This window comes from Bacillus sp. 22190 (genome assembly GCF_052045575.1).
Taxonomy (GTDB): domain Bacteria; phylum Bacillota; class Bacilli; order Bacillales; family Bacillaceae; genus Bacillus; species Bacillus altitudinis.
The window spans coordinates 114766-171697 of record NZ_JBQEPF010000001.1 but is presented as its reverse complement, the minus strand read 5'-3'; the positions used below and the strand labels follow the sequence as shown (position 1 = coordinate 171697).

The following is a 56932-nucleotide window of genomic DNA, read 5'->3' as shown; positions in this document are numbered from 1 at the left end:
TGTGTGAAGTACACATTTTGCATGCTTTTTTGTCTTCTCTTTTGATGAATACAAAGCCATTTACTCTTCTTAAAAAAGGGGATTTATTCCTTCACAAAATGTTCACTTACGACGAATTGAAACAGAAATCTATAATAAATAGACTAATTTTGAGAGGTTGATCAAATTGCCAATGACAAAAAAAGAAGATATACAATTTGGTGTCTTGATGTGTTTTTGTATGTTTTCAGTGATGTTCTTTTATAACCTATTTTTAAATGGACGGCTTGGACATATGACATGGTTAGAAGGTGTACTCACCTATGTGATCGGTTTTGCCATCACGTTGTTGATTGAGATGTGTATTGTTGGGCCTTCAGCAAAAAAAGCAGCCAACCGTTTTGCCCCAAAAGGCAAGAAAATCTATTTTATTCTTACTCTTTCTATCTTTATCGTGTTTGGGATGGTGTGTCTCATGTCTTTATGCGGATATGTTGTTCAAAGCATCGGCACAGGATTTCAAACACAATCGATTCTATCTGATTACTTAACGATTTTCGGCCATAATGTCATGTTGGCGTTCCCTTTGCAGATGTTGATTATGGGACCACTCGTCCGTTTTGTTTTCTTCAAATGGATGAAATTAAAACAGACAGCAGCGGTTTAGTCGAAGGGATATGTTACAGCTGGATATTCTGAATGAGTGAAAAAACCAAAGGTACGGTGAATAAAGTGCCCGCAGACATGAGTACAATGAGTTTTCTGCGGCTGTTTTCTTTTTCTTCCTTCTTTTTTGGAGAATTTGAAAGCTCTGTGGAGACCATAATCCATATGATCATTGTGACGATTCCTAAAATGCCAATCAATGTTGTGTTCATCATGATAACCTCCATTTTGATTCTTTTTCCAATTTTACCATAACGATCAGGTGATATGAGATCACATTGGAGAGGATTTCACATTTGAGACAAAAACAGACCACCTCACATCAGGTGGTCTTTGCTTCGTTTCTACATATCTAGAAGTTTCCGTGAGATGACCAGCCGCTGGATTTCTTGTGTACCTTCATAGATTTGAGTGATTTTCGCATCACGCATGTAGCGTTCGACTGGGTAATCCTTTGTATAGCCATATCCACCAAAGATTTGTACGGCTTCTGTCGTCACCTTCATGGCTGTATCACCGGCAAAGAGCTTGGACATAGCTGATTCTTTCCCATACGGAAGCCCTTTTGTTTCAAGCCATGCTGCCTGATAGGTGAGCAGTCTTGAGGCCTCAATTGCCGTTGCCATATCCGCTAACTTAAAAGCAATGCCTTGCTGCTGAATGATTGGTTTACCGAATTGTTTGCGCTCCTTTGCATATTTGACTGCTGCATCCAGAGCACCTTGAGCAATACCAACAGCTTGTGCGGCAATACCGTTTCTGCCGCCGTCAAGTGTCATCATCGCTATTTTAAATCCCTCTCCTTCTTGACCAAGCCGGTTCCTTTCGGGTATACGACAGTCTTCAAAGATGATTTCTGTCGTTGGCGATGAGCGGATGCCCAGTTTGCTTTCTTTTTTGCCGATTGAGAAGCCTTGCGTCTCTTTTTCTACAATAAAAGCGGTTGTATTGCGGGATGAAGCATCCTGGTCAGTAACAGCAAACACAATATAATAATCCGCAATGCCTCCATTGGTAATAAAAATCTTTGCACCGTTCAAGACGTATTCATTCCCTGCTTTTACTGCTGTTGTTTTCATTCCGCCGGCATCTGAGCCCGAGCCGCTCTCGGTCAGTGCGTATGCGCCGATCTTCTGACCCGCTGCAAGCGGCTTTAAATACGTCTCCTTTTGCTCATCTGTTCCGAATGTATAGATCGGCCATGAAGCGAGTGATGTGTGAGCAGACAGGGTGACACCTGTAGAGGCGCACACTCGCGAGAGCTCCTCAACCGCTATGACATAGGCCAAATAATCACTACCAATCCCTCCATTTTCTTCTGGCCAAGGGATTCCCGTTAAACCAAGCTCTGCCATTTGACGAAAAATAGCCGGATCATACGATTCTGTTTCATCTCGCTCTGCTGCTGTTGGCTCCACTTCATTTTTCGCAAAATCTCTCACCATTTTTTGTATCATTTCGTGTTCGTCACTTAATTGGAACTGCATCATGAGCCACCTCACTTCATATTAGCTGTTTACAAATAACCAGCCTTTGTATTTCACTTGTTCCTTCATAAATCTCACAAATTTTCGCATCACGAAAGTACCGCTCTGCTCGGTATTGCTTCGTGTAACCGGCTAGACCAAGCAAATGGATGACTTCTGTACTAATATCAACCGCTGTTTTAGATGCAAATAACTTCGCCATCGACGCTTCCTTCGTGACAGGGCGATTGGCCTCTTTATAAGAGGCGGCTTGATAGACAAGAAGTTTTGCCGCTTCCAGCTTGGTGCCCAGATCGCCCAACCGAATGGTCGTTTCAAGGCCAGCTGGGTGCTGCTTTAAATACGTCACCGCCTCATCTAATGCGGCTTCTGCAATGCCAAGGCTTTGAGCCGCAATGCCAATTCTCCCCGCATTTAAGCTAGACATGGCAATCCGAAAGCCTTCTCCTTCTGCACCGAGCAGCTGTTTTTTTGGAATTCGAACACCGTCAAAATGAAGTGTGACTGTTTTTGATCCATGCAGGCCCATCTTCTTCTCATCTTTTCCGATCGTAAATCCTGGTGTCCCTTTCTCCACAATAAACGCTGATATATTTTTCTTAGTAGAAGCAGGGTCTGTCACAGCAAATACAAGATACACTTCCGCTTCACCGCCGCTTGTGATAAAAATTTTCGTTCCATTTAACACATAGTGATCGTCTGCCCGCTCTGCTTTCAACTGAATACTAGAGGCATCTGATCCTGCCTTCGGTTCAGTTAGACAAAAGGCGCCCAGCTTCTGCCCGGACGCAAGCTTGGGAACGTAGGATTCTTTTTGTTCAGTTGTTCCAAACGCCAAAATCGGCATCGTCACAACGGATGTATGAACGGATACAATGACACCGATGGTTGCACTTACTTTGGATAATTCATGAATCGCCATGATATAGGTTGTGAAATCTGCCCCTAATCCGTGATACTTATCTGGGATCGGAATGCCTAAAAAGCCTTGCCGACCCATTTCAGCTAAAAGCGTTTTCGGGAACACGCCCTGTTCCATCGCTTCTACTTCTGGGAAGACATGCTGGCGTGCAAATTCTGCTACTTGTTTTCTCCAAAGACGTTGTTTTTCTGTCAGCAACACATCCATCTTGACTCCCCCTATGAGTGGTCGTGGTAAGTGTAAAAACCTCTCTTTGTCTTTTTGCCCAGCCAGCCTGCGTTCACATATTTTTTCAAAAGAGGACAAGGTCGATATTTGCTATCTCCAAGACCCTCGTGAAGGGTATTCATAATAAATAAACAAGTATCGAGCCCGATGAGGTCGGCGAGACGAAGCGGGCCCATTGGATGGTTCATTCCAAGCGTCATGATGCCGTCAATACTTTCTACATCTGCTACGCCTTCATAAAGGGTGTAAATGGCTTCATTAATCATCGGCATTAAAATGCGATTTGACACAAAACCGGGGAAGTCTTCCACTTCAATTGGCGTTTTGTCTAATGTCTTTGCTGTATCAAAAACAACTTGGTACGTGGCATCATCCGTTTGCAGCGCACGGATCACTTCAACAAGTTTCATCACGGGAACTGGATTCATAAAATGCATGCCAATCACTTTCTCTGGCCTGTTCGTCACGGCTGCTAATTCTGTGATCGACAAGGAAGACGTATTTGTCGCAAATATCGTGTCATCAGGTGCAAATTGATCGAGGGTTTCAAAGATTTGTTTTTTGATCTTCATTTGTTCAGATGCGGCTTCAATCACTAAATGCGCCTGCTGTACATCCTTTAAATCTGTTGAAACAGCCAGCCGCTGTGTAATATCACGGACTGCCTGATGTGCCAGCTTTCCTTTTTCTGCTCGTTTCGTCAGTTGTTTGGTCATTGAGGAAATGGCTCGATGAATCTGCTCCTCTTCTGTATCATGGAGCAGGACTGTATAACCTGACTGTGCAAATACTTGGGCAATACCTGAGCCCATTTGCCCAGCCCCAACGACCATGACGGTCTCTTCTATACTCATGACAATGAACGCCTCCCTTTTAATCCACCTTGATCATGATCGCATCACCTTGACCCCCGCCGCTGCAAATCGCCGCAATGCCGATCCCGCCTCCTCTTTGTCTGAGTGCATGGATCAAGGTCAATATAATACGTGTTCCGCTTGCTCCAATCGGGTGACCAATCGCGACTGCCCCTCCGTTCACATTCATTTTCCGCCGATCCAGTCCAAGCATTTTTTCGCATGCCAATGCAACCGCTGAAAAAGCCTCATTGATTTCAAACAAATCGATATCCTCTACTCGCTTCCCTGTTTTCTTTAACACTTTTTCGATGGCATAGGCTGGTGTTTTCGGAAAATCCTTTGCCTCTACTGCTACTTGGGCATGCCCAAGCACAACTGCCATAGGTTTTTCACCTTGCTGCATGGCATATGTGTCTTTCATTAATAGAAGCGCACTTGCACCATCATTGACACCAGGTGCATTGCCAGCGGTGATCGTACCTGCCTGATTGAAAACGGGCATCAGTTTTGACAAACGTTCATATGACGTATCACGCCGCGGGGCTTCATCTTCTGAAATCAGCTGATCTCCTTTTTTATTCTTGACGGTAACGGGGATGATCTCATTTTTAAAAAAGCCGCTTTTTTGCGCCTCAATGGCTCGTTCATGACTTCTTAACGCCCAAAGGTCTTGTTCTTCTCGTGTGACGCCAAGCTCTTTCGCCGCCATGCTTCCATACTCACCCATATGAACACCTGTAAACGAACAGGTTAATCCATCTAAAATCATGGCATCTTGTACTGCACCATCTCCCATTTTGTAACCCCATCGTGCTTTTTTTAGAAGATAAGGAGCATGGGACATGGATTCCATGCCGCCTGCCACGATCACCTTGGCATCTCCCGCTCGAATGATTTGATCGGCTGTCGTGACACTGCGCATTCCTGAAGCACAGACTTTGTTGATGGTTTGTGTCGGAACCGACCAAGGAAGATCTGCATGTCTAGCTGCCTGCCTTGAAGGAATTTGACCTTGTCCTCCTTGAAGGACACTGCCCATGATGACTTCATCCACTTCATGAACATTTGAGGCTCTTTCCAGCGCAGCTTTTATCGTCATCCCCCCTAATTCTGCAGCAGTCAAACGACTTAAAGTTCCACCTAGTTTTCCAAATGGTGTTCTCGCTCCAGATACAATGACCGTCGTGCTCATTTCTTTCCCCTCCTATTTGTTACCGCTTACATAAATGCTAGACAGCACTTAAAACATCGGCATCTATCGACCGATGAACAGAAGATCCATCGGCCTGACACCTTTATGAAGCCTGCGTTCTCGTTTCGCCAAACACTGATTTTTCAAGAAGTTCTGCGACATCAAATGTTCCGACCTGCTCTTCTACTTCCTTCGCTTTCGTCCCATCCCCAAGCATGGTTAAACAATATGGGCATCCTGAGCTGATGATGGATGGCTGTACCTGTAAGGCCTGCTCCGTTCTCGCTGTGTTAATCCGAGTACCTGTCTCTTCTTCCATCCACATTAAACCGCCGCCGGCACCGCAGCACATCCCGGATTCACGATTCCGTTCCATTTCTTTCAGTGTCACACCCGGAATGGATTTTAAAATATCTCTTGGCGGATCATAGACCTCGTTATATCTGCCTAGGTAGCAAGAATCGTGGAAAGTAATGACCTCGTTCACTTCATGAATAGGCGTTAATTTCCCCTCTTTTACTAGCTCTGCCAGTAATTCTGTATGATGGTACACCTCTGCCTCGAGCCCGAATTCTGGGTATTCATTTTTAAATAAATTGTAAGCATGCGGATCGATCGTGACAATTTTGGTTACGTCATTTTTTTGGAATTCTTCGATGTTCTTTGCAGCAAGTTCTTGGAACAAAAATTCATTCCCAAGTCTTCTCGGTGTATCGCCTGAGTTTTTCTCTTTATTACCTAGGATGGCAAAAGAAACCCCTGCTTCATTGAGCAGTTTTGCGAAGGCAAGAGCAATCTTTTGGCTTCTATTGTCATATGCACCCATCGATCCAACCCAGAATAAATAGTCAAAGGTCTGATCTGCTTTTTTCAGCTCTTTCACTGTCGGGACATGCACATCTTCTCTTAGTTCACGCCAGTTTTCTCTTTCTTTTCGGTTCAATCCCCATGGATTCCCTTGGCGCTCGATGCTTGTCATCGCACGCTGTGCATCTGCGTCCATTTTTCCTTCAGTCAGCACTAAGTATCTGCGCATATCAATGATTTTGTCGACGTGTTCGTTCATGACAGGACACTGATCTTCACAGTTTCGGCATGTCGTGCATGCCCAGATTTCTTCTTCTGTAATGACCTCTCCAATGAGAGAAGGATGATACATTGCGCTCGCCGCAGATTCTTCCGCTCCAGCTCCTCTTGCCTGCATCGCCAGCTGATTTCCTGTCGTCTGTTTGAAAGCAAGCTGCGGAACCCACGGTGTCTTTGAAGTAATGGCAGCCCCTTTATTTGTTAAATGATCTCTTAATCGTAAAATCAAATCCATTGGAGACAGCATTTTCCCCGTCCCTGTCGCCGGGCACATATTCGTACAGCGCCCGCACTCCACACAAGCGTAAAGATCAATCAGCTGAGATTGACGGAAATCTTCAATTTTCCCAACGCCGAACGTTTCTTGTGTCTCATCTTCAAAATCAATTTTTTGCAGTTTGCCTGGCGGGTCCAATCTGCTGACAAATACGTTGACCGGGCCAGCGATGAGATGGGCGTGCTTAGACTGCGGGACGTACACTAAGAACGTCAGTAAAATAAGAAGATGCACCCACCATGCGACATAGAAAACAATTGTTGCCGCAAGTGGTGACAGCCAGCCCAGCAAGAAAGCAATGCCGGAAGCAATTGGCTCAGTTGCTGATAGTGAGTGCCCATGCCAAATGATGTTCATTCCGTTTCCCAGTAATACGGTCAGCATCAATCCGCCAATAAACAAAAGGACAAGCCCTGACTTAAAGCCCCTTTTTAAACGGACTAACTTCTCGACATATCTTCTATGGAACGCCCAAACCACCGCCACTAAAATGAGAAGTGTGACTCCCTCTTGGAAGAATGTAAAGACACCGTAAAGCGGACCTAATGGTAGCCCGCTGTCTGGAACAAGTCCCTTCATAATAAAATCAAGGGCTCCGAACTGCACTAAAATAAATCCATAGAAAAACAGCACATGAATGATGCCGCTCTTCTTGTCCTTGAGCAGTTTCTTTTGCCCAAACACATTCACCCAAACACGTTCTAAGCGTTTTTTCATGTCTTTTTGAAATTCTTCTTTTTTGCCAAGACGAATATACGCCGCTCGTGTTCGAATGAGATAAATAAACAAATACACAGCGTAAGCGGTCACTGCCGCAAATGCAATCAAGTTAACAATTAAAAGGCTATTCATCTTGCTCCCCCTTTCATTCCCCAAGACCCACTTTGTTCCGTTTCCATGTTGTACCTCTATCATAAATAATGAATGAGTATTCAGTCAATATTTTTTGCCCATTTGGGTACACTATCGTCATATGTAAAAAAGGAGGAACCTTCATGATCGCATGGATCATTCTACTCGTCGTCTTCGTCATTGTTCTACTCGTCAGGCTAGATCTTTATATAGGGAGAAAATATTTTTCTACCCATGCTTTTGAACGGTCTTTTGACCAAACAAGCGGCGATGCAGCCTTTTATCATGATGGCGAACCACTGTTTGATCAGCTTCTTACGGATATACAGCAAGCCTCTTCTTCTATTCATATGATGTTCTTTATTGTAAAGAACGACAAGATTGGGCAAAGGATTCTGCAAGCACTTAAAGCGAAAGCAGAGCAAGGTGTTTCGGTTTTTTTGCTCACTGATCGGTTAGGCTCCTATCCATTTGATCAAACATCCATTCAGATGCTAGAAAAAAGCGGCATTCAATTTTACTTTTTAAACAAACCACGTTTTCCTTTTTTCATTTATCGTTTGAACATGAGAAATCACCGGAAGATCACGGTGATTGATGGGAAGATCGGCTACATTGGCGGGTTTAATATCGGCGATGAATATGTAGGGAAAAACGGCAGGTTTGGCATTTGGAAAGACTATCACCTGCGCATGACAGGACAGGTTGTCGCAGACCTCCAGCATGTATTTCTGAATGATTTGTACCGGTCATCTGGTATTCACCAGCTGCAATACGAGGTTTTTCCTACACTGGAACCGGGAACATTACAGTGCACAACACGTGCGACGGCAGGTTTTTCTTTAGAGGCTTTATTTCTTCACGATATTCAACAAGCGAAAAAGCAAATCACCATCTGCACGCCCTATTTTATTCCATCAGCTCCTCTTCTAAGCGCCCTTCTTGACGCACGGAAGCGAGGCGTGACTGTCGACATTATCATCCCAATGAAGGCAGATCACCCGCTTGTGAAAGAAGCTGGATTTCATTATTTGAAAGATCTGATCGCTGCTGGATGTCTTGTGTATCGTTTTTATAAAGGGTTTTATCATGCGAAAGCCATTCTCATCGATCATAGCCGTTGTATGATCAGTACGGCGAACTTTGATAAACGAAGTTTGTTTTTCAACGAAGAAGTGGATGTGGCCATTGATGATCCCGCCTTCACCGCACATGTAGAGGAAAAGATTCGTGAACACATGGAATTTTCAGAACTGATGACTGAAGAAAAATACAAACAACGCCCACTTCTCACGCGTCCAATTGAGTGGATAGGCGCCCTGTTCTCATATTTTTTATAAAGGAGTTGACCTATGCGTTATCGATTTGGTTATGTATCCAACGCCGTCACTTTATGGGAAGCTTCACCTGCCAAGTCGCTGACCTTTGCAAGATACAGTAAGCTCTCAAAGGAAGAGAGGACAGAGGCTCTATTGAGAACGACGAAAGCCAACCTCGTCAATACATTAAGAACGCTTTATTTTGCGATTGCCCATGATATTCCGCTTTACCGTTTTTCAAGCTCGATTGTCCCGCTCGCCACCCATCCTGAGGTGCGGTGGGACTTTGTGACACCCTTTCGCAAAGAATTTCTAGAGATTGGTCAACTCGTAAAGCGGCACGGATTACGAGTGAGCTTTCACCCCAATCAATTTACTTTGTTCACAAGTCCAAAGCCATCTATTACAGAAAACGCCGTCATTGATATGACCTATCATTATGAAATGCTTGAGGCCATGAAGCTTGAAAAGGAAGGCTATATGAACATTCATGTCGGAGGTGCATATGGCGACAAGGCATCTGCTTTACAGCGTTTTGATGAAAATATAAAGCAGCTTCCTGCACATATCAAGGCGAGAATGACGCTTGAAAATGATGACAAAACCTATACGTCATTAGAAACGCTTGATGTTTGTGAAAAGCATGGCATCCCGTTTGTATTTGATTACCACCATCACATGGCAAACAAAGATGATGATGCGGCACTTGATGACATTTTGCCAAGAGTGTTTGACACGTGGGCAAACACTGGCATACCGCCTAAAATCCACTTATCCTCACCAAAATCAGAAAAGGCGATACGAAGCCATGCGGATGGAGTGGAGATGTCGTTTGTTTTGCCACTTTTTCAAGCTTTAAAGCCGTATGGTCGTGATGTGGATTTTATGATTGAGGCAAAGAAAAAGGATCAGGCTTTGCTCCGTCTTGTTGAGGAGCTGTCAGCGATCAGAGGCAATCGGCGGACGGGCGGAGGCACCATTGAGTGGAAATCGTAGAGAAAGGTTTACCTCTATCACAACGGGGGTAACAAAGCTATTGTGAGAAAGTATTTAACAGGAGGATATGAAGATGTCACAAATCTATTCAATCCGAATTGCTGCGAAAGCATTGAATTTACATAAGCTTATTTCTCTATACGAAAAGTGCCAGCACGCTCAGCATCGTTTATATGTATATTCTAAAAAAACAATGTGCAACATTAAGAACATCGTAGAGCTAGAAACCTTTAGGCTCACTCATTTAGAATCAGACTATTTAATCGTGGTAGAAGGAAAAGAGGCACAAGACCTCCTTCAGCCATTTGAAAAAGAGAATGCTTCGTAATCGTAAAGAAAGGCAGCCTTAGGCTGACAAAGGGATAAAATGAACTTTATTTTAGCCCTTTGTCTTCTTTTCAGCGTAGTTGAAAACCTTTGCAGTCTAGGAAGGACGAGTACCGGCGCGGAGCGAATGTCACATTCGTGAGCACCGGCACGCAGGACTGACACCGAATGCGAGGGTTTGTCTACACGCTGGGGCAGCCTTAGGGCTGCTCTTTTTCTATATCCATGCTTCTGTCAGCCAAACCTCGCCTAACGTTGCATTCATTTTTACTTGTGTACCGATTGGCATCGTGAGCATCGGATGCGTATGGGCACTGTCAAATTCTGCGATGAGCGGCCTCTTTGTATCTCCCAGTACTTCAAGTAAGAGATCGTGCGGCCTTTTGCCCGTTCCTTCATCATCAAACAGCTCATGTTTCCCTAAGAGGATACCAGATACCCGTTCAAACACACCATTTATCTTTAACAGAGAGAAGTTCTTTTCGACGATGGAGGCTGTTTTCATACAATCTTCAATGAGAAGGATATCGCCTTTTTGGATTTGAGGCATGAATTCACTTCCCCATATGCCATACATGGCATTTAGGTTCCCGCCGATCAGTCTGCCTTCTGCCTGCCCTTCAATGACGCACATCCAATCGTTTGGACGTTTTTCTTTTTCTCGTATTTTCTCTTCCCAGTTGATCCGTTCGTCCGTCCAGAAGGGCGGTTTTTTCACCTGATACGGGATGGGCTGCGGATGAATGAGAATGTCCTCGAAAGATTGATATGTATGATCGACAAATGGTTCAAACTCTCCAAAAGACGGCACAAGTGCAGGCCCGTAAAAAACAGGCAGACCCGTTTTTTCATAAGCAGCTAAAAGAATCGCCGTCGCATCTGAATAACCAATCATGATTTTTGGATGCTTTATCAGCAGCTCAAAATCAAGATAAGGCAGCAAACTATTCGAGTTCGTCCCCCCAATCATCGACATGATACAGGACAAATCTTCTCTCGCCATCAGCTCATTCAGCTCAGCTGCTCGTTCTTGAATCGTTCCCGAACGATAGTGATCCTCTTTCCCTGTTAATGATCCTGGTACCACAATGAATCCTTTTTGTTCAAGCCATTCCTTCGCCCGCTCATACCTAAGAGGCGAGGTGGCAGATGCTGGACTTGAGGGAGAATAAATACCTATTTTATCGCCCTTCTGTAAATGCCGAAGCCTCTTCATTCCATCAGATCCTTCCTACACGAGTTTTTACTATCCTAGCAAAAAAAGCCCTTTTTCAAAAGGGCCTCGATTTAAAAATAAAGTACACTTCAATTTAACAGCTTAAACAGGCCAAATATGATGACAGTAAAACTGATGACCAGCGTCGCAAATATCTCAATACGAAAAAGAGCCCAGCTTAATAACTGGACTCATTCAATCACTTCTCTTCAATGACCAAACTGCGCTTCGTGCAGTCTGCTGTATACACCGCCCATTTGAATTAAATCTTGGTGACGGCCTTGTTCTTCAATGCCTTCCTCTGTCACGACGATGATTCGATCTGCATGTTTAATTGTCGCAAGGCGGTGAGCAATGACGAGTGTCGTCCGGCCGACTGCCAGTTCGCTTAGTGCGTCTTGGATCGCTTTTTCTGTTTCTGTATCAAGCGCTGACGTCGCTTCATCCAAAATAAGAATAGACGGGTTTTTCAAAAACATCCGTGCAATTGACAGGCGTTGCTTTTGACCGCCGGATAGCTTAACGCCGCGTTCACCAATGACCGTATTCAACCCTTCTGGGAACCGCTGAACGAGCTCCTCTAAATGGGCACGTCGCACCGCCTCCCAAATGTCTGCATCACTCGCTTCTAGGTTGCCGTACGCAATATTCTCACGAATGGTGCCTGAGAATAAAAAGACATCCTGCTGCACAATGCCAATCTGCTGTCTTAAAGAGGACAAAGTCATCGATTTTGTGCTCACACCATCAATGGTGATGTCTCCTTCGTCCACATCATAAAAACGAGGCAGCAGACTGCAAATGGTCGATTTCCCCGCTCCTGATGGCCCGACAAACGCAACAGTTTCCCCTTGTTTGATCTTTAAGTTGATATCCTTCAATACATGACTGTGCTCATCGTAGCCAAATGTCACGTTTCGATACTCAATTTCACCTTTCAAGCCGTAAATATCACGTGCTCCTTCTGTATCCTTCACATCTGGCTCTGTTTCAAGCAAATCGACATAGCTTTTAAAACCGGCAATGCCTTTTGGATACATTTCAATCACCGTGTTGATCTTATCAATGGGTCTGAATAGCACATTTGTGATCAAGACAAAGGCGATAAATCCGCCTGCCGTTAATTGACCTTGAAGAACAAACCATGTACCTGCCAGAAGGACAAACAGCGTCACAAGTCTTGTGAGAATATAGCTGATTGATCCGTTAACTGACATAATTTTATAGGAAAGAAGTTTCGCTTTTCGAAAGCGGTTGTTGTTTTCAGCAAAACGCTTTTTCTCAAAATGTTCATTTGCAAAGGCTTGAACAAGACGAATACCGCCAATATTGTTTTCAACCCTTGCATGAAAATCTCCAATGTCATTGTTGAGTTGTGTAATCGCCTGTGTCATTTTTTTATTAAAATGAAGGGCTAACCAGATGATGACTGGCATAATCAAGAAGGTTAAAATGGCAAGCTGCCAGTTAATCATGAGCATGACGGCAAAGGCGCCAAGAATGGTCATAATCGCAATAAACAAATCCTCAGGTCCGTGATGCGCCACCTCACCAATGTACATGAGGTCATTGGTCATTCGAGACATAAGCTTACCCGTTTTGTTGTTATCAAAGAACTTAAATGAGAGACGCTGAAAATGATCAAACAGCTTCTTCCTCATATCTGTTTCAATATTGATGCCAAGCATGTGCCCCCAGTACGACACAATAAATTGCATCACTGAGCTGAGTGCGTAAATGACAAACAGCGCAAGTGCGGTCCAGGCAATGACCGTCCAGTTCCCTGTCGGCAGTAATGTATCAATGAAGTAGTTCACGATCAGCGGGAAACCTAGTTCCATGAGTCCGACGGCCACAGCGCAAAAGAAATCTAAAAAGAACAGACCACGATAGGGCCTGTAATAGGCAAAAAAGCGTTTTAGCATATGTAAAAGAACCTCACTTCCTCTATAATTGATAATCATTTTCAATTATAGAGGAATCATTATAGAAATACTAGATCAGGAAATGATTTCTTCCCCTGGATTCCCTCACAATACACCTGAAAACAACCGAGCAAACGATTCCTTTAAACGTTCCTTTAAGCCCCTTTTATAAAAATGAACCGGCCCCATTTGCTCACATTCCTTCATATCTTCCTCATAATGAGCCATCAATTGCTCGATCGGTTTCTTTGCCGCTGTAAAGACATTGACCTCAAAATTGAGTTGGAAGCTTCTCATATCAACATTGGCCGTTCCGACAGAGGCAAGCTCTCCGTCTGCAATCATGACCTTTTGATGCATGAATCCTTTTTGATAGTGATACACCTTGATGCCTTCTTTCAAAAGCTCAGAAAAATAAGATCGTGTGGCGTATTGCGTGAGAAAGCCATCATTAATCTCAGGCACCATCACACGCACATCCACCCCTCTTGTGGCCGCAATTTTTAACGCTGTGCGAATGGATTCATTTGGGACAAAATAAGGCGTCGCAATCCAGACAAATTGCTTTGCATTCGAAATGAGTGCGTCATATAAATCACTCATACTTTCCTTCATATCAGGTCCAGTCGGCACGACCTGTATGACATCTTCTCCTGTCACAGGATGCGGGGTGTGATACTTCGGATCATCAATTAACACTTCATCTGATACATACTCCCAGTCCAGCATAAATATGGAGTGAAGTGTCTGAACGGCTTCACCCTTTAACATCGTATGCGTGTCACGCCAAAAGCCGATGTTTTCATCGCGTCCTACATATTCCTTCCCGACATTGAGCCCACCAACAAATCCTGTTTCTCCATCAATAATCACGATTTTTCGGTGATTTCGGAAATTGAATTTTTGATTAAAGAATCCGTATTTTAATGGCAGAAAAGGAGCGACCTTTATCCCCGCCTGCTTCAATCGTTTAATATCTTTTCGTGAGAAGCGAATGCTGCCAGCCGCATCATAGATGAAGCGGACCTCTACTCCTTCTTTCACTTTTTCAATCAGGATCTCCATCATCCGGTGACCGAGGAAATCAGATTTGAACATGTAATATTCTATATGGATGAACGTTTTTGCCTTTTTTAATTCTTCAAAAATACGTGGAAAGGTTTCCTCTCCATTCTTTAAAATCTCCATATCACTATTTGTATTTACATGCATCCCTGTCGCTTTTTCTGTGTAATGAAAAAAAGCACGCTGATTATCGGTTAAACGCGTCTCATCCGGTTTACTCTCAAGCTCTGATATTCTGCGTAATTTTTCTCGGTTATACATTCTCTTTGATTTAAACAAATGTCCTTTGACATATAGCTGTCCTGAGAACAAATAAAACATATAGCCGATGATCGGGAAAAAGATCAGTACATACATCCATAACAGCGTGTGCTGTGATGTCCGGTTCTCTAGCATAAGCGAAATAATACTAAATAAAATGATGGCGATGTAACTAGCTGCGTAAAGCTGAAAACCCCACGCTGGAACCGGCCACCAAAACACCACATATGCCCCAAATATCATGAAATATAAAAATAGAAATTCCAGTCTCCTCTTTTTCACATTCTCCGCCCTCATTCGTTTCTGTCTTTTTCTCTTCCATACCCTTTGCACAGCTCGTCTGAAACGCACATTTTGCTGCTTTCTTTTAGCTTTTACAGACTGGAGCGTTTTGATCCGATATAATGGAAAATATGTGAAGGAAGGGACGAATGACTGATGCATACACCACCTGCTTTAAAAAAGGGAAGCCACATTCGGGTAATTGCTCCAAGCCGAAGTGCCAGCATTTTATCAGAAGAAGGAATGGCTCAGGCGAAAAAACGTTTAGAGGCATTAGGGTTCACTGTTTCTTTTGGACAACACGTGTTTGAATGTGATCTGCATTCCTCTTCTTCTATTGAATACCGTTTATCTGATCTACATGAGGCATTCTCAAATGATGAAGTCGACGGCATTTTGACAGCAATCGGTGGCTTTAACTGCAATGAGCTTTTGCCTTATATAGATTATGATTTGATCCGTCAGCACCCAAAAGTTCTTTGCGGCTACAGTGATATTACCGCACTTGCAAACGCCATTACCGCCAAATGTGACATGGTGACGTACTCAGGTCCTCATTTCTCCAGTTTCCAAATGGAACAAGGACAAGAGGAGCAGACAGCCATGTTTCAAGCGTGCGTGATGAGTAGCGAGCCATTTGATGTCACCCCTTCTACAAAGTGGAGTGATGATGCGTGGTATCTTGATCAAGCAAATAGGCAGTTTCATCCGACAACATGGGGGATTTATCAAGAAGGAACAGCTGAAGGCACCTTGTATGGCGGAAATCTTTGTACACTGAACTTACTACAAGGGACACCCTTTATGCCTGACATCAAGGATGCCATCTTATTTGTGGAGGATGATGACTTGGTCTTTCCTGAAATGTTCGCCAGAGACCTTGCCTCGCTCTTGCAGTATGCCGAATCCATTAAAGGGTTAATCATCGGACGTTTTCAAAAGAAATCCAAGATGACAGAGGAACATTTGAGGTTCATTCTAGATAAGCACTCAATGCTCAAACACATCCCGGTGATTTATGATGTAGACATAGGACATACACAGCCGGTATTCACCTTACCGAATGGCGGGAGTGCAGAGCTATCCTGCTACGACGGACAAATCCAATGGCGTGTTCATCCATAAATAAAACCTAAAAAGCACCCTCATTTGTTGGTGCTTTTTCTATGCCATCATTTCTTTTTAAAATTTTTTTAGAAAAAGTGATCCAACCCTTCATCCCCTTCGTTAAGTAGATGTAAAAAGAAAAGAGAGGAGGCAAAAACATGTTCTCTGATGTACTTAGCCAATTATTTGATTCTATCTCTAACATTATCAATACACTTGGATAATCCCATTAACGCACACATACTACATGCTTGCCGAAGGGAGGATACAAACTATGTTCTCTGATGTACTTAGCCAATTATTCGATTCTATTTCTAACATCATTAACACACTTGGGTAATTCCTATGACACGCACATACTACATGCTTTCTGAAAGGAGGATGCGCTCATGTTCTCTGATGTACTTAGTCAATTATTCGATTCTATTTCTAACATTATTAATACGCTTGGTTAATTTTCAAAACCCGCTATCTCTCGAGAATAGCGGGTTTTTTATATAAAGAAGCCCCGCTCATAAAATAGAGCGGGGCTTTGTGCATTACATTTTTTCCGGTGCAGATACGCCAATGAGTTTTAATGCGTTGGCTAGTGTAATTTGTGTCGCCTTCATCAGTGATAGGCGTGCTGTTGTTTTTGTTTCATTTTCAACATCAATGACCTTCTCGGCGTTGTAGAAGCTGTGAAGGGCTGATGCTAGATCATAGATATAGTTTGTGACGCGGTGCGGAATACGTTTTTCTGCTGCTTCTGCTACAACTTCTGGGAAGCTGCCGATGATTTTCAGAAGATCGTATTCTTTATCGGACTGAATGTGAGAGAAATCTGCTTTTTCAAGGTTTGGCTCGTAGCCTTTTTCTTCCCCTTGACGGAGCATGCTGCAAATTCTCGCATGTGCATATTGCGCGTAGTACACAGGGTTTTCGTTAGACGTAGAAATCGCTAAGTCTAAGTCAAAGTCCATATGTGTCGCCGCACTTCTCATCGCAAAGAAATAACGAGTGGCATCTAAGCCCACTTCTTCAATCAAGTCACGCATTGTGACGGCTTTACCTGTACGTTTACTCATCTTCATCTTTTCACCGTTTTTGTAAAGGTGAACAAGCTGAATGATTTCGACTTCCAGTTTGTCCTCTGGATATCCGAGTGCTTGGATTGCCGCTTTCATTCGAGGAATGTAGCCGTGATGATCCGCTCCCCAAATGTTGATGAGCTGGTCAAAACCTCTGTCTAATTTGTCCTTGTGATATGCGATATCTGGAAGCAAGTACGTGAAGCTGCCGTCTTTTTTAATCAGGACACGGTCCTTGTCATCACCAAAATCAGTTGAACGTAACCATGTTGCGCCATCTTCTTCAAAGACATAGCCTTTAGCGCGAAGTGTTTCTAGCGCTGGTTCGATTTTTCCGTTTTCATATAAAGACGTTTCAGAATACCACACATCAAATGGGACACGGAAATTCTCTAGGTCGACACGTAGTTTTTCTAGTTCATATTTTAAACCGTACTCACGGAAGAATTTCATACGCTCTTCTTCTGATTCATGCACGAAACGGTCACCAAATTCATCCGCAAGTTTCTGCCCGATGCCTTTGATGTCTTCTCCTCTGTACCCGTCCTCTGGCATTTCTTTTTCAAGACCGAGCGCCTCAAAGTAACGTACTTCTACAGATAGAGCAAGGTTATTGATCTGATTGCCTGCATCGTTGATATAGTATTCACGGCTCACGTCGAAGCCTGCTTTATCAAGGATGTTGCAAAGAGAATCTCCTACAGCTGCACCGCGGGCATGTCCAAGGTGAAGGTCACCTGTTGGGTTGGCTGAGACGAATTCGACTTGTACTTTTTGACCGCCGCCCGTATTCGTTTCGCCATAAGCCTCTTTTGCTTCAAGAACTGCCGGAATCAGTTTCGTTAAATATTGATTGTTCATATAAAAGTTGATGAATCCTGGACCTGCAATATCCAGTTTTTCAATTGACGCTTTGCCTTTGTCAAATGCATTCACAATGTCCTCGGCGATTTGACGAGGTGCTTTTTTCGCAATGCGAGCAAGCTGCATCGCCATATTGGTGGAATAATCACCGTGAGTTTTGTCTTTTGGCACTTCCAAAAGAACATCCGGCACCTGGCTTTCATCAGCAAGTCCTGCTTTGACGACTGCCGCAATGATTTCTTCTTTTAACGCATCTTTGACCTGTTCTGCGATATTCATGAACGTAAATCCTCCTTATATGAAATCGATAATGTATGTAAATGCTTTTGATCTTCACCTGTCAGCATATCGTACGTAATGTGCAGAAGCCCATTGTCTACATCAAGATCAATGCCATGTGTGTGCACATCGAGCTGAAGTGTGCCAAATGGCATCGTGTAATGTGTCACGGTCGTTTCTCCAATGAGAAAGCGCTGCTTCATTTGAATCGCACCTGATCTCATGACAAAAATTTCTTTTTCACTTATTTTGACAACAGTTTTTACTTGACCCATTTCATGTTCTTCATGGTAAGTGAGATACGTTTTGTCATTCTTCTCTTGATACGTTCCAGTTGTTCGGAATTCGATCGTTTCAGCCGGTTCCGTCTCTGGTTTCATCACTGACTTTACATGAATTGAAATTTGGTTTTGTGTCATTTTGCACTTCCTTTGCTAAGACCCGTTTAACTAAAATAGTATACCATAATCCCGATTGCCTATCATCCCATCATTTCTCATCTTCGTGTGGATGAAACCCCATTCTTGATCTTCACCTGTCTCTTTAGAAAAAAAGAAAAATGAAGCTCACGCCTATCACGAGTCCAGTCTTGAGCCCTGCGCTTTTTCGATTGATGAGATAAAACAGTGCTTGGATACCTGAACTTGCCAAAAATGCCTGAAAGAAATCAAATGGGAGAAGATGCCCTTGCTTATAAACAAATAGCATAAACAGCGCGATGCCAGTGAGATAGAAAAAGCCTCGATCCTGAAACAGATGAACCATCTCATCCTTTGCCTCTTTTTTCGAGGTAAAAGTAGGCGGACTCGCTGCAAGCTCTCTTTTCAGCGTAAGAAAGCCTGCCGCTAACACACATAAAGCGAGTAATACCATCAATACAGAAGAAAACACGACCTGCCTCCTTTATCATGTCACCAATGTAAAAAAAGAGCTTGTCCATATGAGATGACAAGCTCCTCTATCAAGATGTTATTTCACAAAACCAAGCAGCATTTCTCGTAAAAGTTTGCTTGCTGTATTCGCCGTTTGATCCGAATGATCATATACAGGCGCTACCTCTACAAGGTCTGCACCGACGACATGCACATCAGAACCAGCAATGGCATGAATGGATGCCAGTAATTCTTTTGACGTAATACCGCCAGCATCCACCGTTCCAGTACCAGGCGCATGTGCCGGGTCGAGTACATCGATGTCAATTGTCACATAAACTGGGCGGCCTTTCAGCTTTGGTAATACTTGTTTCAATGGCTCCAGCACTTCAAATTTAGAAATGTGCATACCTGCTTCTTTTGCCCATTCAAATTCTTCTTTCATCCCAGAACGGATGCCGAAAGAGTATACATTTTCAGGTCCAATAAGTCCTGCAACTTTACGAATCGGTGTCGAATGTGAAAGCGGCTCACCCTCATATTCCTCACGAAGATCGGTATGTGCGTCCATATGGATGATGGCCAAATCAGGGTATTTCTTATACATCGCACGGAAAACCGGCCAAGACACAAGATGCTCGCCGCCCATTCCTAATGGAAACTTCCCTTTTTCTAAAATGCTGTCAACATACTCTTCAATTAAATCTAAGCTTTTCTGTGCATTGCCAAATGGAAGCGGGATGTCGCCAGCATCAAAGAATGGCACCTCGTGCAGTTCACGATCTAAATAAGGACTGTATTCCTCTAATCCAATGGATACTTCACGAATACGGTTCGGGCCAAAACGTGAGCCTGGACGGTAGCTGACGGTCCAATCCATCGGCATCCCGTATAAAATGACTTTCGCATCTTCCCATGTCGGATGACTTCCAATAAACACTTTTCCTGAGTAAGCCTCGTCGAATCTCATGCAAGATTCCTCCTTTTACGCTTCAAAAAATGCGCAAACTGACATTTGCGCATTTCCATTTCGCTTGATTTATTTGATTAAATCGCTCACAAATTTTGGCAGAACGAATGCCGCTTTGTGCAATTCTTTTGTGTAATATTTCGTATCAATATCAAAGAAACGGCTGTCTTCTACAGCAAGTGGATCATACTTCTTAGAACCAATGGTAAATGTCCAAAGACCGCTTGGATATGTTGGGATATTCGCTGTGTATAGCTTGGTAATCGGGAAAATTTCTTTTACATCACGCTGTACATTTGTAATTAACTCAGGTGTGAACCAAGGGTTGTCCGTCTGTGCAACGAAAATACCGTCTTCTTTTAGTGCTTTTGAGATTCCTGCATAGAAACCTTTAGAGAACAAGTTCACAGCTGGTCCAACTGGCTCAGTTGAGTCAACCATGATCACGTCATATTCGTTGTCGGCTTCCGCAATGTGCATAAAGCCGTCTCCGACTTTTACATCTACACGAGGATCGTCTAGTTTCCCAGCAATTGAAGGAAGGAACTTCTTCGAGTATTCAATGACCTTGCCATCAATATCAACAAGTGTCGCTTTTTTCACACTTGGGTGCTTGAGGATCTCACGAATAACACCGCCGTCTCCTCCGCCTACAACAAGGACATTTTCCGGGTTTGGATGAGTGAAAAGAGGAACATGTGCCACCATTTCGTGGTATACAAACTCATCTTTCTCTGATGTCATCACCATACCGTCTAAAAACAGCATATTGCCAAACTCTTCTGTTTCCACCATTTCTAAATGCTGAAAATCTGTTTGTTCTGTGTGAAGGGTTTTGTTCACCTTCAATGTAATGCCAAAATTCTTCGTTTGCTTCTCTGTATACCAAAGTTCGCTCATTGTTCATCTTCCTCTCATCCAATAATAAACAAACATCTATTGTTAGCGCCTTTTATCGGCTATGACTATATCGATTGTCCAAGAAAAAAGTATAGTGGATTCATATCAAATTGTAAAGAACCGCATGAGATAACTTCATTTTTAAAGCGCACCCTTGCAGTCGCCTGTTTAAAACGGTTTTCTTTGTCCCATACTGATAAAAAACCGTCAAAATGGGGGCTTTGCATGGACACAATCATGAGTAATAAAAAAATCCGCATGACCGTGAAAACGATTCGAGCCTGTTTTTTTATCGGCTTGCTCGCTTTTCTATTTGCAGGCACAGTCTTTTTGACGATTCTTTTACTTGCTAAGTGGCAAGGCGCTCCCTCTGTTCAAGTTCCCCAATCCACGACCATTTATGCAGCCGATGGGTCTAAACTTGGCGAATCAAGCTTTGGAGAAAAGAGATACTGGGTTCCGTTAAAGGACATGTCCCCTCATATACAGCAGGCGGTGGTCGCAGTTGAGGATAAAACCTTTTATCAGCATCACGGCTTTGACGTGAAACGAATGGCAGGTGCTGCGGTGGCAGATATTCGTGCAATGGCAAAGGTACAAGGCGCCAGCACGATCACCCAGCAATACGCACGAAATTTATATTTAGATCATGATAAAACATGGAAGCGGAAGTGGAATGAAGCCTTTTACACGATCCGCTTAGAACAAAACTATACAAAAGATGAGATATTAGAAGGATACTTGAACACCATTTATTATGGCCACGGCGCATACGGCGTGGAAGCGGCATCCCGCCTTTACTTTGGAAAAAAAGCGAAGAACTTAACTTTAGCTGAGTCTGCCTTGCTTGCCGGGATTCCAAAGGGGCCTTCTCTCTACTCCCCTTATGTGAATGAGGAGAAAGCCAGCGCAAGAAAGAATATGATTCTGAGGCAAATGCAAGAGGATGGCATGATTACGAAAAAAGCGGTTGCTGATGCCAGCAAGGAAAAGCTGTCCTATCGCCCGCTCAAACAAAAGCAGCTACAAGCAAAGCAGGCCCCGTATTTTTATGATGATGTGATTCGCGAACTGAAACAAACGCTGGGTTTAACCGAGGAACAAATTGAAACGTATGGTCTTCATATCGAAACGACCTTACAACCTGAATTACAAAAAATCGCTGAAAAGACTTTAACCAACATCATGGATGCTGAATCAGATATCCAAATCGGCTTTGCTGCCATCCATCCCCAAACAGGGCATGTACTCGCCCTCATAGGCGGGAGAGATTACGAGAAAAGCCCATTCAATCGTGTCACACAAGCAAAAAGACAGCCGGGTTCAACAATGAAACCACTTCTCTATTACATGGCTTTGCAAAATGGGTTTACACCAGCAACCGTGATGCGCAGTGAAGAAACTGTTTTTGAACTCGATGAGCAAGGAAGCGGCGCCGCTTATTCACCAAGCAACTATCATGGCTATTACGCCAATGACGGTATTACGATGCTTCAGGCTTTGGCTCTATCTGATAACATTTATGCGGTCAAAACCCATCTATTTTTAGGAATGGAACAGCTTGTACGTGCAGGGAAAACGTTCGGGATTCACGAAAAACTAGATCAAGTGCCTTCACTTGCGCTAGGTACTTCACCTGTCAAACCAATCGAAATGACCAATGCTTACGCGATGCTGGTCAATGGAGGAAAACGTGTCAAGCCAACCTTTATTACGAAAGTAACGGACGCAAAGGGCAACTTACTCTTTGAGGAGAAACAAAAACGAGAGCAAGTACTAGATGAAAAAGCAGCATTTGTCACCACTGACATGATGTCAGGGATGTTCAATGATCAATTAAATGGCTATACAAGTGTCACAGGTCGTACCATTTCAAAAGATCTTACCAGAACGTATGGAGGGAAATCGGGGACGACAGGCGCTGACAGCTGGATGATCGGCTTCTCTCCCCAGCTCGTCACAGGTGTGTGGACCGGCTATGATAAAGGACGTACCATTGACTCGGTCAAAGAAACCGCCTATGCGAAAAAGATATGGGCTTCCTTTATGGAATCAGCCCTCTCGAATCAGCCAGCCTCCTCCTTCATGCCGCCAGACGGTGTAAAAGGCGTATATATCAATCCAAAAACCGGTGATCTCGCAGGCCCAGGATGCGAATCAAAGGTATTTACCTATTTTATAGAAGGAACGGAGCCGACCGGTGTCTGCTATGGTGCCGAGAACAAAGCATCTGAGCAAGACACGGCTCAGGATCAACAGCCTAAGAAATGGTGGGAAAAGTGGCTGAAGCGTTAAAAATGGACATGAAAAACCCCGAGATCTGCATCTCGGGATTCTCCATGTCCTAGCTTTAACACCAGTTTACTGAAAAAACGACTGGAATTGGTATCCATTCATCATTCTTCACAAAAATTTCACAATTACTCAGGAACAGCCAATCCTTCTTTTAATTCATCTGTGGATGCTTCCCATAACGCCTCATTGTGACTCTTCAAGAAATCAGCGAGCACCTTTTTCGAACCATCATCCATATGATTGACAACGATTTTACGCTTCATGGATTTATCCATTAAATTCACATGCTCAGGAAGCGACTTATATCCTCTGCGGATCGAGCGGTCAACCGTCATTTCACAAGCTGTGACGCCTGCATAATATGGCCCCTCTTCTCTGCGGTCAATCGTCACCCATACGAGCCAATACGGTTTTCCGTTAGGTACCTCTTCTTTGGTTTTTAAAAATTTAATTCCTTTTTCGACGGCACTTCTTGCATGCATCGCACCAATATCAATGACGGCTTCCTTTTCCTCCACATCAATGATGACTGGCGAGATATTATCAAGGCTGAGGGCACCTGCCCCAAAACCTCCATGCCCATCCGTTGCATCTGTTTTTTTAATGATATTAAAACCAATTGGTTTCTTCTTTTTACCTTCCATTCATTAAACCTCCTAAAGCAGCGGCTTCAAAATAAGATTAAACCAGTATATGATTTGATCCCGCATTCCGATCAATGGAACAAAAACAAACTGACCTAGCGGCGTGATGACGAAGATGAGGAAAATGATGATTCCATACTGTTCAAACTGCGTCATCTTTGCACGGATGCCGGGACTGACAACATCCTCAATAATACGATATCCATCCAGCGGCGGGATCGGTAATAAGTTAAATAGGAACAAAATCACGTTCAAGTTAATAAAGATTTGGAAGAAATAATCGACCCCCGGCTCAAAGCGAATGAGCGACTCCCCGCCAAATTTCTGAAGAAGCACATACACAAAAAAGCCTAGAAACGCCAACACCAAGTTACTTAATGGGCCAGCAATCGAGACGCAGATTCCTGCTAAGCGCGGGTTTTTGAAATGGTACCGATTCACAGGTACAGGCCTCGCCCAGCCAAACCCAGCCACAAAGATCAAGATCGTCCCGAAAACATCAAGGTGCTTCAATGGATTGAGCGTCAGTCTGCCTTGATTTTTAGCTGTCGGATCTCCAAAACGATACGCAACATATGCATGCGCCAGCTCGTGCATCGTAAAAGCCACAACAAGCGTAATGGCGACATATGGAATCAGTTCTAATGGATAAACAAGAAATTGGTCCAAAGGCATGAATCCCTCTTTCTTTCTATACAATGATTTACTTCATTCAGTATACTATAAGAAGTCCCTTAAACTAAAGGGAAGCGTAGCATGAAAGGAAAAAGGAGGTTTTCGCCATGCCAATTATCACCGTTCAAATGCTTGAAGGAAGAACAGATGAGCAGAAAAGAGCTCTTGTGGAGAAAGTCACAGATGCCGTTGTTGAAACAACAGGCGCAGGTGCAGAAAAAGTCTCTGTCATTATTGAAGAAATGAAAAAAGAACATTATGCTGTAGCAGGAAAGCGAATGAGCGACCTGTAAGCATATAAAAAGGACAAACACTTTTTCGGTGTTTGTCCTTTTGTCTCTTACCTTATCTGTACCAAGCTTTATTACGGTTCACTTGATTTTTATGAGCCGCATCGAAGTAATCGACAGTGTAAGAATAATCATAATTCATTAAGCAGACAATTCCGCTGCCTTGAGGGTCATGCGGCAAACCAAAGTTATGGCCGTATTCATGTGTAGCCGCTTTTGCTGTATTCGCTGTTCCTTGATCAAGGTTGACACTGAATGCACTTCCGCTCGGTGCACTATTGTAAACATAAGCGATTCCGCCAGCATCAAAGTTTGGATTTGCTGTAAATCCTGTGACAAAATCGTATCCTCTGCCATCAAAGCTGCGCTGAAGGTTAGACAAAATTTGTGATGCATTTGATCCTGAAGACGTCCAAGACCCTACGGCTTGTACGACAAAGTCCACATCATGATCACGGTTAAATGTCACATCCGCTTGCTCAATGATGCTGACAATGCGCGTCTGCCAATCACTATATTTCGCACGATACTGCGCATCAGCTACTGCATAGACGGTCACTTTCTGACTGCCTGTACTAGCTTTTGTTGAAATCGAATCTCCTGTATTTGCTTTAAAGGTTCTAGACCCTACCTGTTTACCAGACTCGTCTAAAATTTTTGTTGTCACATCTCTTTCAATAGGAGGTGCCTTCGTCAAATCTTTAAAATCGTTTGCCTTTGGCAACCCTTCACTAATATGTGTTTCAAACGGCGCATGACCATGACCATGATCATGCCCATGACCTGCACTTGCAACTGGTGCAGAAGCTGAACTTACCCCCGGTAACAAACTACCTACCAATAAAAATGACAAAAAGACTGAACGCTTTTTCATTCCTATCCCTCCTTTGTTTTTCACAAGGTTATATATTCACTGAAAATTCACTATTTTCCTTCTATTCAGTCAAAAACAGGGAATTGGATATACAGGAAGAAAGTCGAAACATGTCATTTTCACTAATTTTTCGGATATTTTGACACACATTTCATTCAAAAATAGCGCTTTCGGTCCGGGTCTTACAAAACAAAAAAAGCCCAAAAATTGGGCTTTTGAAAAGTTAGTTCAATTCCTTCAACTGATCAATATAAGCAAGAGCTGCCTCAAATTCTTCGTCCGTATAGCGCTGCTTGCTTTTAATGGTGAAGACCTTTTCCTTTACCTCATCTTTTGGCAGATCATCAAAGTATAAAATCGTTGAGACAAGCTCTAGAAAACGAGACGATTGCTCATTCATCTGCTGCGTCAGCACTTTGAGGTCAGGCATGTCCACTTCACACTGATCGAGAAACTCTTTCCCATTGTCCGTCAGCGAATAGCGATATTGATAGTATCCGCCCTTTTTTTCCTTCATTTCGTCCAAGAATCCAAGGTTGCACAGCTCTTCAATTCTGAGCGTCAACTCCTCTGAATAGGGGCCATAAAAATGAAAATCGTATTTCTCGTAAAAAGGCAAATCTAGCTTTTTTGCTATGTAAATCATTTTTTGCAGCTTCTTCCGTCCAACGATTTCCCCAGATTCAGAGAACACCTTCATCAACTTTGCATGCTCTTTCAACAAATTCCCGACATCTCCTTTTTCAGTACTTCCTTATCCCAATCCAAGCAGCTTCATGATCGCCTTCTTTTCTTCAGCTTTTTCCGACATATCTACAATTAAGTCCATCGGGAAATAAAGTTTATGATCGGTTCTTCGTTTACCGGAAATGGCGTCAACAATATCTGACTGTCTCGACAGCTCTTTAATATGACCACTTTGCGTCAAAAGGTGGATCGGCAGCCGTTCTTCTTCTTCGCCCGGTCTATAGAAGTCATAAGGCAAATCAGAGGAAGAATCGACCACTAAATAATAGTCAGGATCAATTCCTGCTTCTTTGAACAAAGCCGTCAGCTTGAAATATTTCGTCATTTCTTCGTTAGGATTAAACTCTGTATATTGGAATAAACGGCGGTTCATAAAACGGCGGCACAAATCAGCCAGCACGTGATCTTCTTCATCTTCCCACGCCTGAAAATAAAATAAGACAATGGATTCATCCAGCTTAATATAGTCCTCTGTGGTGACATTTCCTTCAAAAATTGAATAAAAATGAACCGGGGCATGTGTAAAAATGTAGCCAGTTTCATGCAGCTCTTTTGCACGATGGAGGATTTTTGTTAAAATGACCTCCGCGCTGCGGGTCACTGGGTGGAAATACACTTGCCAGTACATTTGATAGCGGCTCATAATATAATCCTCTACGGCATGCATCCCGCTCTGTTTCATCACAATCTGATCTTCTCTTGGACGCATCACGCGTAAAATACGTTCCATATCAAAGTGACCATAGCTGACGCCTGTATAGTAAGCATCACGCTGCAAGTAATCCATTCGGTCGGCATCAATTTGACTTGAAATCAAACTGACCACCTGTTTGTTTTGATACGTTTTGGCAATGACTTCTGCTACATGCTTTGGAAAATCGTCACTGACCCGGCGCAGCACTTCATTGACTTCCGTCTGCCCTAAAATGATATCTCTTGTAAACGATTCATGATCTAAATGAAAGACCTTTTCAAAGGAATGAGAAAACGGACCATGTCCAAGGTCATGAAGCAGGGCGGCACTCAGTACAAGCTCACGCTCCCCTTCATCCCATTCGGGTCTTCCTTTAAACACATCATCCACAATTCGTCTGACAATCTCGTATACACCGAGTGAATGATTAAATCGGCTGTGTTCTGCCCCATGAAACGTTAAATAAGTGGTGCCTAGCTGTTTAATTCGTCTAAGGCGCTGGAACTCTCTCGTTCCGATTAAATCCCATATCAATGCATCCCGTACGTGAACATAGCGGTGCACAGGATCTTTAAATACCTTTTCTTCGGATAATTTCCCTTTTGGATACGCCATCGTTTCGTCCCTCTTTTTTTAAGACGTGTTTCTATTATATCGGGTAACTTTTCCCGAAAACATCCTTGAATTTGCTGGCGAATGTGTTCTCATAGATTGAACGGACGTAAAAAGCCCGACCTGACAGGGACGGACCTCTTTTTAGGTCGACTGAACACATTCAGTGACATTTATTTGACTTTTTTTTGAACCTTTTCGAGTAACTCATCTTCTGTTGGTGCGGATAATGGGCGATTGTTCACAAACGCAAAAGCCTTTTTTCGTCCTGGACCGCAATACGATTGACAGCCAATCTCAATTTTTGCATCAGGGTCAACCGATTTAAGTCGAGGCAATAACGTTTTTAGGTTCGTCGCATCACAATCGTCACATACGCGAAACTCATTAGCCATGTTCTTACGCTTCCTTTCAATGATGAAACTTCATTCTATATGAAACAGTTGGACAACTAAGAGTGAATAATATACCACCCAACATTGTACATCGAAGCGACTGGAGTTGCAAGAAGCATTGTCAGCACAGAGACGTATTCACATAAAAGCTAGTATTTTCCACTATCCTTTTAGCAAACTTGTATAAACCTTCTTCAACTTGGCTAATCTAATACCATCAAATCTTATGGGGGTTTAAACACATGTCAAAACAAAGACAAGATGCTTGGTCAGAGGAAAATGATCTCCTTCTGGCAGAAACCGTCTTACGTCACGTCAGAGAGGGCAGTACACAACTGAACGCATTTGAAGAAGTTGGAGACAAGCTAAACCGTACCTCAGCGGCATGCGGATTTAGATGGAATGCTGTCGTGAGGCATCAATATGAAAAAGCATTGGCACTTGCCAAAAAACAGCGTAAACAACGCATGCGTGCACTCGGCAATGGACAGCCTGCGAAAAAACGTTTGCTCTATCAGCCGCAAGTTGAAGAAACGATCACACAGGAAGAGTTCTCTCAAGAACTGGAACCTGCGCAAGAAGAAACATTTGCACCTGCAGCCGAAACAGCCGAACAGCTTCAGTTTGTGGATCAAAGCTACAATGAAGAGTTAGCTAGTTTATCACATTTATTGTCACAGGCTTCTCAAGTGACAGAGAAAAAGCCAGAAGCCAATCCATTTGGGCAGCGCCAAGAGTTAACCATTGAGGATATCATTGATTTCTTACGCCGCTATGAAGGCGATGGACAGCAATCCTCTGCCTTACGGATGGAAAATAGCCGGTTAAAACGAGAAAACAACGAACTTTCACATAAAGTCACGCAGCTAGAAGCTGAAGTGAAAAAGCTTGAAAAGGATCAGCTCACCATTCAAGAAGATTATGAAACACTCGTCAAAATCATGAACCGTGCAAGAAAACTAGTTTTGTTTGAAGAGGACGACAGTGCCGCACCAACCTTTAAAATGGACCGGAACGGCAACCTTGAAAAAATGGCAGAATAAGCAAAAAGTGCTCCCCACCTGCGGGAAGCACTTTTTTAAATATCCAAAAATAGCATCACACTAAAAAGGACATTGATCAAGAAGACGAACATAAAAATATACCTAACTTGCCTCACCTGAAAATCACCAAAGATAAAAATATAAAGCCCTGCGATACCAAGCGTCAGTACAGGCTGAAGAAACGGCACGAAAAGCGAAATGCCGTAGCCGGCTCCTATGATGACAGGAAGCCATAGTAAATAGAGGTAACCGCCATTTTTGGATTTCAAGAAACCACTCCCTCTCTTTCTTCTATCTGCTTGATTTCAGGCTGAACAAACTTGAGTCCAGCCATTGTACGTCTGCGTTTTTGTGATGTCCAAATCGCAATCGCCGGCTGATCCGTTAGAGATTCTGTGTCAATGGTGATCAGCACTTGCCCATTTAATTCAATTGAATCTTCAAACTCAATTTTGCACCCAGATAAACTGATATCATGTATGATCACCGGCACCTTCTCTTCTAGTCGGTCCTCATAGGCGATCGTGCCTGTCACACCTTGCAATGGCCTTCTCATCCATTTGCGCCGCAGAGCCTTTGGTACCTTCTCCGTTTCTCTTAAAAAGCGGAGAAACGTGCGAACAGCATGAGATTTTTTCTCACGATCCGTCACCGCTACATGCTCTCGTGTGAATAAGAAACGGATCAGTGATAAATACTCTGATTTTTTTGTGTCAGTAAAAGCAACACCAACCATCAGCTTGTCTCCCTCTGGATAGCTCCAAACCACGTCACACGCCACACTTTCATTCTCTGAAAAAAATAATTGCGTTTGTCCTTGATATAGAGAAGACGCTTTGTCCAATGGAATGGATAGACGTGCACCTGAATCACTCATATCTAGTAGAAAACAAGCCATCGACTGATCTTGATGATCAGAACGAAGATGCCCCTCTTTTTCAATGATAAATCGCTCTGATTTCCGATAACGCGGTCGATCAAACGCCACAAGCAGTGCCATGAATAAGCCTGCACCGTTATAAAGCACCCAAAAAATATTAATCAACATGAGATCAGCGTTCATCGTCCCATTTACCTTCACATCGTACCCTATTTTCACAAGGGCAAGCAATGAGAGCAGCAAGAAGAGCAGATGGGGAATCATCGTTTTCAGATGAAAATGCCTTTTGTCCGTTTGAATCCCCTTCGGTGTCACCAGAAATTCAACACGTTTTTTCAAGAACAGTTCACTGAGTGCCACACCAGCTAAATGGAATGCCATTGAACTTTCATAAATATGACTCCAAAACATACTTCTTTTTTGATTCGACACAAGTTTAAATGCTAAATACGAGCTAAAGAACGCCGGCAGCCAAAACATGAAAACGGACTGGAAATCTGCCCAGAAACTTTGAATACCAAACAATAAAAACAAAATCGGTGTGAGAATATAAATCATTTTAAACAAACCGTTAAACCAATACACAATGCCATCTAAATAAAGAACTCTCTGCATCAGCGTTAAGCCGCGCACCTTCAAAGGATTAAACTTACGGGCACACTGAATGTTCCCTCTCGACCAGCGATCTCTTTGCTTTAACAGATCAAGCCAGCTTTCAGGTGCCAGACCGACGGCTAATACTTCTCCGACAGACACAGATTTGAATTTCCCCTGGAGAAGCATTCCTGTTGCCATGTCTTCTGTAATCACTCCAGTCGCAAATCCGCCAATTTCATCTAATGCCGTTCTTCTAAAAACCGTATTACTCCCAACATACATGACGGCATTAAACCGATCCTTACCAGCTTGGAGAGTTTGCATGAAGAAGTCCTGCTCATTTGGAATTCGATCTTTCGAGAACATATTATATTGGAAAGGATCTTCGTTATAAAACGCCTGTGGAACTTGAACAAACGCAGTTGCCCCATCATGAAAATAGGGCACTGTTTTTTCTAAAAATGAAGGAAGAGGGACCATATCTGCATCAAGCGTCAGAATCAGCTCCCCATCCGTTTGAGACATTGCATGATTTAAATTACCTGCCTTAGCAAATCTGTTATCTGTTCTTGTCAGATAATGAACACCAAACTCAGAAGCAAGCTGCTCTACAACTTCCCTATTGCCATCATCACATAAATAAATTTGAACGCTTTCCTTCGGATAAGAGAGATTCAAACAACCTGCAACAGTGCGTTTCAGCACCTCAATCGGTTCATTATATGTAGCTATGAAAATATCAACTGTTGGCAGCCTGTCAAGATCACTGATCATGACTTGTTTCCGATTTGAAGGCTTCCAAACCAGTGTATAAAACACAAGCAGCTGGATAAACCCAATGCATTCACAGGCAACAAGCAAAATGCCCATGACAATATTAAAAGTACCTTCATGCGGCAATGTAAAGAAGAGGCGCCAGCAAATATAGGCAGCATTTGTTAACACACATAGCACAATGATGACTTTTTTCACAGTAGAGGCCATTGGCTGGATACGATATATCATATACAACAGAGACAACATACAAAGCATAAACAGCGGGTAATACGTGGTGATGAATGACAAAACATTTTCCTTCTTTCTTATGTCATAAAGGACTATCACATATAAAATGTCATAGCAAAGGAGGGGATTCTTTCATAACATTGCCCCTCCATTTCTATATAAATCATTTCCACAATCGATCTAACTGATTTGAATAAAAGTCAATGGCCTTTCGATAACTCAAAATAGCAGGATCGTTTGTCGTTTCAGTCAAACAGTTCAATAGTATTTCCATGGCTTTGCTATGTTCATTTAAATTATACAAAGTCATGGCATAAAACGTTTGAATGGCTTTATTATGCGGATAAGCTTCCATCGCATGGAGGAATATTTGTTTTGACTTTTCATATTCCCCTAAGGTTCTGTATGTACTTCCTAATCCTAAGAAAGCATCTTCTCTTTCTTCTGAAGACAAACCTAGTTCAAGGGTCCTCTCATAAAAAAAGACAGCTTGTTTTTCCTTCCCTAACACATCATAGCTCCAAGCACATTGATAGTGAATGGAGGCATGATCTGGATACTCTTCTACAAGACGGATGAGCATGTCATTGGATTCTTGAAGATGTCCACTTTCTCGAAGTTCAATCGCTTTCAGAAGTTTCGTTTCCATTACATCACCCCTATTTTTAAGATGGAAAGATGTGTTTACGAGAACACTTTCTCATTCCGCTCAATCATCCGTGTCATGTTTTTCTCAAACTCCAGTTGTTCCTCGGTGGTCAACCCTGAAGCGGTCAGTTGCTCGCTCAGCTTTTGAAGTTCTTCTAGTAAAAGACGCATGAGAAGCGCACAGTCAATGGGTTCTCCAGTTAATTCTGATAGGGATGCCATCGTATCAGGCTGTATATCAGGGAATACCGCTTTCACCTCATGCCGTTTATCCTTTAAGGCCGCCTCATAAAAACGGCGAATCAAATCAGCTCGTTCCCGGCCGCTTCCATCTGCACACAAATAGATCTGCACAGCGACCCCTCCGCGTAATCTACGCTGAGAAATGCCGGCAAATTTCTTTCCATTGATGCTTAGATCATAGCTGCCCGGACAATAAGATCCGACAATCTCATAAGCTTCAATGTCCACCTCATACAGCGACAGCATCCGGCGGATCAATTCCACCATCGCATCATATCCTCGGTCAATATCAATGCCCTTCTTTTGTTCCGCAAAGATTAAAGACACATTCAGTACGCCTTCATCCAGCACAACAGCAAGACCGCCTGAATTGCGCACAATGACGCGATATCCCTCTTTCGCAAGAAGCTTTACACCATCTTGGAGAAATGGAAGTCTTGTATCCTGAATCCCAAGAACGATCGTATTGTGGTGCACCCAAGAACGCGCTGTCGCTGGTGAGAGTCCTTTCCCGACCGACGCACAAAGCGTATCATCCATCGCAAAAGATTGCTTTGGGTCTACATAGAGACCAAGGCTCGATTGATCTATGATTCGCCATGTCGGCTGCGTCAATAACTCAATAGGTTCATTTTTCATGTCCTGCATATCCTCTCGTTCATAAACTGTGTTTATTATAACATGGAGGGAGAATGAGAGAGATCATCAAAAAAGCCCCATGACATTTGGTGTCACAGAGCGTTTTAACTGGAAGTTTAGTTTTTACTTTTCAGTGATTCTTGCATTCAAGATAGCGTGATCATTCAACGATACATCCCCTACGCACCCACTTCAGCAAATTGTCGGTCACCAACTCTGCATACTTAGGGTCCATCACACCAGCATCCACAATCCACACCTTTTCTTCCTCTTCAGCCAGACGCATGAGAAATATTTGTCCGCCGCTGTCGTCACCGATCGCCACATAGCCGCTTGCATACTGATAGACTTCCCTCGTTGCATTGCGCTCTGCAAGGTCCTCAGTGCCGTATAGAAGCACCCCACCGCCAATAGAACACCCATTTGTCTGTTTGAGTAAGGTCTTATAGGCATGAGGCAGCACCATATTTAATTGGGATTCTGCCTCTTTGATGTACAGATCACTTGCTGGTTTGTTCAGGTGATTGTTTGGGTTTTGAGGGAAATTGATCATGTTTGAGAGCCTCCTATACTCATAGTTCTTTTATACATTCGATTATCTTGAACTATAGACAAGCAGTCCAAACTAATACAGCATTTCTTTTAGTAAACTCTCCGCTTTATGTAGTTCATCTAGAAAGGGATTTAAATAGTCATTGTAACTATCCAAATAGGCTCTTACCCCGCCAGTGATTATGATTTTTGGATATCTTCATTGTTTTGAATGATCCGTTGTGCCTCCTCATATCTTTTGTATATTAATTGGAGAATACCTTGATTGATCTCTTGCGAATAATCTTTTTCTAGAATGTTTATTACAGTTTGGATTTGATTTTTTAGCTCTGCTTTTTTGTTCATAAAATCCCCTGCTTTTCAGATCGATCAATGGTACTTTACTTTGATTCATATGAATAGGGCGTTTTGATACATATACGTTACCATATTTCAGCTTAAACTGACCCAGTTACGAACCTTCAGAAATTATTTTACCAACGGTCAACTTTGAGCATTTCACTAACTCATCAATAAAAAGACCCTCTTACACGAGGGCTTGGATTTATAATTCGTCAATTGTTACTCATCGGTCAATTCCCATACGATTTGACCATCCACCAACATTTTATTTGGTGGATCATCATAAAGAGATATCTCAACTAAAGAGCTTTTCCCCTGGATTAACCAATCGTATACACTTCCACTGTTTTCATCGGGCTGAGATAGTATATCATATACTTGGAAAGCGGCAGCAATATATTCTGTAAAATGAATATCATCTTCATCTTACATATTGTTTGTTTCAAATACTGTATCTAGTCTCCCTAGAATCTTTAATCCACTTTTCCATTCCAATATCTCATCCCTTTTTTCATACTTTATTAATGTCCAAATTAAATAATCATACACTTATTTATCCCTTTCATCATTTACATTAATCACCACAACATCGTCTATTTTGTGCTTATAAATTCCAGACTAATTCTATCAACTTTTATTTCAACCGGTTTATCTTTCAATTTAAAAAAATTGGCAAAACACTCATCATCGTCAGTGAAAACTAAACCTGCGTCAATTTTACCTGCGTGTAACAGACCGCTTAAATAATAATCATACCCTGAACCAATGCGTTCTATTTCTTTCTTTTCTTCCAGAATTTCATGGATTATCAATTCATCTAATATAGTAAACCCGATGGCTACTTGATAACTTTTCCCCACTTTAATTTCATACGGACAAATAGAAATAAAACCTGTTAATTCTACACCGTTTATCTCAATAGTTGCTTCTTCCTCAATCAGAGGATTGAGTTTTTTATAAGACATTCGTATATCACAATATACCCTCACTTCCACCTAATGGATTCCTAGTTTAGATTATCCCACTTTCAGATCTTCAAGATACTTTATCGTCAAATGTAGAATTCACTAGAATGTCTCAGCAAAAAATATTTGCTTGATAGTCTTGATTAGCTCACCACAGATTTTTTCGAGAGGATATTATGTCACTAAACGCCATGCAAAGGTTTTGAGGCGAATTCATTACCTTTGAAGGCTTCCTCAATTATAAATACGAATCAAGGATTTCCACCCCTAGTTGTTTATAAAAATTCACTTTCAGTCTCTTTACTCCTTCTACATAGATAATCAAACTATTATCTTCTTTTTTTAAATTTGTTACATGATAAAAATCACCTGTAAACACGACTGAATCATTCCAGGTTAGACTTAGAGTGATCGTTTGTTGATATACATCCAAACAGAAAACCACTTGAAAATTTGTGTTGTCTTTATATATATAAATTAACTCTCCATCATCGATATTACCAGTTATACTCTCCGGTTCACTTTGAAAGAGTTCTAAAAGGTCAAATTCGTCATACTTGATCATCATTATACTTCCCCCTCACCATTAATCCGTTTTTTCTCATCCTCTAAAAATTCTTTAAGAAGTTCTTTTATCGTTTTTTTTGAATGGGAGGGATAATAATATATATTTGATATCCTTCTAAAAACTTCCTGCATGATGGTAGGTGTATGAAACATGAAAAAGACATTTTCAATTTCTTGAAAGGCATTTTCATCAGGAGTGCCATGATAGACCTCTCTTAAAATACTATATAACCACTTGTGATACTCTTTTGCTAAGGCTTCAGGAGAATGATCAGACACTACTTTTTCAAGTAAATCATCCACTTCGTCTTCTGTTATATCCCATGCTAAATCAAGGATGAATTTATGGTTTAGATGAGGATTACACTCCAAATATTCTACGGCATAATTTGTAACTTCTTCGGGAGAAATTAATTTGTATTGCCTTCCTATTAACAATGTATTCCAGTTACAATCTAACTGATTTCTTTTCAACATTTCAGTTTTATACATTTTATCTTTTCCCCGCCGGTTTGATCTAAAGTAAATACTTAACAATCACTATACTAATAAATATCTAATCTTTCACAACAAAAACTGATAAAATCACCATCTATTATATCTCCAGCTATTAACCTGTTATCTAATTCAAATAACAGGTTACCTAATTGTACTTTTCCGTCGTGTTTATCAATACATTCACCAACTAAACGATAACTAAAATGACCAACTGACTTTTCAATATGATAATCTCGTTGATCAACTTTCACAATATTTTGGGCATTTAAACAAAATATTGTTTCTATAAACTCATCCTCTCCTAATTGCTTGAATGGTTGTGCAAAACAACTTATGTCAAATTCTCCATCTGTTACAACTACTTCTGCTTCTAAAGCTTCTTGTGAAATCCAATTGACTCTTTTTACTTTCATTCTATACCCCTTTTCCTTATTAGGTAAAAAGTGAACTTGTCGTTATTTTAACTCAACCAATCGCATTCTCTTTCTTCATATCTTTTATAAACGATTCATATAACCGTTAATAGTTTGAATGAGACTAGTTTCTGCTTTTATTTTTGCAGTAATCTCTCCGATAATATCGATCTCAATTAACTCTTGATTAATCTTTATTATTTCGATATTTCTTCTATATGTATCTGACTATGTTTTTATTTCTAAATAATGGATATCAAAAATATCTATTTCAAGAGAAATTGAATTGTACCCTGAATCAGCCCATTTTACAGGTTGAGAATCCGCATAAAATGGCATATCAAATTTCAATGTTGCCTTTCTACCTTCTTCTTTAATAAAAATACCCTCTATACGTATATTCTCCAATTTCGACAATTCTTTATATAGAATTTTTTTTTCGTAACAACTCCTATTAATTTGAATCAATCATGCAAAATATTGCGCCTTGTTTAGTAAAGATTACTTCATGCGGGTTACCAATGGGAATCGTTTACATTTCTACAGATATGGAGAAAGCTATAACCTAAACAAACAAACTATCACTTTGTTTACTACTCATTGCCAAATATCCATATGATTTTACCATCTACTGAGATTTTACTTGTTGTATATTCATAGCGTGATAACTCGAACAATGTTTTTTCTTCAACTATCCAATAATATAAACTGTCGTATTCATTTTTGCTAGGAAGATTAATAATAAGTTGAACTTTAACTATAGCTGCAACATATTCTATAAAGTTGATATCATGAATTTCTAGACCATTATCTGTCTCAAAGACTGTGTCTAACTTAGCAATATTTTTTAGTCCATTTCCATATTATCTTTTTCACATTTTATTAATGTACCTATTAGAGAGTCATAACCCATTCACTTACATCCTTTTTGATTGTTAGAGGGTATCATATTTTAACGTTTTTATTCATCTATCAGCAAATTCAGATAATATTTATCATTCTCTTGGATTTTAATTAAAAATTCTTCCAAAGAATCAGCAATTTTGACATCATAATAGAAAACTGCGCTTCTATCGATCTCATTCAATTCAATTGACATCAAAGCTGTTTCATTTGCTTCAAAAAATATTAACTTATTATTTTCATATTTATCAAAGATTTCAATATCAGGATAGAATTCAAAATCATTAACTCTTAACCGAAAGTCTCTTACAGAATACGGGTCCATCAAACGATTAATATTATATTCCGAACCATTTATAAATCCATAACCTACTTCTAGATAAAAATGAATTAATTCCTTAGGTAACTTTAAATCAAGTTCTTTCTCTACATTCATTATTTCTTTTTCAATTACTGGGAAAAAGCTATTTTCTCTGTTGCTCTTAATTTGTTCATATCTCAATATTTTAAACTCCTCTACATGATGTATTAAATCTCCTGTTCATTTCAGTTGCTACTATTATTATTCAGAGAAGGAAATCATACCCTCACTTGTTAAAAAATCTTTTATTAACCTATATTTTACATCGTCTTCTGAATCGTTTTGTAAATTCGTTATTTCCCTCTCTTAAGTAGTTGATTTAAAAACTTGAAAAGCATTGCATAGTCAAAAAAGTTTTTTTATTCTCCCGCCTAATTGTGCCTAATCTTCAATTAAAGATAATATTCATTATTATTGAGAAACTTTTTGAAAAAATCCTCTAACGATTCAGCTATTTGAGTATCAAAATAATATACTGGGTTATTAACTAATTTTAAATCTAATGAAATATAAACACCTTCGTTTACTTCAAAAAAAATAAGTTTATTTTCATCATCAAAAAGTTCGTCTAAATCTGGATCAAATTCAAAAACACCTTCTCTTAATCTAATATCTGCTACTGTCCCTGGTCCCATAATTCTATTTATTGAGTTAGCACTTCGACCTTTAATAAAACCATAGCCAATTTCTAAATATAACTGTCTTAAATCATTTGGAAAACTTATACCCATTCTTTGTTCAGCTTTTAAAATATCATCTTCAGATACCTTATAAGTTTTATTTTCTAGTTCATTAATAAATTTAAAATTAGCCATATTCTATTTTACCTCCTTGGAAATAGTTTACCTGATGGAGCTCCCTTTCCATGTATCCCTGATTGATGTTCGTTAGGATATTTAGCCGGATGATTATTCCACCACTCATGAGCAGCCACTAAAGTTATTCTCTATGATATGATGAGCATCATACGGTTGACTAACCCTCCGAGCAACCTCTCCATTCTTATCAAGTACTTCTTCTGTACATCATGGCCACTTTTGTTTGGTTTTTTCTTCCCACTCTGCAATTAATTTATTTTTCAAGTTTGATGTAAATTTGCTTCTATGCTTAGCAATCTCTTTTGGTGTCAATTTTTCATAGTTTTTGTTTCTTAAGGCCTCTTTAATCAGATGAATTTGATCTTTATTAACCTTACGTCCAGTTTTAGCCTCTATATCCCTAAGATAAGCTTTTGCTAAATCTTTATTAAGTTCACGCGCACCTTTACCCGTCTTCTCAACTCTCTTCACCACATTCTTCCCTTGATCAATCTTAATGGCATATTTCCCGCCTTTAATGATTTTCATAAATGGGATAATAGAGGCTGCGGATAGGGCTTGGTCGGTGCTGCTAATATTTTTGATGGTTTCTGGGTCTTTGCCAGTAACGGCTCGGTAGCCGTCGTAGATGCCGCTGTATTCTAGGATGATGTTTTCAGCGGTTGAGACAACTTCACAGTGTAATTATGGGTTCGACGTTTTCACGCTTCCAAACACCTGCACATAAACTCATTTTATTTTGTTCAATCGTAATACATAATAAAAGGTACTTTGATACTCAATAGCATCAAAGTACCTCAAAATAAAATATGTTACTTTTAATTCCTCATGAACAAAGATTATATAGTGTAGCTCTTTTGCTTTTTAGGGAATTCAATTCATTTTCTTGATTGTTTTATATTATATTTCAGTTTAATTTTCTTCATATAGTTATCTATTTCTAACTTATTTTCTGGATGTCTAACTAAATAGAATTCTACAATTTCATCTAGATATTCATATAAAGTTTCATAATCTAATATTACTTCCTCGTCTTCTTGTACGGCAGGATAATCGAAATAAAAAGCTATTCCTTCTTCACCGAAATAATCTTCTTCCCATTCTTCATAATCGTCTGCAAAAACACACCATACATGTTCGATACCATACCCCTCTTTTTTCGAAAATTTATCCATAATTGTTAGGAACCTTTCGTCCCCCATTACTTGAAAGAAGTATTTTACAAGCTCTTTATTTTTATTTTTCAATGTTTTCACTCTCCATTACCTCAATGTTGGGAAGAAGTTTGTAATTTCTCCTGTAGCTTCATCAATATAACCTTCAAACTTCAGTCCGTTCTTAGAAGTTCCAGTAATTTTCCTACCTTCAATCTTTCCATTCTTCATCGCTTCTTCGCCCCACTGTAACATTTTCTTATCTGAAATCAACCTTGGATCATAAACTGTCTTTGGGGTACGAACTTTTTTTAGTTCACCGGGGATAATATTACCTTCTCTATTTAGAGCAGGTAAACCGTATTCAACCTCATATATTCCTTTAAATTTAGAATGCGGCTTTTTAGATATAATACATTTTTGTATATCCCAACCATTATCAATAAATACTTTTTCAAATTCTTGCATATTATGACCACCAACAATGCCTTTGTTTTTCTTTCTAACAACAGCTTCTACTTCTTTTAGGTGTTTTTTATACCCCATTTTAAATGTAGTAGCTTTATTCTTCCCCGTCTTCTCAACCCTCTTCACCACATTCTTCCCTTGATCACTCTTAAAGACATATTTCCCGCCTTTAATGATTTTCATAAATGGGATAATAGAGGCTGCGGATAGGGCTTGGTCGGTGCTGCTAATATTTTTGCTAGTTTCTGGGTCTTTACCAGTAACGGCTCGATAACCGTCATAGATTCCGCTGTATTCTAGGATGATGTTTTCGGTTGTTGAGACAACTTCACCGTCTAATATGCGTTTCGCATTGCCTCGGCTCCGGCTTTCTGGGATGTTGTCGACTTCTTCTATTCTTACTTCGCCGTTTGCGATATACGTTCGGATGATTTGTTTATTGGCGTAAACGGTGTATCGGCCGCCAATAAAATCAATGTTCGACGGATCTGTGACGACTTCATCAGCGATGTCGAATTCTTATAGCTTTTTGATGCCTTTTACGTTATATAGTTTACCATTTACGACCCTGATGTCTCTATGAATCTTGTTTTTCCCGTTCACAGCTTCCCTTTGCAATGTCGTAAGTGATGGATCGTTTGCTGTGATTTGTTTACTGATGTTTTTATGGGTGTCATTCCGAACAACCGTCTCCACATTCGCCTGTTGTTTCTCTTTCAGTTTCTTCAGCATGATTATCATCGGGTTTTCTTTCGTGTTGTCTATTTTGTCATTCAATCCGCTGATCGTGCTGTTCACTTTTTCTTCTTTTCCATCTTTGAAAATAGATCCTTTTTGATAGCTCGTGATGTCGATTTTTGGACTGGTGAACATGGTGCTTAGCGTGTTGATGTATTGCTTCATTGTTTGCAATGCACTTGTTGTTTCATTCATAGCACTTGTTTGTTCTCTGTCAAAGGCATGGAGCAGTCCAATGGTTCTGGATGTCTCAAGCCACGCTTTTTGATAGCTCTGTTGAAAAGCAGACTCGTCTACATGAGGCAAGTGAACGATATGACTGACCCTGCCGATCGCCTGGCTCACATCTGAAACAATGTCAGAAATCGCTCGCTCCGTTTTTTTTAAGCCTTGATCAAGTTCGTGTTCAATAAATGCTTGTGATATAAAGCCTTGCTGATTCGATTCAAGTTTATGAAGCGCCTGCTTTGTGTTTTTCAATGTAGCGCTATATTCCTCAATGATGACCTGATAGAATTGCAGGAAGGGAATATGGCATTCTGTATAAAAGGAGCGGATGGCTTGTCCCGCCTCTCCCTTTAGTGCGCCATCAAGTGAGATGATCTGTTGGATTTGTTTTTCTATGGAGCTAATCTGTTGTGATTGCTGTTTTAATGTATTCAGCGTTTGGTCAATTCCGTTTATTAGCGCAAAAGCATCAAGGGTTTTCATTGCGTTCTCCTTTATTTTCTTTTACTGCTGGAAGCAAGCGCCTTGTCCGTTTCAATCATGGTGTTCACCGCTCATATTAGATGTTTACTTAACGATACATTCAGGTGAAAATTTCACAAAAACAGGGTTTGTACCATCATCCATCATTCTTTTTAATTCCTTACCTAATGAATAATTAGAATCTGGTTCTGTTTGCAATACACAAACAATATTTCCACCCTCACCTTGAGTAAGACAGGTTAATTGTAAATATTCATTGTTATCATAAATAAAAGAAACGATGTAATCATAGAAATTACCTTCTAGGTTATCCTTATTTAATTCCTCCGTAAAAACTCTAACTACGGTTCCAGCCCAAATTTGAGTATCATTTTCAACTTCCTGAACAGATATCCAATCATTATTCATTTTTCTATTACATCCCTACTTTGATCCTACTTTCACTTCACCATCATGAAATATTTCAATAACATAACCAGAAGATGGTGAAAAAATCCATGTATCAAAACTGACTGCAGTAACATCATCTATAGCTTCAAAAACTTTATCTAAAGTAGATTGCATAATTGGTAACGTCCCTTCATCCCAAATGATATAAACAACATCATTATACTCATCCATTTTTTGATTTAAAAAGGATTGTATCTCATCCAACGTATTCACTTCAGCATAAGAAGATAAATTTTTCCATTCAATTTGCCCCCAATCAGAAAATGGAAATGAACTTTCAAAATGGCTTAATATTTTCTCCCTACTATTATCATATAAAACGTGTACATTCTCACCAAGTGCCTCAATACATTCTTCAAATAAACTCATATAAAATCTCCTTATCTATTCAGATGTTTTAATAAAGATTTAAAAGTACCTTCGTTACCTTCAAATGGTATAGCGATTTTCTTTGCATTAGCTCCTTTGCCATTACGAAAATCTTCAATATTTATATGTGGTCCCTTATTAGGATCATAATCTAATCTCCATCTTACTTTTCCGTCAGCAGACTGCCTACCAACAACTTTACCATACCCAGCACTCGACTTAAGCGTACCTGTATATGGTTGTGCATTGGGTCGGGTTATTACAGGAAGAGATCCAATAATAGGTGATAAAGTCGCAGGTATGGATCGTTTCTCCTTTATTTTCTTTTACTGCTGGAAGCAAGCGCCTTGTCCGTTTCGATCATGGTGTTCACCGCTTGTTCTGTTTGTACAAGTTGTTTCTGAAGAATGTCTATGTAGGATGTACTTAATTCGTTCAGCTGCTGATTGATTTTTTCTAGTGTGTCTGCCGTCAGGAGCTGATTTCTTCCTTTGATGGTTGTTGGAAGTGTTGCATTCATTTGAGCGCCTGATTGTTTTGCATGCTGTAATACTCGTTTGACCTGACTGGCATCTATTTTAATTTCTCTGCTCATGTGACTACCCTCTTTTTTCTTCCAGTTGTTTTTGCTTTTCTTTCTCTATTTTTCTTTCAACCGAATGAATTTCATGTTCTAATGAATGGATCTCTGATTTTAAGTCGCTGATTTTCTCATCAATTCGATTCAATAGATTGGTTAGCTGTACACTTTTTATCTCTTGACTGGCGGATGCCATCTCGTCTCGAATGTCATCAAACGTATCTGCGAGATGGCCAAACCATGTATGTGATGTCAGATCTGGATGAGTCATTTTCTTGTTAGCATCTGCCAGAGCAGACTTTGCTTCTTTTATTTCTTTTCGACACATGTTCAGTTCTATGATTTGTTCTTTTTTTATGGATATGTCTGCCTTTAACGAATACAAGGCTGTTGTATAACCGATGATAGCTCCAGACATCGTCAAACACCTCTATTCCTCAAATAGTCCTCCGTTATGTTACCATTTACTAGCACAAGAGGCATATGATTGAAAACGAATTCACTAAAAAATGAATCGTATGTATTGGGTTTTTATACCTAATTCACATAAAAAAGCTGAATCCTTCGATAGGATCCAGCTTTTGATACTTATTTTAAAGTTTCCGTGACTGATGATGAGCCATGATCGTTACATGCAGCGTCTTTCTTCTCAGGTATATAATGGAGTGAAAACCCGACAAGGCTAAAAAAGGCACTTAACACCAGTGTTGGGTTTTTAAATAGGTTCGTACTAGCAATGATCATATCTCCCTTTTGCAAGAGAATTCCTAGTATTTGACCGAATACCAACAACGTTCCTGACGTTAGAAATAGGACAAGCAGCACTTTAAATAAGAATTCCATCAATACTCTCATCTGTTTCTCCTTTCTATACGGGAAGTATCTCCATTCCAATGAGCCAGCCAATGCCAACGATCGGAAGCATATAATAGAGGATCAGTGGGATAAAGGTTTTTTCTGGTCTGGCCCCTGCTAGACCAGAAGCGATAAATATGGACCCTGATGCAGGCGGGGAAGCGCCTTCAGTTGATGAAAAAGCAAGAATGGCAACTACAGCCACAACTGGGTCCACTCCAACTGAGATTAAAGCTGAAAATGAGACAAGTCCAACTGCTGTTAATGTCGCTGTTGAAGATAGAGGGCCTGCCACCAGTGTGACAAGAACACCCACAATGAGCACCATGAGCCATTTCGGAATGGCAAGTACTGATGTGATTTGCGTCAAATCATCTGCGAGCCCTAATTCAGCAAGCACTTGACTAGCAGCCACTGCAAACAGCATCAAAGCTCCGATCGTTGTAAACTTAGGAATAGCCGACTTGAAAAACTGAGACCAATCAAGTGCAGACGCCTTTTTTCTTCCAATTGTTAGACTAATTAATATCATGAGAATCGGAATCCACGTAATTAAAGAAATTTGATCCATTGCCTCTGGTCCGATGTTTGGATTACTTTTTAAATAGTTTGCCAGAGGACCAATCGTGACAATGATAGGAATCAAGGCACCGAAAAAAATAAAGATCGACTTCCACCCTTGTTTTACAGCTTCCCAGAAAGGAAGAATATCATCTGGCGGCATGGCCTGAATTTTATTCTTTTTCACCAGGAGATACACCAAAATAAATCGGTATACGACTTGATACAGTCCTCCTATTAGAAGGGCAATATATAAATCTCCCTCAGATACAAGGGCCGCAACCGGGGCAAACCCAAGCATGATAAACATGGAAGAGTTCGGAGGCAGTGCCGCTCCAAGTCCGCCATTCCCTGCTAGAATCGTGGCCGTGTGGGTCCGGCTCCACCCGGATTTAATCATCCAAGAGGCGGTGATAGAGCCAGTCGCAGCTGTGTTTGCAGAATTTGAACCTGAAAGAGCGCCTAACACTGCTGAACCTAACGTACTCATATAAGCCGCTCCACCAGGAAGTTTCCCTACAACAGAATTCAAGATTCGTAAGAGTGCATGAATTAATTCCAACTTTTCGATTAAATAGGCCATGAATACAAATGCGACAGCTGCATAAAGCACCTCATACGTGGATGCAAATATTAAACCATCCCAGAAAAGTCTTAACGCATCCAATCCGCCAAATAATGTGGTTGCAATAAAGCCTAATAGCATGGCTTCTCCCATATTCCGCTTCACGACGACATTCCATATAATGATGACAGCTATGAACACAATCAACGCAATAAAACCCATATCGTTTCTTCGCCTCCCCTTTATTAAATAAAACGCTTACAATTCATTCCCCTTGCTGCATCACGTCAATGACTTCTTCCCAGCTAGCAGGTTTTACCCCGTCAAATCGTTCAGCAAAGTGAAAGTCTGCTAATTTCTCAAGCTTCTTTTGTGCTGCCCGAGACATACTGGCATCAATCTCTGCTTCATCTAGCATTTCAATAGAGCCAAGAAGCTCTACTGCCCGTCTTTTTGCATGCAATGCACTCCCTGTCACAAGACGATTCATGGTCTCTTCAAAACTTTTGCTATCGATTGTATCGCTTAGTGAAGAAATCACTTGATGTTCCACATTATATTTTTTGGAAATTTCCAAAAATTCAATCAAGAGACCGACAATCCCCTTCATATAAATGCTTCTGATTAGCTTTAGTGCCGAAGCATCTCCTGGCTGATCACTAATTTTTGTGATATTCATGCCATAAGCATTCATGACTTTCATGAATTGGTCAATTCCACTGCCGCTTGCCGTGATCGGAACCTTGTGTTTGTTGACTGGAAGAGACCCTAGCATGGCGGCATCTACAAATAGCGCTTCTTGCTTTTCAATTTCGTTTGCTACTTGTTTTTTGATGTCTGGTGTTGATGCCGATACATCTACATATAATTGATTCTTTTTCAAACTTCCCGATACAGATTGTGCCACTTCTAAGGTTTTATTCGCTGGTACAGCTGCAATCATAAGATCAGATTTCTCAATGAGTTCGCTAATACTGCTCGTTAATTGAACGCCTGTTTGCGATGCTTTTTCTTTCAACGAGCCAGCTAATTTCTCATTTTGTAATAGGACATCATACGCATAAAATTGATTTAATCCTTCTGTTTTCAATCCCGTTGACAGCTCATATGCCGCTTCACCATATCCGATAAAGCCTATTTTCATCACCGATTCCCCTATTCCTGAAATTTTTTCATTCTGCCTTCCAGCCATGCCGGTGCTAAGAGACTGATGTCTTGCTTTCCTTCGTCCATATACTGTTGAATCGTTTTTAATCTCTGATGTTCATACGCTTGTTTCTCTTCCGCTAGTGTCAGCAGGTGTTCCGCCTTTTCCTTTGGAACGATGACGACTCCATCATCGTCAGCAATGACTAAATCACCTGGGGCTACTTTGACACCGCCGCACGAGATGGTTTGATTCAATTCCCCAGGACCATCTTTATAAGGTCCGTTTGGCATAAATCCCTTACTGTAGATTGGCAAAGCCAGCTCCTCTAAAGCGAGTTTGTCGCGAACGAGCCCGTCAATCACGATTCCTTCTATTCCTACAGCCTTTGCTGAATGTGCCATCAATTCCCCTAAATAGGCATGACCCTTATGGTCTTTCCCGTCAACAATCAGTACATCTCCTTCTTTAGCAGAGTAGATCGCTTGATGAAGAAATAAATTATCCCCTGGCCGTAAGCTAACAGTAAAAGCTGTGCCGACTACATTCATGCCTTTCGCAACTGGTTTGATTTGATGATCCATCGCGCCAGTGCACCCCATTACGTCTGACAGCAAGGTCGAGTTAAGCTTTTTTGCCCTAGCGATAAGATCCTTCGACACGAAATGAACAGTACTCATTGTTTCCATCATCCCCTTTGAGTTATATTCATTACATTTATTTTTATTAAAGTAATATTTATTACTTTTGTGATATGATCATACCACCTCATTTTCAATTAGTAAAGCGCTTTCAAAAAATAAAAAATGAGTTCCACACGACTAATGTGTTGTGTGGTAACTCATTTTCGTTAACATATGATTGATTTGATCTAAACGTGGTTTTGTTCTTTCAGGATCATTCATCGCTAAGGCACTTAAAATGTAATCGACGATAAAGATAGCAGATACGACAGAGTTATGAGAGCCTACACTTGCTGAGGAACATGGTAATACATATTGTGCATATTTGGTTAGTGGAGAGCTGTAGCTGTCTGTGATTAAAAGCACTTCCACCCCATAAGACTTCGCTGCTTCCAACAAGTCCTTCATGCGTTTTGCATAACGCGGATAGCTGACCGCTATAATGAAATCACTAGAGTTGAAATGAACCAAATCATCCACCCAGTCGCTTTTGTCTGCATCAATGTATTGGCAATTCCCCAATAACCGATTGATTCCGAGTGACAGATACTCACCAACAGGTCTTCCACTTCGAACACTTGTACACAAAACGTGGCGTGCGCTGGCTATTTTCCCAACAATCTGCTGAAAGGTTTCTTCCGTGATATTGTCTAGTGCATACTGGATATTTTGAAATTGCAGTTCTACATGGTCATGCAGGAGCTTATTCTTATTTGAATGCTTGAGATTCGCTTCAAGTCTCGTTTGAGGGTCGGCTTTATGTTTCATAGCTGATTGAAGCTCTTTTTGGAATTCAGAAAAACCGGAATACCCCACAGCAGCAGAGAATCGCATGATCGTTGCTGTACTCGTCCCGACTTTTGACGCCAATTTATCGACAGTTAAAAAAGCGACTTCCATTGGATTTTGTACGATATAATCTGCAATTCTCCTCTGCGCATCGGTTAAAAATGCGACCTTATGCTGAAGTTTATATATTAAATCCTCCATTATAGCACCTGCCTATCCTATCGGCTTTATCTACGATTCGTGTTTTCTTTTCACCCTTTATTGTACACATTTGGACAAAATAAAAAAATAGCCAGCACGAATCTATCGTACTGACTGCTCTAGTCGAGATGCTATTTTATAGTGCTTGAGCTGCTGTAACCAGCGCAAGATTATAAACGTCTTCGGCATTACAGCCTCTTGAAAGATCGTTTACTGGCTGATTTAGACCTTGCAGGATTGGACCTACAGCTTCAAAGTTACCTAAGCGCTGGGCAATTTTGTAGCCAATATTTCCAGCTTCAAGGCTAGGGAAAACAAATACGCTAGCATCGCCCTTGATGACGGAATCTGGTGCTTTTTTCGCTGCCACTGAAGGAACGAAAGCTGCATCGAATTGGAACTCCCCATCAAGAACAAGCTCAGGTGCTTTTTCTTTTGCAATGCGAACCGCTTCAGACACTTTGTCTGTTTCGTCTGATTTTGCTGAGCCTTTTGTTGAGAAGCTAAGCATCGCCACACGTGGTTCAATGTCAAACATTTTTGCTGTGTTTGCACTTTCGATCGCAATTTCAGCAAGATCTTGGCTGTCTGGTGCAATGTTGATCGCACAATCAGCAAACACATATTGCTCTTCGCCGCGAGCCATAATGAAGACGCCAGAAGTTTTCTTTACGCCTTCTTTTGTTTTAATGATTTGAAGTGCTGGGCGCACTGTATCAGCAGTTGAGTGTGCTGCTCCGCTTACAAGGCCGTCTGCAAGACCTTTATACACAAGCATTGTACCGAAGTAGTTTTCATCCAGTAATGCTTTTCTCGCTTGCTCTTCTGTCGCTTTGCCTTTACGTCTTTCAACGAAAGCTTGCACAAGATCTTCAAAACCTTCATATGTATGAGGATCATACACGTCAACACCATCAAGTGTAAGACCTAATTCTTTTGCTTTTGCTTCTACTTCTTCTTTCTTACCTACAACAATTGGCTGCAATACTTTGCCATCTGCTAGTTTTTGAACGGCTGTTAGAATGCGTTCGTCCATTCCCTCAGGAAAAACGATCTTAACTCCTTTACCTGCAACCTTTTCCTGAACTGTTGAAAAAATATCTGCCACTTCAATACCCTCCTTGATTTTACAAAAAAAGCGTTCTCTTTTAAGCATACTCTTCTTCTACATAAATTCAAACTACCAACTTACATTATAGCGCTTACAATTTAAATTCTTATTTTTCAAACTAATTAAATCAATTTCTAGAAAAGCGTTTTCGTCGTTCAAGTTTTGATCACATCTTCATTTGGACAAACTATGTTATAGTTGGAACAGATGGAAAACTGTAAATAGGAGTGAAAGAAATGAGCGAACAACATACAACAAATGAAGCAGCTCAAACACTAGATGGCTGGTATGCGCTGCATGATTTTAGAACGATCGACTGGACGGCTTGGAAGCTGCTGACAAGCGATGAGCGTCAAGCCATCATTCATGAGTTCACAGGTCTATTAGAAAAATGGAAAACAGCCGAGCACAATCAGGCTGGAAGCCAAACAATCTATAGTATTGTCGGCCAAAAAGCAGATATTATGCTCATGATTTTACGTCCGACCATGGAAGAACTAGGTGAAATTGAACTTGAATTCAACAAGACACGACTAGCAGAGTTTACGATTCCAGCTTATTCTTACGTGTCAGTTGTTGAACTCAGCAACTACTTAGCAGGAGGCGGAGATGGCGGAGACCCTTACGAGAACCCGCATGTACGTGCGCGCCTCTATCCAGAGCTTCCTTCTTCTCAATATGTCTGTTTCTATCCAATGGATAAAAGACGTTCTGGCAATGACAACTGGTACATGCTTTCAATGGATGAACGTAAATCCCTTATGAGAAGCCATGGCTTAATTGGCAGAAGCTATGCTGGGAAAGTAAAACAGATCATTACAGGTTCTGTTGGCTTTGATGATTATGAGTGGGGCGTCACTCTTTTCTCTGATGATGTGCTTCAATTTAAAAAATTGGTTTACGAAATGCGATTTGATGAAGTGAGTGCACGTTACGGCGAATTTGGTTCCTTCTTTGTTGGAAACCGATTAGCAAACGAGCAGCTAGCGTCTTATTTCCATGTATGATAAACTCTTAAGGCTTCGGATCTCTCCGAAGCCTTTTTATGTATTTGTTTAGAAAGGTGATCTCATCATGAAAAACTTCCCCATCTTTTTTTCATTTTCAGGATAAGTAAGAAACAAAACTAAACTCACGGCCCTCAACAATGCAGTGAGGATGAACATCATTTTATTTCTTTAGCCTACTTTCAATAAATTGAAGTGTGTCAGCTGCTATTCTATTTCTAGATAGAACAATTCCAGCATGCCCACAACTGTATAAGTACCTTTTAGGTTGATTCCAGCTATTCCACAGAGTATCAGCATCGTTTATGTCGATATACATGTCATATTTTCCTGATATTAAAAGTACATTTTCTTTGTCTACGAGAAGTTTTGCTTTACTAGGATTCATAATATCCCAAGCTTTGTCGAGTTCTTCATGCGTTGTTCCATGTTTCTCCAGATCTCTTCGTATATACTTCCCAGGAAGAGTGTTCCAGATGGAATGCGCAATATTATTCGCATAAAAAGCTGATACAACAATATTCACATGTTTCTCGACTGTTGCTAATAAGTTTGTTAGCCACCCTCCTAAACTAATACCAACTACAATTATTTCTCCACCTTCATTTTCCTTGATCCATTTAATCAGCCCTCTAAGTTCAACAATAGCTTGCTGGGAGGATTGCACTGTTCGACTTATATTGGCGCTAATCATGTGTTCACCAGAATATGTTGAATTCTGTGGTTCCCTATTGAAATGATAAGGCAACGTGTAGTAATAAATATTCCAATCATAATTTTTAACAATTTTATCGTGAAAAATCTTCTTGATTCTGTCGTATGAATCCATTCTCCATCCATGTACAAAGATTACATTGGGTTTGTGCTTTGACTCTTTTCGTAAAAACACTTCCCCAGAAACCTTGTCATTCTTATCTTCACCAGATTTGATGCTTGAATTAAAGGAAAATATTCCACTTTCTAAGTTTGCTGTATGGTTGTTGATGTGAAATTGTAAATCAATAGGCTGAGCACTAAAAAAACGATCCCTGTTACCTACGTCTATAGGCAAATGATTATAGTGACTTTCTTTGCTTCTTGTTCTGTGCATATCCATTATTGCTGCGTAATCTATTACTTTTAAAAGCTTCAAAAGAATTAACTCCTTTAATCACAAATGATTACTATACGAATATTTTAGTATAGAGGAAAAAGGACCTGAGGGCAGGTCCTTTTTCTATTTCACCACGGTCATTTCTGGCTCTTCTATTTGTTTCACACGTTCCTGAATGGGATGGGTAAAGGAATGCTCTGATAAGACAATATGAGAGACCGTTTTTGTAAAGCCAGACACATCTTGAATAAACGCTTCAATTTCTTCAAGAGAAGAAACAGACAGCTTAATGAAAAAACAGGACTGTCCTGCCACTCGATAAGCAAAGAACGCACGTGGATGCTGGTTCATAAATGTCACAAAACGCTGATACTCCCCATTTAATACGGTGACTTCCAGTAAACAGTCTATCATCAGACCCAGCTTTTTATAATTGACTTGAACAGAATACCCTTCGATAATCCCTGCATCCTCTAGTCTTCGCACTCTTTCTGCTACCGCAGGTGCTGATAAATTCACTCGTTTGGACAATTCCCTCATTGATAAGCGGGCATCTTCTCTCAATTCGTTTAAAATATGCACATCCACATCGGTGATTTTCATTCGTTACGCTCCTATCCCAAAATCGTTCCATTTGAAAAGTATTTTATGATGATACTTATGATACGAAATGTAAAATAAAACTAAATAATGGTAGAATTTATTTTAACGGAATTGAATGAAAAAGCAAGTATGGAGGGATCACTTGATGAAAGAATCTTTAGACAGCCAGGCTTCTAAAACATTTCCCATCACACTTGCCATTGCACTCACACTTGGCGTTTTTGCGGCGGGATCGGAGGAACTGGTGATTTCACCACTGCTGCCTGATTTATCAAACTCCTTTCAGCACTCTCTTGATGTTCTCGCTCTTTCCATCAGCATTTATGGGTTAGCTGTGCTGGTTGGAGCTCCGCTACTCGTTCCTTTAGGGGACCGATATTCAAGAGAGCTGTGTTTGATAATTGGGCTGTCCTTCTTTTTAATTGGAACAGTGATGTGTGCTGCTGCCCCAAATTTGGCCGTGTTTTTTGCAGGCCGTGCTATTTCAGGGCTGGCAACTGGTGTATTCGTGCCAACAGCCTATGCTCTTGTGGGCGACCGGGTTCCATACGAATACCGCGGCAAAGTGATGGGACTCATTGTATCGAGCTGGTCTCTTTCTCTTGTCCTTGGTGTGCCCATTGGCGCCTTTATCGGCCAGAGTTTAAACTGGCGCTGGACGTTTTGGATCTTCGCTATGATGAGTCTCATTGTCCTGCTGCTTGTCATCCTTGAATCAAGAAAACAAGTCAGAGCAGCTGATCCGAAGGCACCTCATGCTAGAGAGAAAACAGGCTCTTTATGGGGAGCTTTGAAAATCAATCGTGTGCCTGCCTATTTGACTGTGACGTTTTGCAATATGCTTGGATTTTACGGCATGTACTCGTTTTTAGGTGCTTATCTGCAAAGTCTGTTTGATGGCGGACAATCAACAGCTGGACTTCTTATTATGGCTTATGGTGTCGGCTTTTCTATGAGTATGTTTACTGGAAAATTAGCAGACTGGTTCGGTAAAACTCGTTCCCTTGTCTTCGTGCTAGGTGGAATTGCGCTTGTTCTAGCCTTGCTTCCTTATGCGCCATTCTCGTGGATGTTGCTGATTTTCGCCCTATTTATTTGGGGTGCTATGCAAAGCTTATCTGTCACGCTTCTAAGCACCATTCTAAGCGACTGCTCTCAAACCCATCGCGGGAAAGTGATGGCTTTTTACAGCCTGGCCTCCAACCTTGCTGTTATGCTCGGTTCCGCATTGATGGGACCCGTTTATGTCCATTTCGGATATCATACGGTAGGTCTTGTCTGTGCACTCATTACGCTTGTTGGTTTTATCATCAGCTTCGGCAGCTATAAACGAGAACGTTCTATTCAGAAATGTAAGGCTGTCTAGTTCCATTTCCCATGGATGAAAATAAAAAAGACCTTTCTCCTGCGAAAGGCCTCTCTTCTCTATTTAAATGTCGTTTCCCAGTTAAATCCGATCGCCTCATCATTCCACGCAATTCTCTTCTCATCTGGGTTTTTTGGGTCGTACGATTCTGTTGTAAAATAAACAATCTGCAGCGGCGTCTCCCCTAATACGCGGTAGCCATGTGCAACTCCCTTTGGAATGAGGAGCAGCATCGGATTATCTTCTCCCATATAATACACATCGGTTTGACCCTTTGTCGGGGAATCTTCTCTCAAATCGTATAAAACGACCTGTGCATGACCTGCTGGGAAAAACCAAACATCGTCTTGTTTTTCATGATAATGAAAGGCTTTGATGACTCCTGGGAAACTTTTCGACCACGACGCCTGCCCAAAGCGCTTCAGCATCGGTTCGTCATCTCGAATAAGCTCTGCGAAAAAGCCGCGATCATCACAATGTTTCATGAGTTTTTTCGTTTGTACACCATCAATCATGCTGCTCGAATCTCCCTTCTTTCTGCAAGTATTCATGAAGTGCATCTTTCCAATGTCTTGGCTTCCAGCCTGTCGCTTCAATCGCTTGCAGATCTAAAACAGAGTAGGCGGGCCGAGGTGTTTGGAAACCATACTCTTCAGTGGAAATGGGTTCAATTGTCGTAGACAGACCGCTTGCTGCCACAATTTCTGTCGCAAAGTCAAACCATGAACAGCTAGCTCGGTTACTGACATGATAAATACCTGCTTTCTGGTCAAACAAGTGAATCAAAGCTTCTGCGGCATCCTTTGTATAAGTAGGAGACCCTAACTGATCATTGACGATGCGCAAATGATCCTTCGTTTCAGCCAGTCGAAGAATGGTATTCACAAAATTATGTCCCTCATGTCCATAGAGCCACGATGTCCGAATGATCTTCACTTCATCTGACACAAGATGAATCAATTCTTCTCCAAGTTTTTTACTCTTTCCATAAATGGTTTGCGGATCTGCTTGTGCATCAACTTGGTAAGGGGTATCCGCTTGCCCATCAAATACATAATCTGTGCTGACATGTAACACATCTGCCCCTACGTTCTTAGCCTCCAGCGCTGTATAGTAGGCGCCAATCCCATTCACAAGATAGGCTTTTTCCGTTTCTGTTTCGCATTGATCCACAGACGTATAAGCAGCCGCACTGACAACAATATCCGGACGGAAATGTCTCATTGCATGTCTGACTGCCTGTTGATCTGCGATATTCAGCATACTCCTTGTTAAAGCAATGACGGTGATGTCTTTTTCTTTCAGCTGTTTCGTCAATTCTTTCCCTAATTGGCCGCCTGCACCGGTGATTAAAACTTTCATCGGTCACCCTTCTTCACTTTGATCATATTTGGCACGATACCAATCAATCGTTTTTTCGATACCTTTTTCAAATGAAGTTGCCTGCACCCAGCCGAGCTCTTCTTTTAGCTTACTGGCATCAATGGCATACCGCCTGTCATGCCCTTTCCGGTCTTGAATAAACGCGATTTGGTCATGAGAGATGCCTAGATGTGTGAGAATGGTTTTGGTTAAATCAAGATTTGTTTTCTCGTTGCCTCCGCCAATATTGTACACCTGACCGACTGTTCCGTTTTCTACTACTTGTTTTACGGCTCTCGCATGATCCTCTACATAGAGCCAATCGCGGATCTGCTGGCCGTCTCCGTAAATCGGAATCTTTTCACCATTGACCGCTTTTCTAATAATGGTTGGGATTAATTTTTCTTCATGCTGATAAGGTCCGTAGTTGTTGCTACATCTTGTGATCATTGCGGGTAATTGGTGGGTGTGGATATAAGATTTCACAAGCAGGTCTGAACTTGCCTTGCTTGCTGAATAAGGATTATTCGGTGAGAGTGGTGTTTGTTCTGTGAAAGCAGGATCATCCGGCTCCAAATCTCCATATACTTCATCTGTAGAAATATGAATGAGTTTATTCGCCTTTCCCTTTAAGACAGCTTCGAGCATACGATAGGTACCAAGGACATTTGTTTGGATAAAGGGTTCTGCTGACTCAATACTGCGATCGACATGTGATTCTGCTGCGAAATGAATGATGGCATCATAGGCTTCATCAAATACTTGATCTAGTTCGTCTTGCAGCGTGATATCTCCTTGGACAAAACGGAAATGAGGCAGCTTTGATAAATATTCCATCTCCTCTGGATGACTGGCATATGTTAATTTATCAAATACGGTCAGCCGGACATCGGATTCTTGAAGCAGCAGCTTCACAAAATTCAGTCCAATAAACCCTGCTCCACCTGTAATTAAATAAGACTTCGTCATTCGTATCCCTCTTTTTCCTTCATCGTTTCAAACATTTTTGTTGATGCTTCGTGGAGAGATTCATGTGTTCCTGCATCAATCCACCACCCTTTTAACATATCATAGGTCAGCTGGCTATTTGAGATGTAGAGATTATTCACATCAGTAATCTCTAGTTCACCTCGATCTGACGGCGAGATTTCCTCGATATATTGAAAGACGTCTTGATCATAAAAATAGATGCCCGTGACGCAGTAAGATGACGTCGGATGCTCTGGCTTTTCTTCAATTGATAAAATTCGGTGATGAGCAGGATCAATTTCTGCAATGCCAAACCGTTTTGGATCTGCCACCTCTTTCAATAAAACCTTGGCTCCGCTTTCTTGTTGCCTAAAGGCGTCGACAAAAGGGCGTAATGAATCTTCAAATACATTATCACCAAGCATCAGCACAAATTTTTCCCCTTGAGCAAAGGACTTTGCATAGGATAAACCATCGGAAATACCAGACGCTTCTGGCTGTACTTGATACACAATGTTCATCCCAAGTTCACGATCATCTTCCAGTAACTTTTGAAACAACGGAATTTGTTCTTCCTGTGAAATCAGCATCACATCTACAATTCCTGCTTCTTTCAGTTTGAATAATGACCAATAAATCATCGGGTATGGACCAACCGGCAGCAAGTGTTTGTTGAAAATCTTCGTTAATGGTGCCAGCCGTGATCCCTTTCCTCCTGCTAAAATAACTCCCTTCACATCTACACATCCTTATGTTCTTTTTGGTGTGAATTCATGAGGTGTATAAGAATGTTTTTCACTCGTTCGATTCCTTTTCCATCAATGAGTGAACGTCCATTAAGATGAATGCTTCTGCGGAGAAAATAGCTGTCAGACAGTTTTTGAACAGCTTGCAACAGGTCTTTTTCTTCCACAAGGTCACCTAATCCAAGGTGAAAACAAGCGCCTTTTTGCGCAAACATGCTCGCTGTCACTGCTTGGTGGTCTACTTGCGATAGGACAATGCTGGGCACCCCGATACAAATTACCTCATATAACGTCATACCGCCTGCTACGATAGCCACATCAGCTTCTGATAAAAGAACCGGTAGTTGATCTGTATGTTGAATGAATTGGATATGTTCCGCCTCTACTTGCTCTTTGATGTGAGAGGCTTTTCCTGCGACCGCTAAAATGTCTAGGTGATTTGTTTGAAGAAGCGCCGATACAGCCTTTGATAACAGGCCGCACGGATCACTTCCGCCAAGGCTGATGACCACCTTTTTACATTCTTTCCGAACCTCATATGTGTCTTTGAATTGATTAATCTCGTGATCTAACAATAAATAGGGCGTTCCATGATAATAAGCCGTGCCATTAACCTGCTCGTGCTTCCCGTCCAGACCGCCATAAATGCCGTTTATGACCGTGTCTGCAAGCTGACAGGCTTCCTCTCTTTTTTCCTCAAATAAG

Annotated in this window: 60 protein-coding genes and 5 pseudogenes (1 of these 65 cut by a window edge); 10 read left to right on the top strand and 55 right to left on the bottom strand. The window is 41.2% G+C overall.

From position 1 onward, the window contains the following. Positions 1-172: 172 nt before the first annotated feature. Positions 173-646, top strand: coding sequence for a DUF2798 domain-containing protein (locus ACTJKA_RS00915; protein ID WP_224559426.1), 474 nt, complete (start codon positions 173-175; stop codon positions 644-646). 13 nt (positions 647-659) lie between these two features. Here ACTJKA_RS00915 and ACTJKA_RS00910 read toward each other — a convergent pair whose 3' ends face one another. From ACTJKA_RS00910 to ACTJKA_RS00885, 6 genes are all read right to left on the bottom strand, one after another. Continuing rightward, positions 660-857 carry a hypothetical protein gene (locus ACTJKA_RS00910; RefSeq protein WP_017368219.1) on the bottom strand — a complete coding sequence of 66 codons (198 nt, stop codon included), beginning with the start codon at positions 855-857 and terminating at the stop codon, positions 660-662. A 132-nt stretch (positions 858-989) separates the two neighbouring features. Next, positions 990-2132 (bottom strand): acyl-CoA dehydrogenase, encoded by a 1143-nt coding sequence (locus ACTJKA_RS00905; RefSeq protein WP_171465864.1) that lies wholly within the window; start codon positions 2130-2132, stop codon positions 990-992. 16 nt (positions 2133-2148) lie between these two features. Then, a complete protein-coding gene (locus ACTJKA_RS00900) occupies positions 2149-3261 on the bottom strand; it encodes an acyl-CoA dehydrogenase family protein (RefSeq protein ID WP_035389815.1) in 1113 nt (370 codons plus the stop codon). A gap of 11 nt (positions 3262-3272) precedes the next feature. After that, a complete protein-coding gene (locus ACTJKA_RS00895; protein ID WP_035389816.1) occupies positions 3273-4136 on the bottom strand; it encodes a 3-hydroxybutyryl-CoA dehydrogenase in 864 nt (287 codons plus the stop codon). 19 nt (positions 4137-4155) lie between these two features. Continuing rightward, positions 4156-5331 carry an acetyl-CoA C-acetyltransferase gene (locus tag ACTJKA_RS00890; protein ID WP_048001114.1) on the bottom strand — a complete coding sequence of 392 codons (1176 nt, stop codon included), beginning with the start codon at positions 5329-5331 and terminating at the stop codon, positions 4156-4158. A 103-nt stretch (positions 5332-5434) separates the two neighbouring features. Then, on the bottom strand, positions 5435-7546 hold the full coding sequence (locus ACTJKA_RS00885) for a (Fe-S)-binding protein (protein ID WP_171465866.1): 2112 nt from the start codon (positions 7544-7546) through the stop codon (positions 5435-5437). A gap of 143 nt (positions 7547-7689) precedes the next feature. On the opposite strand from ACTJKA_RS00885, the gene cls (ACTJKA_RS00880) reads away from it, so the two are divergent. From cls (ACTJKA_RS00880) to ACTJKA_RS00870, 3 genes are all read left to right on the top strand, one after another. Then, positions 7690-8886, top strand: coding sequence for a cardiolipin synthase (gene cls, locus ACTJKA_RS00880; RefSeq protein WP_171465867.1), 1197 nt, complete (start codon positions 7690-7692; stop codon positions 8884-8886). A gap of 12 nt (positions 8887-8898) precedes the next feature. Next, positions 8899-9861: a UV DNA damage repair endonuclease UvsE gene (gene uvsE / locus ACTJKA_RS00875; protein WP_041091396.1), complete on the top strand. Its 963-nt coding sequence runs from the start codon at positions 8899-8901 to the stop codon at positions 9859-9861. Positions 9862-9934: 73 nt separating this feature from the next. Then, positions 9935-10189 (top strand): hypothetical protein, encoded by a 255-nt coding sequence (locus tag ACTJKA_RS00870; RefSeq protein ID WP_008343494.1) that lies wholly within the window; start codon positions 9935-9937, stop codon positions 10187-10189. A gap of 216 nt (positions 10190-10405) precedes the next feature. Here ACTJKA_RS00870 and ACTJKA_RS00865 read toward each other — a convergent pair whose 3' ends face one another. From ACTJKA_RS00865 to cls (ACTJKA_RS00855), 3 genes are all read right to left on the bottom strand, one after another. Further along, positions 10406-11404, bottom strand: a complete 999-nt coding sequence (locus tag ACTJKA_RS00865; protein WP_268358369.1) for a S66 family peptidase — start codon at positions 11402-11404, stop codon at positions 10406-10408. A 209-nt stretch (positions 11405-11613) separates the two neighbouring features. Then, entirely contained in the window at positions 11614-13329 is a 1716-nt protein-coding gene (locus ACTJKA_RS00860; RefSeq protein WP_041091393.1) for an ABC transporter ATP-binding protein, read from the bottom strand. A 105-nt stretch (positions 13330-13434) separates the two neighbouring features. Beyond that, positions 13435-14937, bottom strand: a complete 1503-nt coding sequence (gene cls, locus ACTJKA_RS00855; RefSeq protein WP_268358366.1) for a cardiolipin synthase — start codon at positions 14935-14937, stop codon at positions 13435-13437. Between the two features lie 156 nt (positions 14938-15093). On the opposite strand from cls (ACTJKA_RS00855), the gene ACTJKA_RS00850 reads away from it, so the two are divergent. Continuing rightward, positions 15094-16062 (top strand): S66 family peptidase, encoded by a 969-nt coding sequence (locus ACTJKA_RS00850; RefSeq protein ID WP_268358364.1) that lies wholly within the window; start codon positions 15094-15096, stop codon positions 16060-16062. A gap of 521 nt (positions 16063-16583) precedes the next feature. Here the strand turns inward: ACTJKA_RS00850 and argS are convergent. The 5 genes from argS to speE all read right to left on the bottom strand — a co-directional run bounded on the left by argS (position 16584) and on the right by speE (position 20999). Further along, positions 16584-18257, bottom strand: a complete 1674-nt coding sequence (argS, locus tag ACTJKA_RS00845; RefSeq protein ID WP_017360071.1) for an arginine--tRNA ligase — start codon at positions 18255-18257, stop codon at positions 16584-16586. Next, the gene (locus ACTJKA_RS00840; protein ID WP_007497707.1) at positions 18254-18676 is read right to left on the bottom strand and encodes a DUF1934 domain-containing protein; all 423 of its coding nucleotides are present in this window, start codon (positions 18674-18676) and stop codon (positions 18254-18256) included. Before ACTJKA_RS00840 ends, argS begins: the two co-directional genes overlap by 4 nt. A 124-nt stretch (positions 18677-18800) precedes the next feature. Beyond that, complete coding sequence (locus ACTJKA_RS00835) at positions 18801-19148, bottom strand: hypothetical protein (RefSeq protein WP_035389831.1); 348 nt, start codon at positions 19146-19148, stop codon at positions 18801-18803. A gap of 78 nt (positions 19149-19226) precedes the next feature. Further along, the gene (gene speB, locus ACTJKA_RS00830; RefSeq protein ID WP_017360073.1) at positions 19227-20099 is read right to left on the bottom strand and encodes an agmatinase; all 873 of its coding nucleotides are present in this window, start codon (positions 20097-20099) and stop codon (positions 19227-19229) included. A 69-nt stretch (positions 20100-20168) separates the two neighbouring features. Then, complete coding sequence (gene speE / locus ACTJKA_RS00825) at positions 20169-20999, bottom strand: spermidine synthase (RefSeq protein WP_003214614.1); 831 nt, start codon at positions 20997-20999, stop codon at positions 20169-20171. Between the two features lie 225 nt (positions 21000-21224). Between speE and ACTJKA_RS00820 the strand changes: the two genes are divergently transcribed. Next, positions 21225-23294 (top strand): transglycosylase domain-containing protein, encoded by a 2070-nt coding sequence (locus ACTJKA_RS00820; RefSeq protein ID WP_345911294.1) that lies wholly within the window; start codon positions 21225-21227, stop codon positions 23292-23294. Between the two features lie 125 nt (positions 23295-23419). Here the strand turns inward: ACTJKA_RS00820 and ACTJKA_RS00815 are convergent, their stop codons facing one another. Both ACTJKA_RS00815 and ACTJKA_RS00810 read right to left on the bottom strand, forming a co-directional pair. Then, positions 23420-23938, bottom strand: a complete 519-nt coding sequence (locus tag ACTJKA_RS00815) for a YwhD family protein (RefSeq protein ID WP_046526740.1) — start codon at positions 23936-23938, stop codon at positions 23420-23422. A gap of 12 nt (positions 23939-23950) precedes the next feature. Then, positions 23951-24607, bottom strand: coding sequence for a site-2 protease family protein (locus ACTJKA_RS00810; protein WP_231583261.1), 657 nt, complete (start codon positions 24605-24607; stop codon positions 23951-23953). Positions 24608-24720: 113 nt separating this feature from the next. Between ACTJKA_RS00810 and ACTJKA_RS00805 the strand changes: the two genes are divergently transcribed. Further along, a complete protein-coding gene (locus ACTJKA_RS00805; RefSeq protein ID WP_008343530.1) occupies positions 24721-24906 on the top strand; it encodes a 2-hydroxymuconate tautomerase in 186 nt (61 codons plus the stop codon). Positions 24907-24958: 52 nt separating this feature from the next. Here the strand turns inward: ACTJKA_RS00805 and ACTJKA_RS00800 are convergent, their stop codons facing one another. From ACTJKA_RS00800 to ACTJKA_RS00785, 4 genes are all read right to left on the bottom strand, one after another. After that, positions 24959-25777: a zinc-dependent metalloprotease gene (locus ACTJKA_RS00800; RefSeq protein ID WP_046526742.1), complete on the bottom strand. Its 819-nt coding sequence runs from the start codon at positions 25775-25777 to the stop codon at positions 24959-24961. 223 nt (positions 25778-26000) lie between these two features. Then, positions 26001-26501, bottom strand: coding sequence for a YwgA family protein (locus tag ACTJKA_RS00795; RefSeq protein ID WP_007497715.1), 501 nt, complete (start codon positions 26499-26501; stop codon positions 26001-26003). A gap of 30 nt (positions 26502-26531) precedes the next feature. Next, on the bottom strand, positions 26532-27833 hold the full coding sequence (locus ACTJKA_RS00790) for an HD domain-containing protein (protein WP_007497716.1): 1302 nt from the start codon (positions 27831-27833) through the stop codon (positions 26532-26534). Between the two features lie 170 nt (positions 27834-28003). Then, a complete protein-coding gene (locus ACTJKA_RS00785) occupies positions 28004-28225 on the bottom strand; it encodes a DUF1450 domain-containing protein (RefSeq protein ID WP_003215259.1) in 222 nt (73 codons plus the stop codon). 242 nt (positions 28226-28467) lie between these two features. Between ACTJKA_RS00785 and ACTJKA_RS00780 the strand changes: the two genes are divergently transcribed. After that, entirely contained in the window at positions 28468-29268 is an 801-nt protein-coding gene (locus ACTJKA_RS00780; protein WP_035702384.1) for an RsfA family transcriptional regulator, read from the top strand. A gap of 35 nt (positions 29269-29303) precedes the next feature. Here ACTJKA_RS00780 and ACTJKA_RS00775 read toward each other — a convergent pair whose 3' ends face one another. The 28 genes and pseudogenes from ACTJKA_RS00775 to pta form a co-directional block, all read right to left on the bottom strand. After that, complete coding sequence (locus tag ACTJKA_RS00775) at positions 29304-29537, bottom strand: DUF5970 family protein (RefSeq protein WP_008343557.1); 234 nt, start codon at positions 29535-29537, stop codon at positions 29304-29306. Then, entirely contained in the window at positions 29534-31810 is a 2277-nt protein-coding gene (locus ACTJKA_RS00770) for a glycosyltransferase (protein WP_345911300.1), read from the bottom strand. The genes ACTJKA_RS00775 and ACTJKA_RS00770 overlap by 4 nt, the downstream gene beginning before the upstream one ends. Positions 31811-31913: 103 nt before the next feature. Then, on the bottom strand, positions 31914-32399 hold the full coding sequence (locus ACTJKA_RS00765; protein WP_345911302.1) for a tetratricopeptide repeat protein: 486 nt from the start codon (positions 32397-32399) through the stop codon (positions 31914-31916). Positions 32400-32434: 35 nt separating this feature from the next. Beyond that, positions 32435-33280, bottom strand: a complete 846-nt coding sequence (locus ACTJKA_RS00760) for a lipoate--protein ligase family protein (protein ID WP_008343563.1) — start codon at positions 33278-33280, stop codon at positions 32435-32437. Between the two features lie 160 nt (positions 33281-33440). Continuing rightward, a complete protein-coding gene (locus ACTJKA_RS00755; protein ID WP_265154602.1) occupies positions 33441-33833 on the bottom strand; it encodes an SMI1/KNR4 family protein in 393 nt (130 codons plus the stop codon). Between the two features lie 72 nt (positions 33834-33905). Further along, a pseudogene (locus tag ACTJKA_RS00750) lies at positions 33906-34177 on the bottom strand (hypothetical protein). Positions 34178-34393: 216 nt separating this feature from the next. Then, a pseudogene (locus ACTJKA_RS00745) lies at positions 34394-34723 on the bottom strand (hypothetical protein). Positions 34724-34767: 44 nt separating this feature from the next. Then, a complete protein-coding gene (locus ACTJKA_RS00740; protein ID WP_268358389.1) occupies positions 34768-35139 on the bottom strand; it encodes a hypothetical protein in 372 nt (123 codons plus the stop codon). A gap of 238 nt (positions 35140-35377) precedes the next feature. Then, positions 35378-35707, bottom strand: coding sequence for a hypothetical protein (locus ACTJKA_RS00735; protein ID WP_171465878.1), 330 nt, complete (start codon positions 35705-35707; stop codon positions 35378-35380). Further along, positions 35707-36198, bottom strand: coding sequence for a DUF2247 family protein (locus ACTJKA_RS00730; RefSeq protein WP_268358348.1), 492 nt, complete (start codon positions 36196-36198; stop codon positions 35707-35709). The genes ACTJKA_RS00735 and ACTJKA_RS00730 overlap by 1 nt, the downstream gene beginning before the upstream one ends. Before the next feature lie 53 nt (positions 36199-36251). Next, on the bottom strand, positions 36252-36617 hold the full coding sequence (locus ACTJKA_RS00725; RefSeq protein ID WP_265154601.1) for a hypothetical protein: 366 nt from the start codon (positions 36615-36617) through the stop codon (positions 36252-36254). 228 nt (positions 36618-36845) lie between these two features. Then, positions 36846-37034 carry an immunity 50 family protein gene (locus ACTJKA_RS00720; protein WP_265154600.1) on the bottom strand — a complete coding sequence of 63 codons (189 nt, stop codon included), beginning with the start codon at positions 37032-37034 and terminating at the stop codon, positions 36846-36848. 544 nt (positions 37035-37578) lie between these two features. Next, positions 37579-38022, bottom strand: a complete 444-nt coding sequence (locus tag ACTJKA_RS00715) for an SMI1/KNR4 family protein (RefSeq protein WP_171465881.1) — start codon at positions 38020-38022, stop codon at positions 37579-37581. Positions 38023-38273: 251 nt separating this feature from the next. Continuing rightward, a complete protein-coding gene (locus ACTJKA_RS00710; RefSeq protein ID WP_265154599.1) occupies positions 38274-38696 on the bottom strand; it encodes an SMI1/KNR4 family protein in 423 nt (140 codons plus the stop codon). A gap of 8 nt (positions 38697-38704) precedes the next feature. Continuing rightward, positions 38705-39374: pseudogene (locus ACTJKA_RS00705) on the bottom strand (pre-toxin TG domain-containing protein); the annotation flags it as partial. A 203-nt stretch (positions 39375-39577) separates the two neighbouring features. Next, a complete protein-coding gene (gene cdiI, locus ACTJKA_RS00700; RefSeq protein ID WP_008362291.1) occupies positions 39578-39946 on the bottom strand; it encodes a ribonuclease toxin immunity protein CdiI in 369 nt (122 codons plus the stop codon). 15 nt (positions 39947-39961) lie between these two features. Further along, positions 39962-41770: pseudogene (locus ACTJKA_RS00695) on the bottom strand (T7SS effector LXG polymorphic toxin). 84 nt (positions 41771-41854) lie between these two features. Further along, a complete protein-coding gene (locus ACTJKA_RS00690; protein ID WP_268358343.1) occupies positions 41855-42178 on the bottom strand; it encodes a hypothetical protein in 324 nt (107 codons plus the stop codon). Between the two features lie 15 nt (positions 42179-42193). Further along, entirely contained in the window at positions 42194-42589 is a 396-nt protein-coding gene (locus ACTJKA_RS00685) for a CDI toxin immunity protein (RefSeq protein WP_268358342.1), read from the bottom strand. Between the two features lie 11 nt (positions 42590-42600). Further along, positions 42601-42837, bottom strand: a pseudogene (locus tag ACTJKA_RS00680) (T7SS effector LXG polymorphic toxin); the annotation flags it as partial. Positions 42838-42905: 68 nt separating this feature from the next. Beyond that, positions 42906-43184, bottom strand: a complete 279-nt coding sequence (locus ACTJKA_RS00675) for a YwqI/YxiC family protein (RefSeq protein WP_008343583.1) — start codon at positions 43182-43184, stop codon at positions 42906-42908. 4 nt (positions 43185-43188) lie between these two features. Then, positions 43189-43587, bottom strand: a complete 399-nt coding sequence (locus tag ACTJKA_RS00670; protein ID WP_041507929.1) for a YwqH-like family protein — start codon at positions 43585-43587, stop codon at positions 43189-43191. Positions 43588-43757: 170 nt separating this feature from the next. After that, positions 43758-44024 (bottom strand): hypothetical protein, encoded by a 267-nt coding sequence (locus ACTJKA_RS00665; protein ID WP_116306403.1) that lies wholly within the window; start codon positions 44022-44024, stop codon positions 43758-43760. Between the two features lie 13 nt (positions 44025-44037). After that, positions 44038-45372, bottom strand: a complete 1335-nt coding sequence (locus ACTJKA_RS00660; protein WP_268358341.1) for a TRAP transporter large permease subunit — start codon at positions 45370-45372, stop codon at positions 44038-44040. Between the two features lie 43 nt (positions 45373-45415). After that, the gene (locus ACTJKA_RS00655) at positions 45416-46294 is read right to left on the bottom strand and encodes a DUF1932 domain-containing protein (protein ID WP_268358339.1); all 879 of its coding nucleotides are present in this window, start codon (positions 46292-46294) and stop codon (positions 45416-45418) included. An 11-nt stretch (positions 46295-46305) separates the two neighbouring features. Continuing rightward, a complete protein-coding gene (locus ACTJKA_RS00650; RefSeq protein ID WP_268358337.1) occupies positions 46306-46977 on the bottom strand; it encodes an RraA family protein in 672 nt (223 codons plus the stop codon). Positions 46978-47118: 141 nt separating this feature from the next. Then, complete coding sequence (locus ACTJKA_RS00645) at positions 47119-47970, bottom strand: MurR/RpiR family transcriptional regulator (protein ID WP_041091375.1); 852 nt, start codon at positions 47968-47970, stop codon at positions 47119-47121. Between the two features lie 136 nt (positions 47971-48106). Beyond that, positions 48107-49078: a phosphate acetyltransferase gene (pta, locus tag ACTJKA_RS00640; RefSeq protein WP_345911323.1), complete on the bottom strand. Its 972-nt coding sequence runs from the start codon at positions 49076-49078 to the stop codon at positions 48107-48109. A gap of 239 nt (positions 49079-49317) precedes the next feature. Here pta and hemQ point away from each other — a divergent pair, with 239 nt between their 5' ends. Beyond that, complete coding sequence (hemQ, locus tag ACTJKA_RS00635; protein ID WP_024719459.1) at positions 49318-50088, top strand: hydrogen peroxide-dependent heme synthase; 771 nt, start codon at positions 49318-49320, stop codon at positions 50086-50088. A gap of 163 nt (positions 50089-50251) precedes the next feature. Here hemQ and ACTJKA_RS00630 read toward each other — a convergent pair whose 3' ends face one another. Together ACTJKA_RS00630 and ACTJKA_RS00625 are read right to left on the bottom strand one after the other, a co-directional pair. After that, complete coding sequence (locus tag ACTJKA_RS00630; RefSeq protein WP_171465885.1) at positions 50252-51220, bottom strand: alpha/beta fold hydrolase; 969 nt, start codon at positions 51218-51220, stop codon at positions 50252-50254. 84 nt (positions 51221-51304) lie between these two features. Continuing rightward, complete coding sequence (locus ACTJKA_RS00625; protein WP_440607583.1) at positions 51305-51784, bottom strand: Lrp/AsnC family transcriptional regulator; 480 nt, start codon at positions 51782-51784, stop codon at positions 51305-51307. Between the two features lie 145 nt (positions 51785-51929). Between ACTJKA_RS00625 and ACTJKA_RS00620 the strand changes: the two genes are divergently transcribed. Then, a complete protein-coding gene (locus ACTJKA_RS00620; protein WP_265154595.1) occupies positions 51930-53150 on the top strand; it encodes an MFS transporter in 1221 nt (406 codons plus the stop codon). A gap of 59 nt (positions 53151-53209) precedes the next feature. Here ACTJKA_RS00620 and ACTJKA_RS00615 read toward each other — a convergent pair whose 3' ends face one another. The 5 genes in view from ACTJKA_RS00615 to ACTJKA_RS00595 are tightly spaced (at most 3 nt apart) and all read right to left on the bottom strand, a layout consistent with a single transcriptional unit that may run on beyond the window. Continuing rightward, complete coding sequence (locus ACTJKA_RS00615; protein WP_008343612.1) at positions 53210-53665, bottom strand: dTDP-4-dehydrorhamnose 3,5-epimerase family protein; 456 nt, start codon at positions 53663-53665, stop codon at positions 53210-53212. Then, positions 53658-54512 (bottom strand): dTDP-4-dehydrorhamnose reductase, encoded by an 855-nt coding sequence (gene rfbD / locus ACTJKA_RS00610; protein ID WP_079919330.1) that lies wholly within the window; start codon positions 54510-54512, stop codon positions 53658-53660. Before rfbD ends, ACTJKA_RS00615 begins: the two co-directional genes overlap by 8 nt. A gap of 3 nt (positions 54513-54515) precedes the next feature. Further along, the gene (rfbB, locus tag ACTJKA_RS00605; RefSeq protein ID WP_224558806.1) at positions 54516-55481 is read right to left on the bottom strand and encodes a dTDP-glucose 4,6-dehydratase; all 966 of its coding nucleotides are present in this window, start codon (positions 55479-55481) and stop codon (positions 54516-54518) included. Continuing rightward, positions 55478-56218, bottom strand: coding sequence for a sugar phosphate nucleotidyltransferase (locus tag ACTJKA_RS00600; protein WP_017360113.1), 741 nt, complete (start codon positions 56216-56218; stop codon positions 55478-55480). The genes rfbB and ACTJKA_RS00600 overlap by 4 nt, the downstream gene beginning before the upstream one ends. A gap of 2 nt (positions 56219-56220) precedes the next feature. After that, positions 56221-56932, bottom strand: the 3' portion of a protein-coding gene (locus ACTJKA_RS00595; protein WP_322536084.1) for a glycosyltransferase. It continues 317 nt past the right edge of the window; the window shows 712 of its 1029 coding nt (coding positions 318-1029); the start codon falls outside the window, past its right edge; the stop codon is at positions 56221-56223.

What these genes read in the sequence shown, in the direction of transcription:
- ACTJKA_RS00915 (WP_224559426.1), top strand. Translation starts at nt 173, where the DNA reads ATGACAAAAAAAGAAGATATACAATTTGGTGTCTTGATGTGTTTTTGT.
- ACTJKA_RS00910 (WP_017368219.1), bottom strand. Translation starts at nt 857, where the DNA reads ATGAACACAACATTGATTGGCATTTTAGGAATCGTCACAATGATCATA.
- ACTJKA_RS00905 (WP_171465864.1), bottom strand. Translation starts at nt 2,132, where the DNA reads ATGCAGTTCCAATTAAGTGACGAACACGAAATGATACAAAAAATGGTG.
- ACTJKA_RS00900 (WP_035389815.1), bottom strand. Translation starts at nt 3,261, where the DNA reads ATGGATGTGTTGCTGACAGAAAAACAACGTCTTTGGAGAAAACAAGTA.
- ACTJKA_RS00895 (WP_035389816.1), bottom strand. Translation starts at nt 4,136, where the DNA reads ATGAGTATAGAAGAGACCGTCATGGTCGTTGGGGCTGGGCAAATGGGC.
- ACTJKA_RS00890 (WP_048001114.1), bottom strand. Translation starts at nt 5,331, where the DNA reads ATGAGCACGACGGTCATTGTATCTGGAGCGAGAACACCATTTGGAAAA.
- ACTJKA_RS00885 (WP_171465866.1), bottom strand. Translation starts at nt 7,546, where the DNA reads ATGAATAGCCTTTTAATTGTTAACTTGATTGCATTTGCGGCAGTGACC.
- cls (WP_171465867.1), top strand. Translation starts at nt 7,690, where the DNA reads ATGATCGCATGGATCATTCTACTCGTCGTCTTCGTCATTGTTCTACTC.
- uvsE (WP_041091396.1), top strand. Translation starts at nt 8,899, where the DNA reads ATGCGTTATCGATTTGGTTATGTATCCAACGCCGTCACTTTATGGGAA.
- ACTJKA_RS00870 (WP_008343494.1), top strand. Translation starts at nt 9,935, where the DNA reads ATGTCACAAATCTATTCAATCCGAATTGCTGCGAAAGCATTGAATTTA.
- ACTJKA_RS00865 (WP_268358369.1), bottom strand. Translation starts at nt 11,404, where the DNA reads ATGAAGAGGCTTCGGCATTTACAGAAGGGCGATAAAATAGGTATTTAT.
- ACTJKA_RS00860 (WP_041091393.1), bottom strand. Translation starts at nt 13,329, where the DNA reads ATGCTAAAACGCTTTTTTGCCTATTACAGGCCCTATCGTGGTCTGTTC.
- ACTJKA_RS00850 (WP_268358364.1), top strand. Translation starts at nt 15,094, where the DNA reads ATGCATACACCACCTGCTTTAAAAAAGGGAAGCCACATTCGGGTAATT.
- argS (WP_017360071.1), bottom strand. Translation starts at nt 18,257, where the DNA reads ATGAATATCGCAGAACAGGTCAAAGATGCGTTAAAAGAAGAAATCATT.
- ACTJKA_RS00840 (WP_007497707.1), bottom strand. Translation starts at nt 18,676, where the DNA reads ATGACACAAAACCAAATTTCAATTCATGTAAAGTCAGTGATGAAACCA.
- speB (WP_017360073.1), bottom strand. Translation starts at nt 20,099, where the DNA reads ATGAGATTCGACGAGGCTTACTCAGGAAAAGTGTTTATTGGAAGTCAT.
- speE (WP_003214614.1), bottom strand. Translation starts at nt 20,999, where the DNA reads ATGAGCGAACTTTGGTATACAGAGAAGCAAACGAAGAATTTTGGCATT.
- ACTJKA_RS00820 (WP_345911294.1), top strand. Translation starts at nt 21,225, where the DNA reads ATGGACACAATCATGAGTAATAAAAAAATCCGCATGACCGTGAAAACG.
- ACTJKA_RS00815 (WP_046526740.1), bottom strand. Translation starts at nt 23,938, where the DNA reads ATGGAAGGTAAAAAGAAGAAACCAATTGGTTTTAATATCATTAAAAAA.
- ACTJKA_RS00805 (WP_008343530.1), top strand. Translation starts at nt 24,721, where the DNA reads ATGCCAATTATCACCGTTCAAATGCTTGAAGGAAGAACAGATGAGCAG.
- ACTJKA_RS00800 (WP_046526742.1), bottom strand. Translation starts at nt 25,777, where the DNA reads ATGAAAAAGCGTTCAGTCTTTTTGTCATTTTTATTGGTAGGTAGTTTG.
- ACTJKA_RS00790 (WP_007497716.1), bottom strand. Translation starts at nt 27,833, where the DNA reads ATGGCGTATCCAAAAGGGAAATTATCCGAAGAAAAGGTATTTAAAGAT.
- ACTJKA_RS00785 (WP_003215259.1), bottom strand. Translation starts at nt 28,225, where the DNA reads ATGGCTAATGAGTTTCGCGTATGTGACGATTGTGATGCGACGAACCTA.
- ACTJKA_RS00780 (WP_035702384.1), top strand. Translation starts at nt 28,468, where the DNA reads ATGTCAAAACAAAGACAAGATGCTTGGTCAGAGGAAAATGATCTCCTT.
- ACTJKA_RS00765 (WP_345911302.1), bottom strand. Translation starts at nt 32,399, where the DNA reads ATGGAAACGAAACTTCTGAAAGCGATTGAACTTCGAGAAAGTGGACAT.
- ACTJKA_RS00760 (WP_008343563.1), bottom strand. Translation starts at nt 33,280, where the DNA reads ATGAAAAATGAACCTATTGAGTTATTGACGCAGCCGACATGGCGAATC.
- ACTJKA_RS00755 (WP_265154602.1), bottom strand. Translation starts at nt 33,833, where the DNA reads ATGATCAATTTCCCTCAAAACCCAAACAATCACCTGAACAAACCAGCA.
- ACTJKA_RS00740 (WP_268358389.1), bottom strand. Translation starts at nt 35,139, where the DNA reads ATGTCTTATAAAAAACTCAATCCTCTGATTGAGGAAGAAGCAACTATT.
- ACTJKA_RS00735 (WP_171465878.1), bottom strand. Translation starts at nt 35,707, where the DNA reads ATGATGATCAAGTATGACGAATTTGACCTTTTAGAACTCTTTCAAAGT.
- ACTJKA_RS00730 (WP_268358348.1), bottom strand. Translation starts at nt 36,198, where the DNA reads ATGTATAAAACTGAAATGTTGAAAAGAAATCAGTTAGATTGTAACTGG.
- ACTJKA_RS00725 (WP_265154601.1), bottom strand. Translation starts at nt 36,617, where the DNA reads ATGAAAGTAAAAAGAGTCAATTGGATTTCACAAGAAGCTTTAGAAGCA.
- ACTJKA_RS00710 (WP_265154599.1), bottom strand. Translation starts at nt 38,696, where the DNA reads ATGGCTAATTTTAAATTTATTAATGAACTAGAAAATAAAACTTATAAG.
- ACTJKA_RS00690 (WP_268358343.1), bottom strand. Translation starts at nt 42,178, where the DNA reads ATGAATAATGATTGGATATCTGTTCAGGAAGTTGAAAATGATACTCAA.
- ACTJKA_RS00685 (WP_268358342.1), bottom strand. Translation starts at nt 42,589, where the DNA reads ATGAGTTTATTTGAAGAATGTATTGAGGCACTTGGTGAGAATGTACAC.
- ACTJKA_RS00675 (WP_008343583.1), bottom strand. Translation starts at nt 43,184, where the DNA reads ATGAGCAGAGAAATTAAAATAGATGCCAGTCAGGTCAAACGAGTATTA.
- ACTJKA_RS00670 (WP_041507929.1), bottom strand. Translation starts at nt 43,587, where the DNA reads ATGTCTGGAGCTATCATCGGTTATACAACAGCCTTGTATTCGTTAAAG.
- ACTJKA_RS00665 (WP_116306403.1), bottom strand. Translation starts at nt 44,024, where the DNA reads ATGAGAGTATTGATGGAATTCTTATTTAAAGTGCTGCTTGTCCTATTT.
- ACTJKA_RS00660 (WP_268358341.1), bottom strand. Translation starts at nt 45,372, where the DNA reads ATGGGTTTTATTGCGTTGATTGTGTTCATAGCTGTCATCATTATATGG.
- ACTJKA_RS00655 (WP_268358339.1), bottom strand. Translation starts at nt 46,294, where the DNA reads ATGAAAATAGGCTTTATCGGATATGGTGAAGCGGCATATGAGCTGTCA.
- ACTJKA_RS00650 (WP_268358337.1), bottom strand. Translation starts at nt 46,977, where the DNA reads ATGAGTACTGTTCATTTCGTGTCGAAGGATCTTATCGCTAGGGCAAAA.
- ACTJKA_RS00645 (WP_041091375.1), bottom strand. Translation starts at nt 47,970, where the DNA reads ATGGAGGATTTAATATATAAACTTCAGCATAAGGTCGCATTTTTAACC.
- hemQ (WP_024719459.1), top strand. Translation starts at nt 49,318, where the DNA reads ATGAGCGAACAACATACAACAAATGAAGCAGCTCAAACACTAGATGGC.
- ACTJKA_RS00625 (WP_440607583.1), bottom strand. Translation starts at nt 51,784, where the DNA reads ATGAAAATCACCGATGTGGATGTGCATATTTTAAACGAATTGAGAGAA.
- ACTJKA_RS00620 (WP_265154595.1), top strand. Translation starts at nt 51,930, where the DNA reads ATGAAAGAATCTTTAGACAGCCAGGCTTCTAAAACATTTCCCATCACA.
- ACTJKA_RS00615 (WP_008343612.1), bottom strand. Translation starts at nt 53,665, where the DNA reads ATGATTGATGGTGTACAAACGAAAAAACTCATGAAACATTGTGATGAT.
- rfbD (WP_079919330.1), bottom strand. Translation starts at nt 54,512, where the DNA reads ATGAAAGTTTTAATCACCGGTGCAGGCGGCCAATTAGGGAAAGAATTG.
- rfbB (WP_224558806.1), bottom strand. Translation starts at nt 55,481, where the DNA reads ATGACGAAGTCTTATTTAATTACAGGTGGAGCAGGGTTTATTGGACTG.